The 57,671-nt window shown below is 39.0% G+C and carries 49 protein-coding genes and 2 tRNA genes (1 of these 51 running past the window's edge); 34 read left to right on the plus strand and 17 right to left on the minus strand.

What is annotated here, in order from left to right; translation table 11 throughout:
• The first annotated feature begins 71 nt into the window (after window positions 1-71).
• From AC1D0Y_RS05670 to aceA, 4 genes are all read left to right on the plus strand, one after another.
• Window positions 72-146 (plus strand) — tRNA-Asn (locus AC1D0Y_RS05670).
• Between the two features lie 4 nt (window positions 147-150).
• Window positions 151-222, plus strand: a tRNA-Glu gene (locus tag AC1D0Y_RS05675).
• Window positions 223-431: 209 nt separating this feature from the next.
• Window positions 432-1,691 carry a M48 family metallopeptidase gene (locus AC1D0Y_RS05680; protein ID WP_028407421.1) on the plus strand — a complete coding sequence of 420 codons (1,260 nt, stop codon included), beginning with the start codon at window positions 432-434 and terminating at the stop codon, window positions 1,689-1,691.
• Between the two features lie 392 nt (window positions 1,692-2,083).
• Window positions 2,084-3,367, plus strand: coding sequence for an isocitrate lyase (gene aceA, locus AC1D0Y_RS05685; RefSeq protein WP_028407422.1), 1,284 nt, complete (start codon window positions 2,084-2,086; stop codon window positions 3,365-3,367).
• A 196-nt stretch (window positions 3,368-3,563) separates the two neighbouring features.
• On the opposite strand, the gene AC1D0Y_RS05690 is transcribed toward aceA, so the two are convergent.
• Complete coding sequence (locus AC1D0Y_RS05690) at window positions 3,564-3,800, minus strand: IDEAL domain-containing protein (RefSeq protein ID WP_013055344.1); 237 nt, start codon at window positions 3,798-3,800, stop codon at window positions 3,564-3,566.
• A 176-nt stretch (window positions 3,801-3,976) separates the two neighbouring features.
• On the opposite strand from AC1D0Y_RS05690, the gene AC1D0Y_RS05695 reads away from it, so the two are divergent.
• The 8 genes from AC1D0Y_RS05695 (at window position 3,977) to AC1D0Y_RS05730 (ending at window position 20,497) form a co-directional block, all read left to right on the plus strand.
• Window positions 3,977-5,956, plus strand: a complete 1,980-nt coding sequence (locus AC1D0Y_RS05695; protein WP_477707371.1) for a S9 family peptidase — start codon at window positions 3,977-3,979, stop codon at window positions 5,954-5,956.
• 162 nt (window positions 5,957-6,118) lie between these two features.
• Window positions 6,119-6,736 (plus strand): TVP38/TMEM64 family protein, encoded by a 618-nt coding sequence (locus AC1D0Y_RS05700; RefSeq protein WP_013081701.1) that lies wholly within the window; start codon window positions 6,119-6,121, stop codon window positions 6,734-6,736.
• Window positions 6,737-7,316: 580 nt separating this feature from the next.
• On the plus strand, window positions 7,317-8,057 hold the full coding sequence (gene fabG / locus AC1D0Y_RS05705) for a 3-oxoacyl-ACP reductase FabG (protein ID WP_013055347.1): 741 nt from the start codon (window positions 7,317-7,319) through the stop codon (window positions 8,055-8,057).
• A gap of 262 nt (window positions 8,058-8,319) precedes the next feature.
• Window positions 8,320-11,820 carry a helicase-exonuclease AddAB subunit AddB gene (gene addB, locus AC1D0Y_RS05710; RefSeq protein ID WP_477707372.1) on the plus strand — a complete coding sequence of 1,167 codons (3,501 nt, stop codon included), beginning with the start codon at window positions 8,320-8,322 and terminating at the stop codon, window positions 11,818-11,820.
• Window positions 11,813-15,550 (plus strand): helicase-exonuclease AddAB subunit AddA, encoded by a 3,738-nt coding sequence (addA, locus tag AC1D0Y_RS05715; RefSeq protein WP_477707373.1) that lies wholly within the window; start codon window positions 11,813-11,815, stop codon window positions 15,548-15,550. Before addB ends, addA begins: the two co-directional genes overlap by 8 nt.
• A gap of 53 nt (window positions 15,551-15,603) precedes the next feature.
• Window positions 15,604-16,788, plus strand: a complete 1,185-nt coding sequence (locus AC1D0Y_RS05720; protein ID WP_060746447.1) for an exonuclease SbcCD subunit D — start codon at window positions 15,604-15,606, stop codon at window positions 16,786-16,788.
• Window positions 16,785-20,177, plus strand: a complete 3,393-nt coding sequence (locus tag AC1D0Y_RS05725) for an SbcC/MukB-like Walker B domain-containing protein (RefSeq protein WP_060746446.1) — start codon at window positions 16,785-16,787, stop codon at window positions 20,175-20,177. Before AC1D0Y_RS05720 ends, AC1D0Y_RS05725 begins: the two co-directional genes overlap by 4 nt.
• 14 nt (window positions 20,178-20,191) lie before the next feature.
• The gene (locus AC1D0Y_RS05730; RefSeq protein ID WP_060746445.1) at window positions 20,192-20,497 is read left to right on the plus strand and encodes an HNH endonuclease; all 306 of its coding nucleotides are present in this window, start codon (window positions 20,192-20,194) and stop codon (window positions 20,495-20,497) included.
• A gap of 46 nt (window positions 20,498-20,543) precedes the next feature.
• Here AC1D0Y_RS05730 and AC1D0Y_RS05735 read toward each other — a convergent pair whose 3' ends face one another.
• The 6 genes from AC1D0Y_RS05735 to AC1D0Y_RS05760 form a co-directional block, all read right to left on the minus strand.
• Window positions 20,544-20,762, minus strand: a complete 219-nt coding sequence (locus AC1D0Y_RS05735) for a spore germination protein (RefSeq protein ID WP_013055353.1) — start codon at window positions 20,760-20,762, stop codon at window positions 20,544-20,546.
• Window positions 20,763-20,822: 60 nt separating this feature from the next.
• On the minus strand, window positions 20,823-21,254 hold the full coding sequence (locus AC1D0Y_RS05740; protein WP_060746444.1) for a spore germination protein GerPE: 432 nt from the start codon (window positions 21,252-21,254) through the stop codon (window positions 20,823-20,825).
• Window positions 21,255-21,266: 12 nt separating this feature from the next.
• Window positions 21,267-21,443 carry a hypothetical protein gene (locus tag AC1D0Y_RS05745; RefSeq protein ID WP_013055355.1) on the minus strand — a complete coding sequence of 59 codons (177 nt, stop codon included), beginning with the start codon at window positions 21,441-21,443 and terminating at the stop codon, window positions 21,267-21,269.
• Window positions 21,440-22,156 carry a spore germination protein GerPC gene (gene gerPC, locus AC1D0Y_RS05750; protein ID WP_028407430.1) on the minus strand — a complete coding sequence of 239 codons (717 nt, stop codon included), beginning with the start codon at window positions 22,154-22,156 and terminating at the stop codon, window positions 21,440-21,442. The genes AC1D0Y_RS05745 and gerPC overlap by 4 nt, the downstream gene beginning before the upstream one ends.
• An 89-nt stretch (window positions 22,157-22,245) precedes the next feature.
• A complete protein-coding gene (locus tag AC1D0Y_RS05755) occupies window positions 22,246-22,521 on the minus strand; it encodes a spore germination protein GerPB (protein ID WP_016763006.1) in 276 nt (91 codons plus the stop codon).
• A 30-nt stretch (window positions 22,522-22,551) separates the two neighbouring features.
• Window positions 22,552-22,773 carry a spore germination protein gene (locus tag AC1D0Y_RS05760; RefSeq protein WP_013055358.1) on the minus strand — a complete coding sequence of 74 codons (222 nt, stop codon included), beginning with the start codon at window positions 22,771-22,773 and terminating at the stop codon, window positions 22,552-22,554.
• A 198-nt stretch (window positions 22,774-22,971) separates the two neighbouring features.
• On the opposite strand from AC1D0Y_RS05760, the gene AC1D0Y_RS05765 reads away from it, so the two are divergent.
• Entirely contained in the window at window positions 22,972-24,144 is a 1,173-nt protein-coding gene (locus tag AC1D0Y_RS05765; protein ID WP_477707374.1) for a DUF418 domain-containing protein, read from the plus strand.
• A 78-nt stretch (window positions 24,145-24,222) separates the two neighbouring features.
• Window positions 24,223-24,570: a DUF1516 family protein gene (locus AC1D0Y_RS05770; protein ID WP_013055360.1), complete on the plus strand. Its 348-nt coding sequence runs from the start codon at window positions 24,223-24,225 to the stop codon at window positions 24,568-24,570.
• Between the two features lie 41 nt (window positions 24,571-24,611).
• On the opposite strand, the gene AC1D0Y_RS05775 is transcribed toward AC1D0Y_RS05770, so the two are convergent.
• Complete coding sequence (locus tag AC1D0Y_RS05775; protein WP_016763009.1) at window positions 24,612-25,172, minus strand: DUF2777 domain-containing protein; 561 nt, start codon at window positions 25,170-25,172, stop codon at window positions 24,612-24,614.
• Between the two features lie 171 nt (window positions 25,173-25,343).
• On the opposite strand from AC1D0Y_RS05775, the gene asnB reads away from it, so the two are divergent.
• The 12 genes from asnB (at window position 25,344) to AC1D0Y_RS05835 (ending at window position 42,468) form a co-directional block, all read left to right on the plus strand.
• Window positions 25,344-27,191 (plus strand): asparagine synthase (glutamine-hydrolyzing), encoded by a 1,848-nt coding sequence (gene asnB, locus AC1D0Y_RS05780; protein WP_025749930.1) that lies wholly within the window; start codon window positions 25,344-25,346, stop codon window positions 27,189-27,191.
• A gap of 315 nt (window positions 27,192-27,506) precedes the next feature.
• Window positions 27,507-29,039: a phytoene desaturase family protein gene (locus AC1D0Y_RS05785; protein WP_060746442.1), complete on the plus strand. Its 1,533-nt coding sequence runs from the start codon at window positions 27,507-27,509 to the stop codon at window positions 29,037-29,039.
• Window positions 29,036-30,493 (plus strand): phytoene desaturase family protein, encoded by a 1,458-nt coding sequence (locus AC1D0Y_RS05790; protein WP_028407434.1) that lies wholly within the window; start codon window positions 29,036-29,038, stop codon window positions 30,491-30,493. Before AC1D0Y_RS05785 ends, AC1D0Y_RS05790 begins: the two co-directional genes overlap by 4 nt.
• Window positions 30,494-30,551: 58 nt before the next feature.
• Entirely contained in the window at window positions 30,552-31,400 is an 849-nt protein-coding gene (locus AC1D0Y_RS05795) for a phytoene/squalene synthase family protein (protein WP_034275479.1), read from the plus strand.
• Between the two features lie 185 nt (window positions 31,401-31,585).
• A complete protein-coding gene (locus AC1D0Y_RS05800) occupies window positions 31,586-31,927 on the plus strand; it encodes a P-II family nitrogen regulator (protein ID WP_025749925.1) in 342 nt (113 codons plus the stop codon).
• A 37-nt stretch (window positions 31,928-31,964) separates the two neighbouring features.
• Entirely contained in the window at window positions 31,965-33,365 is a 1,401-nt protein-coding gene (locus AC1D0Y_RS05805) for an ammonium transporter (RefSeq protein ID WP_034275482.1), read from the plus strand.
• A 148-nt stretch (window positions 33,366-33,513) separates the two neighbouring features.
• Window positions 33,514-35,028 (plus strand): alpha-amylase family glycosyl hydrolase, encoded by a 1,515-nt coding sequence (locus tag AC1D0Y_RS05810; protein WP_060746441.1) that lies wholly within the window; start codon window positions 33,514-33,516, stop codon window positions 35,026-35,028.
• Window positions 35,029-35,086: 58 nt separating this feature from the next.
• A complete protein-coding gene (locus AC1D0Y_RS05815; RefSeq protein WP_028407437.1) occupies window positions 35,087-36,121 on the plus strand; it encodes a LacI family DNA-binding transcriptional regulator in 1,035 nt (344 codons plus the stop codon).
• Between the two features lie 345 nt (window positions 36,122-36,466).
• Window positions 36,467-38,014, plus strand: coding sequence for an L-glutamate gamma-semialdehyde dehydrogenase (gene pruA / locus AC1D0Y_RS05820; RefSeq protein ID WP_060746440.1), 1,548 nt, complete (start codon window positions 36,467-36,469; stop codon window positions 38,012-38,014).
• 23 nt (window positions 38,015-38,037) lie between these two features.
• Complete coding sequence (locus tag AC1D0Y_RS05825) at window positions 38,038-39,243, plus strand: ornithine--oxo-acid transaminase (protein WP_477707375.1); 1,206 nt, start codon at window positions 38,038-38,040, stop codon at window positions 39,241-39,243.
• Window positions 39,244-39,346: 103 nt separating this feature from the next.
• The gene (locus tag AC1D0Y_RS05830; RefSeq protein WP_060746439.1) at window positions 39,347-41,026 is read left to right on the plus strand and encodes a M20/M25/M40 family metallo-hydrolase; all 1,680 of its coding nucleotides are present in this window, start codon (window positions 39,347-39,349) and stop codon (window positions 41,024-41,026) included.
• A 23-nt stretch (window positions 41,027-41,049) separates the two neighbouring features.
• Window positions 41,050-42,468 carry an amino acid permease gene (locus AC1D0Y_RS05835; protein ID WP_028407441.1) on the plus strand — a complete coding sequence of 473 codons (1,419 nt, stop codon included), beginning with the start codon at window positions 41,050-41,052 and terminating at the stop codon, window positions 42,466-42,468.
• Window positions 42,469-42,495: 27 nt separating this feature from the next.
• Here the strand turns inward: AC1D0Y_RS05835 and AC1D0Y_RS05840 are convergent, their stop codons facing one another.
• The 3 genes from AC1D0Y_RS05840 to AC1D0Y_RS05850 all read right to left on the minus strand — a co-directional run bounded on the left by AC1D0Y_RS05840 (window position 42,496) and on the right by AC1D0Y_RS05850 (window position 45,509).
• Window positions 42,496-43,908, minus strand: coding sequence for a sigma-54 interaction domain-containing protein (locus AC1D0Y_RS05840; protein WP_028407442.1), 1,413 nt, complete (start codon window positions 43,906-43,908; stop codon window positions 42,496-42,498).
• Between the two features lie 104 nt (window positions 43,909-44,012).
• Complete coding sequence (locus tag AC1D0Y_RS05845; protein WP_016763019.1) at window positions 44,013-44,876, minus strand: SDR family oxidoreductase; 864 nt, start codon at window positions 44,874-44,876, stop codon at window positions 44,013-44,015.
• A gap of 141 nt (window positions 44,877-45,017) precedes the next feature.
• On the minus strand, window positions 45,018-45,509 hold the full coding sequence (locus tag AC1D0Y_RS05850; protein ID WP_013055376.1) for a YajQ family cyclic di-GMP-binding protein: 492 nt from the start codon (window positions 45,507-45,509) through the stop codon (window positions 45,018-45,020).
• A gap of 255 nt (window positions 45,510-45,764) precedes the next feature.
• Here AC1D0Y_RS05850 and AC1D0Y_RS05855 point away from each other — a divergent pair, with 255 nt between their 5' ends.
• A complete protein-coding gene (locus tag AC1D0Y_RS05855) occupies window positions 45,765-46,628 on the plus strand; it encodes a CvfB family protein (RefSeq protein ID WP_028407443.1) in 864 nt (287 codons plus the stop codon).
• Between the two features lie 34 nt (window positions 46,629-46,662).
• On the opposite strand, the gene AC1D0Y_RS05860 is transcribed toward AC1D0Y_RS05855, so the two are convergent.
• On the minus strand, window positions 46,663-46,794 hold the full coding sequence (locus AC1D0Y_RS05860; RefSeq protein ID WP_013055378.1) for a DUF3941 domain-containing protein: 132 nt from the start codon (window positions 46,792-46,794) through the stop codon (window positions 46,663-46,665).
• 52 nt (window positions 46,795-46,846) lie between these two features.
• Entirely contained in the window at window positions 46,847-47,707 is an 861-nt protein-coding gene (locus tag AC1D0Y_RS05865) for a DegV family protein (RefSeq protein ID WP_028407444.1), read from the minus strand.
• A 256-nt stretch (window positions 47,708-47,963) separates the two neighbouring features.
• Here AC1D0Y_RS05865 and AC1D0Y_RS05870 point away from each other — a divergent pair, with 256 nt between their 5' ends.
• A complete protein-coding gene (locus AC1D0Y_RS05870; protein WP_025749916.1) occupies window positions 47,964-48,803 on the plus strand; it encodes a YitT family protein in 840 nt (279 codons plus the stop codon).
• A 37-nt stretch (window positions 48,804-48,840) separates the two neighbouring features.
• On the opposite strand, the gene AC1D0Y_RS05875 is transcribed toward AC1D0Y_RS05870, so the two are convergent.
• The 3 genes from AC1D0Y_RS05875 to AC1D0Y_RS05885 form a co-directional block, all read right to left on the minus strand.
• Window positions 48,841-49,602: a DUF3813 family protein gene (locus AC1D0Y_RS05875; protein WP_028407446.1), complete on the minus strand. Its 762-nt coding sequence runs from the start codon at window positions 49,600-49,602 to the stop codon at window positions 48,841-48,843.
• A gap of 3 nt (window positions 49,603-49,605) precedes the next feature.
• Window positions 49,606-49,758, minus strand: coding sequence for a hypothetical protein (locus AC1D0Y_RS05880; protein WP_013055382.1), 153 nt, complete (start codon window positions 49,756-49,758; stop codon window positions 49,606-49,608).
• Window positions 49,759-49,876: 118 nt separating this feature from the next.
• On the minus strand, window positions 49,877-50,689 hold the full coding sequence (locus AC1D0Y_RS05885; RefSeq protein ID WP_050691042.1) for a Cof-type HAD-IIB family hydrolase: 813 nt from the start codon (window positions 50,687-50,689) through the stop codon (window positions 49,877-49,879).
• Between the two features lie 235 nt (window positions 50,690-50,924).
• Between AC1D0Y_RS05885 and AC1D0Y_RS05890 the strand changes: the two genes are divergently transcribed.
• Complete coding sequence (locus AC1D0Y_RS05890) at window positions 50,925-51,233, plus strand: metal-sulfur cluster assembly factor (RefSeq protein WP_272801746.1); 309 nt, start codon at window positions 50,925-50,927, stop codon at window positions 51,231-51,233.
• Between the two features lie 30 nt (window positions 51,234-51,263).
• Here the strand turns inward: AC1D0Y_RS05890 and AC1D0Y_RS05895 are convergent, their stop codons facing one another.
• On the minus strand, window positions 51,264-51,962 hold the full coding sequence (locus tag AC1D0Y_RS05895; protein WP_098333854.1) for a Crp/Fnr family transcriptional regulator: 699 nt from the start codon (window positions 51,960-51,962) through the stop codon (window positions 51,264-51,266).
• A gap of 351 nt (window positions 51,963-52,313) precedes the next feature.
• Here AC1D0Y_RS05895 and argC point away from each other — a divergent pair, with 351 nt between their 5' ends.
• The 5 genes from argC to AC1D0Y_RS05920 all read left to right on the plus strand — a co-directional run.
• Window positions 52,314-53,357: an N-acetyl-gamma-glutamyl-phosphate reductase gene (gene argC, locus AC1D0Y_RS05900; protein ID WP_272801744.1), complete on the plus strand. Its 1,044-nt coding sequence runs from the start codon at window positions 52,314-52,316 to the stop codon at window positions 53,355-53,357.
• A 49-nt stretch (window positions 53,358-53,406) separates the two neighbouring features.
• Window positions 53,407-54,639, plus strand: coding sequence for a bifunctional ornithine acetyltransferase/N-acetylglutamate synthase (argJ, locus tag AC1D0Y_RS05905; protein WP_371264481.1), 1,233 nt, complete (start codon window positions 53,407-53,409; stop codon window positions 54,637-54,639).
• A gap of 12 nt (window positions 54,640-54,651) precedes the next feature.
• A complete protein-coding gene (gene argB, locus AC1D0Y_RS05910; protein WP_028407451.1) occupies window positions 54,652-55,476 on the plus strand; it encodes an acetylglutamate kinase in 825 nt (274 codons plus the stop codon).
• Complete coding sequence (locus AC1D0Y_RS05915) at window positions 55,442-56,596, plus strand: acetylornithine transaminase (RefSeq protein WP_098332507.1); 1,155 nt, start codon at window positions 55,442-55,444, stop codon at window positions 56,594-56,596. Before argB ends, AC1D0Y_RS05915 begins: the two co-directional genes overlap by 35 nt.
• A gap of 70 nt (window positions 56,597-56,666) precedes the next feature.
• Window positions 56,667-57,671, plus strand: the 5' portion of a protein-coding gene (locus AC1D0Y_RS05920; RefSeq protein WP_028407453.1) for a carbamoyl phosphate synthase small subunit. The gene runs 69 nt beyond the window's last position; 1,005 of the gene's 1,074 nt are visible here — the first part of the coding sequence; its start codon is at window positions 56,667-56,669; the stop codon falls past the right edge of the window.

Consider the following 57,671-nt stretch of genomic DNA (forward strand, 5'->3'; position numbering starts at 1 on the left):
GCTCAGCTGGTTAGAGCGCACGCCTGATAAGCGTGAGGTCGGTGGTTCGAGTCCACTTAGGCCCACCATATTCCACAGTAGCTCAGTGGTAGAGCTATCGGCTGTTAACCGATCGGTCGTAGGTTCGAGTCCTACCTGTGGAGCCATACTGGCCCGTTGGTCAAGCGGTTAAGACACCGCCCTTTCACGGCGGTAACACGGGTTCGAATCCCGTACGGGTCATCTTAAAAGCAGTTTGCATATGCAAACTGCTTTTTTTGTTTGTAAACAGAGTTTATTCTTTTGTCTAAACTCTATTTTTCGTTTTTCTATGATTTCCTCGTCTCAAATTACATTTCTTATAGCACATCTATAAACGCTTGTTCTAAATTTCGAAAAAAAACCTACAATAGTAATAGCGGCATACTGTTTGTACAAAAGGAGGGGAATGCGTGAAAAAAATTGTTTGGTGGTCCATCGGAGTTTTTCTTGTGTATGGAGCGTGTATTTGGGTGTATTTATTCTATATAAGCGATACCTCTATTCCACAATCATTAAAAGGCACCAGCGTAGACCCGGCTACGTTTATGAATGGACGAGAACTTATGTTAACCGAAAAATATTCAAAAATTAGAGATGCGCTCTTTTTTATCCGAATTCCATATGAGTGGCTAGGGTTTATTTTAATTTTAGTGTTAGGCGTGTCTAAGAAAGTTAATAAGTGGTCTAAAGATGTCAGTCGTTTCAGTCTTCTCCAAACTGCTATTTATGTATTTTGGTTATCCGTTCTGCTGCTGATTTATTCTTTTCCTATGGACTGGATTAGCTATAAGCTTTCAAAGGCTTATCATATTACGACGCAACCTTTCCAAGGATGGATGAAAGATCTTTTTACAGATTTTTGGGTGAACTATGCCACCATGTTTTTAGTGATTGCTGTGTTATATGCATTCATTCGTAAGTTTTCAAAAAGATGGTGGCTGTATGCGTGGCTAGTATCTATTCCATTTACACTATTTTTGACGTTTATTCAACCAGTGGTTATCGATCCGTTATATAACGATTTTTATCCATTAAAGAATAAAGAGCTGGAGACGAAAATTTTACATTTAGCAGACGAAGCTCATATACCTGCTAAGCATGTATATGAAGTAAACATGTCTGAAAAAACGAACTCCCTTAATGCATATGTGACGGGAATAGGTTCTAATTCAAGAATTGTGTTATGGGATACTACTCTTAATAAATTAACGGAACGTGAAATTTTGTTTATCATGGCGCATGAAATGGGTCATTATGTAAAGAAACATATTTATGTAGGGATTGCTTCAGCATTAGTTTTATCGATCGTAGGCCTATGGCTAACGAAACATTTAGCCGGCTTTGTGATTAAGAGATGGGGGAAAGCATTAAAAATTACTTCTCTTAGTGATTTAAATTCTTTACCGCTTATTCTACTTATTTTTTCTATTCTTACATTTGCTGTGAGTCCGTTAACAAATATGCAGTCGCGTCATCATGAACTTCAATCTGACACGTACGCTATGAACCTAACAGGAGATAAGCAAGCTGCTATTAAAACGTTTCAGGACTTAACGAAATCAGGACTATCTCAGGTAAATCCGCCGTATTTAGTGAAGATTTTCCGATATGGTCACCCAACAATACTGGAAAGAATTTCATTTGTTGAGAAGTATGAAAGAAATGAATAAGTGATATAAGAAAAAGTAAAGGATATATGAAGCCTTTTATACGTAGGTATTAATAGAAAAGCCTCCTTGCGAGTAGGAAAAAAATTCTAAAAGGAGGTTTCATTTTCGAAAGTACTGTTATATAATAACGTATGTAAAATAAAAACTGTTTTATAACAATAGGGAGGAATAGTTATTTGTGATTGAAAAGGTAGCAGTCTAAATTTTCAGCGTATATTCACCTCAGCTAAGTCTTACTACATGTCCTTCAACTACTTACTTATTTCATCTACGTTCTTGCTAATATTATGGCAAACTGCTAATTTACTTCATCATGAAACAGACATATTCTAACTGCTGCGTTTTATATTTTTATGAATATAGAATTTTAAATTCATTAGGGGGTATAAAGAATGAAAGACATTCGTGTAAAAAACCTTGAAGAGAACTGGAAAAGCGATGAGCGTTGGAAAGGAATTGAACGTCCATATTCTGCAGAAAAAGTCATTGGGCTAAGAGGGTCCATTGATATTGAACACACGCTTGCTAGAAGAGGAGCCGAAAAGTTCTGGAACTTATTAAAAACAGAGCCATACGTTCATGCATTAGGAGCTTTAACAGGGAATCAAGCAGTACAACAGGTAAAAGCAGGATTAAAAGCAATTTACTTAAGCGGATGGCAAGTAGCTGCAGATGCAAATCTTTCAGGAAACATGTATCCTGATCAAAGTTTATACCCGGCAAACAGCGTGCCGCATGTTGTTAAACGAATCAATCAAGCGCTCCAGCGTGCCGATCAAATTCAGCATTTAGAAGGAGAAGGGGATATCGATTACTTTGCTCCAATTGTAGCAGATGCAGAAGCAGGGTTTGGAGGACAGTTAAATGTATTTGAACTCATGAAAGGAATGATTGAGTCGGGAGCATCTGCCGTACACTTTGAAGATCAATTATCCTCTGAGAAAAAGTGTGGTCATCTCGGCGGCAAGGTATTGCTTCCAACTCAAACCGCTGTGAAAAATTTGATTGCTGCTCGTTTAGCTGCTGATGTAATGGGTGTTCCAACACTTGTGATTGCTCGTACCGATGCTGATGCCGCTGATTTAATTACAAGTGATGTTGATCCTGTAGATCGCCAGTTTATTACAGGTGAACGCACCGCTGAAGGTTTTTATCGTACGAGAGCGGGAATCGATCAAGCTATTGCTCGTGGCTTAGCATATGCTCCGTATGCTGATTTAGTATGGTGTGAGACGTCTGAACCAAACTTGGAACAAGCACAAAAATTTGCAGATGCTATTCATGAAAAATTCCCAGGTAAAATGCTTGCTTATAACTGTTCACCATCTTTCAACTGGAAGAAAAAATTAGATAAGAAAACGATTGAAAAATTCCAAAGAGAAATCGCAAAAATGGGCTACAAGTTCCAATTCGTTACGCTTGCTGGCTTCCACGCTTTAAACCACAGCATGTTTGAGCTGGCACGAGGATATAAAACAAGAGGAATGGCAGCTTATTCAGAGTTACAAGAAAGAGAGTTTGCTAGTGAAGTAAATGGATATACAGCTACAAGACATCAGCGTGAAGTAGGAACGGGCTATTTTGATGAAGTGGCACAAGTAGTTTCTGGTGGGACTTCTTCTACAACAGCTTTAAAAGGTTCCACAGAAGAAGAGCAGTTTCAGACGCATAAATAACAAAAAAATCTATGAGTGGAACGGTCGGTTACTTCCACTCATAGGAAAAACCCTAACAAAAAAGATTCTTACAGATGTAAGAATCTTTTTTTATGTAATAAACACGATTTAACAGACAGCTGTTCTTCCTGAGAAGAAAGGATCTGCCTGTTAAACGTACATATAAATCATTAACATGAATTAAGTTATTAAAATATTAAGTAGATGTTTGAAGCAGGGATTGGTACTGTGCTGATAACTCATAAAAAGCAATTTCATCACGTTGATCTAATGCCGTGTTAATGTTTGTTTCTAACAGTTCTTTTTGACGCTTAAAAAGCGATTCATCAATTACCATTTCGATATAAACATCCAACATACTCACAGTATCAATTACTTTTTTCTTGCGAGCGAGGGACTTCATCATTTCCGTGTACGATTTTTCATTGTTCATACCTCATCACCTCTGCACCCTTTTTATTATTATATAGATTAAAAGAAGAAAAAACAACTAATTTTCTAAATTTTTAGATTTTTATTTTTAGAAATGATAAAGTAAGAGGGAAACGCTATTTTCGTTTTTATCGATTGACTATTTGATTTAAAAATGAATCCTTGGGGGCGAAGAAATTGAATGATTTAAAAAAGCGTACGGTAATGATAGAGGATTTGTATGAATTGAAGTCTGTTTATAATCCTCAGATTTCTCCAGATGGAAAAAGTGTAGTTTATACGGTTCGAAAAACGAAGAAAATAGAAAATGCGTATGAAACGCAGCTGTTTATGTTAGATCTTGAAACGAAAGAAACTAAGCAATTAACGTACTACAAAGGAAATAATCATTCTCCCGCCTGGTCCCCGGACGGCAAGTGGATTGCTTTTTTATCCGATCGCAGTCAAGCCGTTCAGCTCTACCTATTAGCAGCGACAGGCGGAGAAGCAGAAGCACTCACAGATCTTGAAAAAGGCGTTAGTAATCCGGTATGGTCTCCTTATAGTGATGAAATTATGTTTTCCACAAAAGTAGAAGAAAAAGCTGTAAGAGTTGAACAAAATCATGAACATCCCCAGCCGTATGAAGTGGAACGTTTACTGTACAAATCCGATGTTAGCGGTTATTTAAAAGGTGAATATACTCAAGTTGCTCTCGTTAAACTTAAAAATAAAGAAGTGACGTTTGTAACGGATGGACCTTATCATCACTCTGTAGGGTGCTGGGCCCCTGATGCAAGCTCAATTGTATTTTGCAGCAGCCGAGGAGAGAATCCGGATTTATCGCTAACGATGGATGTGTTTATTTTGCATCGTGATACTAAAAAATTAACATCTATTACAGCGGAAACAGGATATTTTCATCAAGTTTCGTGGTCACCGGATGGGTCATACATAGCATACATTGGAAATGAACGTACATACGGATCGGCTTCAATGAATGACATATATATTTATCAGATCTCTAACCAAAAAACAGTTTGTATCACTGCTGGTATAGACTTAGAAATAGGAGATATGGTAGCAGGAGATTTTCACTTTGGTAGAACCGCAGCGGGAATTATGTGGGGCAGTAATGAAGAATTTTATTTTGTCGTAAGTGAAAAGGGTTCTGTAGGCATATATAAAGGAACTGTGAATGGAAAGCTAGACTCTGTACTTATGGATAATGCTCACGTATATGAGGTATCTGTTCTTCCCAATTGTGAGGAAGCTATCGTGGCAATCAGTACATTTACACATCCCGGAGATCTTTATTCTCTAAATTTAAAAACAGAGGAATTAGTGAAGCTGACAAACGTTAATGACTCATTTTTAAAGCATGTGCAGCTCACACAAGCAGAATCTTTTTATGCCACTTCTACGGACGGTATAGATATCCACAGTTGGGTAGTAAAAGCTGCTGCTACTAATGATGTATCTCCAACCATTTTAGAAATCCATGGAGGTCCGCATCTTATGTATGGCCATACATTTATGCTTGAATTCCAAGTACTTGCATCAAAAGGATTCAATATCCTCTTTTCTAATCCAAGAGGCGGCAGAGGATATGGTCAAGCATTTACAGATGCGGTTCGAGGGGATTACGGAGGCATTGATTATACGGATTTGATGGCAGTGACCGACGAAGCAGTTAAGCGCTACTCTTATATTAATGAAGATAAGCTTGGCGTAACAGGAGGAAGCTACGGAGGGTTTATGACAAACTGGATTGTAGGAAGTACAAATCGGTTTAAAGCAGCGGTGACGCAACGGTCTATTTCAAATTGGACAAGTTTTTACGGCGTTAGTGATATTGGCTATTATTTTACCGAATGGGAATTAAAAGCTGATATTTATGAAAATCCGGAAAAACTTTGGAACCACTCGCCGCTTCGTTTAGCGGAGAATGTTAAAACACCGCTGTTAATCTTGCATAGCGAACAGGATTACAGATGTCCAATTGAACAAGCTGAACAGCTTTATGTGGCCCTGAAAAGAAAAGATAAAGAAGTAGAATTTATTCGTTTTCCTCAGTCTAATCATGAACTTTCTAGAAGCGGTAAGCCTAATTTACGAACGGCGAGACTAAAATATTTAACAAGCTGGTTTAAACGGTATTTAAAACAGTCTCAGTAAAAAGTGCATGGCTGTTCAACCAAATATGTGTGTGTAAATAAAGGCTGTATGGCAAGCGTAAAAGGGCAGGAAAGGTAAAACGCTGTAAAACTTTTGTTTGGTAAAGGAAAGTAGTACAATAAGTGAAAAGTAGCACAGTTGTTTAAATAAGGAGAACATTCGATGGATTTTGAAACATTAAAGCATTATTTGACGTTAGACGGCGTCCTCGAGTTATTAAAACAATATCAATCATTTGGAATCATTCCAGGGCTGCTGTTGCCTATTTTAGAAGCGTTTATCCCTATCTTGCCGCTTTTTGCGTTTGTAATGGCCAATGCTGCTGCTTTTGGCTTATGGTTAGGTTTTTTAATTTCATGGGTTGGCAGCTGCGTTGGATCACTGCTTGTCTTTTTGATTTTTAGAAAATATGGACAGGCGAGGTTTTTACATTTCATCAGCCGGCATGCGCAAATTCGAAAGATTATGATTTGGGTAGAAAGACACGGGTTCGGACCGCTGTTTATTATGCTTTGTTTCCCTTTTACCCCGTCTTCGGCAATTAATGTAGTAGCAGGGCTATCACGTGTTAGTATGGCTCAGTTTATGCTGGCTGTATTAGCCGGTAAAATGGTGATGATATTTATGATGAGCTTTATTGGGGCCGATTTTGTTTCATTTGTGAAACAGCCTCTGAAAGCAGTACTTGTTTTAGTCATCATTTTTGTTCTATGGCTTGTTGGAAAACAAATTGAACGAAGGTTAAATGAAAAATCTAAAGTGAAACAGTATGACAAATAGTTTGTTTATATATAACAAATAGTGATGAAAGACTGCTTTTTAATAGGCAGTCTTTTGTTATACATACAGCCAAAAGGGGTATTGTAAACTATAGAAAAGCCTTTTCTTATAAGGATACAACAGCATTTTTGAAAGGACCTTAAAATTTTTCTTAAAGAAGTTATTTGTCTGTTTATTCGGTTGGCAGAACAATGCATATACAGAGTATCTGTCCAGCAATGAACAAGTTTTTTGTTTATCAATTATGAAAAATATGCTAAAATAAAAGAAAAAACTGGGAATAAATTAGACGTCTATTCCTAGTTGCACCTAAGTAATGAACCCTTTGTTTTCTAGAGATATACATGTTTTTTCTCAACATGTATTATCACCTCATGTATTTCAAAACGTTTTCTTAAAAATTATATGAATGATTTTTGAGCTTGACTACTAAGATGTAAGTAGAGGGATCATTACTAGAAAAGCACCGAATGATCATTAAGACGTGCTTGGCGTCGTTTTGAGGAGGGGAATGCGCTATTAAGATTCAAGCGACTTGCTGATTAATCGTTGTTAGTAAGCGTCTTATAGCGCGGGTGACATGAGATTAAAAGATAAAGTGGCAATTATTACGGGTGCAGCAAATGGATTAGGATTCGAAGCTTCTCGAATATTCGCACAAGAGGGTGCAAAGGTCGCTATGGTTGACTACGATGCAAAAACGGGAGAAGAACGAGCAGCTCAGCTAAAAGAAGAAGGCGGAGATGTAGCATTTTTTCAAGTGAACGTAGCGGATCGAGACAGTGTAGATGCAATGGTAGAAGAAGTAGTGAAACGCTACTCTAAAATAGATATTTTAATTAACAATGCAGGTATCACCAGAGATGGAATGCTAACCAAATTATCAGTTGAAAATTTTCAAGCAGTAATCAACGTAAACCTTACAGGCGTTTTTCACTGTACACAAGCAGTGGTACCGCATATGATTGCTCAAGGTAAAGGGAAAATTATTAGCACATCTTCGGTATCTGGCGTATATGGAAATGTTGGTCAAACAAACTATGCGGCGACAAAGGCAGGCGTAGTAGGAATGACAAAAACATGGGCTAAAGAGCTGGGACGAAAAGGAATTAATGTAAACGCTGTAGCTCCCGGGTTTATTGAGACGGATATGGTGAAGGCGATGCCAGACAAAATCATTGATCAAATGAAATCCACGATTCCTTTACAAAGATTAGGTCAGCCTTCTGACATTGGTTATGCTTATCTGTATTTAGCATCTGATGAGTCCAACTATATTAACGGTACAACACTTCATGTAGATGGTGGAATCATGATGTAAAAGTAGAAAATAATTCGCTTTTCTAAAACTTTTCAATGGTCTTTTGACTACTGAAAAGTTTTTTTGTTGCATCCAGCATTTCACATATCGGCAAAGTGGAATTTTGTCTGCAAGTTCAGTAAAATAATAAGGAGAGAGATAGAGAGATTTAGATGATTATCACTATAAAATTTTGACGACTGCGTCACGTGTTTACGTGGCGTTTATCCATTTTGTACTTAAACAAATGAAAACATAGAGAAAAAAATCAAGGGGTGAAAACGTGGGGCTACAGTTTTTATTAGGACGTTCAGGAAGCGGGAAAACGGAATATCTTTTAAATAGCATGCGCCAAGAGCTGTTAAATGCACCGCTTGGGCATCCACTTATTTATATTGTACCTGAACAGATGACATTTCAGTCGGAGTATGCGCTTGTTCAAACACCTGGGTTAGAAGGCATGATGCGTGCTCAAGTTTATAGTTTTACACGTCTTGCATGGCGTATCCTGCAAGAAGTTGGAGGTATCAGCCGCTATCATGTGGATCAAACAGGTATTCATATGATGCTTAAAAAAATTATCGAACATCAAAAAGAAGAGCTTCGACTGTTTGCGAATTCTTCAGAACAAGCAGGGTTTATTGAAGAACTGGAAAAAATGGTTAAAGAATTTAAACAGTACACAGTAGATGCCCCGTCTCTCGAAGAGATGAAGAAAAAGCTTCAAGCAGAAGATGAGAAAGTCCTTGCTGATAAATTACATGATTTACATCTCATTTACGGAGAATTAGAAAAACAGCTGATGACGAAATATGTAGATGGAGAAGACTATTTGAAGCTGCTGGGTGAAAAAGTAGCGTGTTCTGGCTATCTTGCTCAAGCAACGATTTATGTAGATGGATTTCATCACTATACTCCTCAAGAATTAACCGTATTAGTAGAGCTGATGAAAGTTTGTAGAGAAGTAAAAATAGCGGTGACTTCTGATTATTCATATCAAGATTTTATTCCAAATGACTTGCACTTGTTTCGATTAACGAGCGAAACGTACCAAGAAATAATGGGCCTGGCGGCTGAAAACGGTATAGAGATTCAAGAGCCAATCGTATTTAACGAACAAAAAAGGCATCAAAACAGTCCAGAGCTTGCCTATTTAGAACGATATTATGATGAACGGCCAACGCCGGAATTTCAGTCAGAGCCCGAGCACATTCAGCTGCTGCCGGCTGTTAGCCGAAGAGCAGAAGTTGAAGGGATTGCAAGAGAAGTGCTTTCACTTGTGCGCGATCGCGGCTATCGCTACCGTGATATTGCCTTGATTGTTAGAAATGCAGAAGACTACCATGACTTGCTTCAAACCATTTTTCAAGATTATGAAATTCCGTACTTTATTGACCAAAAGCGAGCGATGTTTCACCATCCACTCGTTGAATTTGTTCGCTCAGTCTTAGAGGTGGTAAGCGGGTCATGGCGGTATGAAACCATCTTTCGAGCAGTGAAAACAGATCTTTTATTTCCTTTGTCATCTGATGTGCACCAGCTTCGCGAAGAGATGGATGAATTAGAAAATTATGTACTTGCTTACGGTATTCAAGGATCTAAGTGGACGAGCAAGGAACCATTTACCTACAGAAAATATCGTTCACTTGAAGACATGAACCTTGGGAAAACGGACGAAGAGCTTGCTTTTGAGCAAAAAATAAATGAATTAAAAAATATGATTGTTCCTCCTATTTATTCGCTTCAGCAAAAATTAAAACAAGGGAAAATAGGAAAAGAAAAAGCAGAAGCGCTCTATCGTTTTTTAACGAATTTAGATATTCCACAAAAGATAGAAGCGCTGCGCAATCGATGTGAAGAAGAAGGAAAGCTTCAAGAAGCAAGAGAGCACGAGCAGGTATGGAAAGCAATTCTTCACTTATTTGATCAGTTTGTTGAAATGATGGGAGAAGAGAAAGTATCGATTTCTTTGTTTGCAGATCTATTTGAGACAGGGCTTGACAGCATGCAGTTTGCACTTGTTCCGCCTGCACTGGATCAAGTGGTTGTGGCAAGTTTTGAGCGTTCGCGTTTATCTGATATCAAAGCAAGCTTTGTGTTAGGTGTAAATGACGGTGTGATTCCAGCTAAACCAAAAAGCGATGGCCTGTTATCTGAGAAGGAGAGAGAGCAGCTGCTTGAATCAGGTTTATTACTTGCGCCAACCGGAAGACAAAAGCTGTTTGACGAACAATTTCTCATTTATTTAGCACTTTCCAGCTCTTCGGAAAAACTTTATGTTTCGTATCCTCTTGCCAATGAGGAAGGGAAGACCCTGCTGCCTTCACTCGTTATTAATCGAGTAAAAGAGCTATTTCCGCTCCTGCAGGAGAAGCTGTTAATGACGGAACCTACAGATTTAGAAGAAGAAAAGCAGGTTGAATATATCACAAATCCTTTAACGAGCATCGCGCATTTAGCCAGCCAGCTGCAAGGATGGAAACGCCATTATCCGATGAGTTCCGCTTGGTGGGATGTGTATAATTTTTATGTAGAAAATCTAGATTGGAACTCATACAGTGGGAAAGTACTAAGCAGCTTATTTTATCAAAATGAAGCAAAACGGTTAACAAAGAAAACGAGTCAGCGTCTGTATGGAAAGCATATTCAAGCAAGCGTATCGAGAATGGAAAAATTTGAAGCCTGTCCATATGCGCATTTTGCTTCTCACGGGCTCAAGCTTAAAGAACGAAAAGTTTTCAAATTGGCGGCTCCTGACATAGGCGAGTTATTTCACGCGGCGTTGAAAATGATTTCAGACGAACTTCGCGGCGGTCAAAAAGAATGGAAGAACTTAACGAGAAAAGACTGTCAGCAGCTTTCTACGGCTGCAGTGCATGAGCTTGCTCCGCGCTTGCAAAATGAGATTTTATTGAGCTCGAATCGCCACCACTATTTAACACATAAGCTGCAGCAAATTATTGAACGTGCGTCGCTTGTGTTAAGTGAGCACGCTAAGATGAGCGGCTTTGTTCCCGTTGGATTGGAGCTTGGATTTGGACCTAGCGCAGAGCTGCCTTCTATGCAGTTCACACTGCCAAATGGCCATACGATGGAACTCGTTGGCAGAATTGACAGGGTAGATAAAGCGGAAAGCTCAAAAGGACTTTTACTGCGTATTGTCGACTATAAATCAAGCGATAAAGCATTAAACTTAGTGGAAGTGTACTACGGTTTATCTCTTCAAATTTTAGCTTATTTAGACATAGTCGTGACGTATGCTGAACAGCTTCTTCATGATAATAGAGGAGCATTGCCTGCTGGCGTTCTTTATTTCCACGTTCATAATCCGATGATCAACAGTACTAAAGCATTACAGCCTGATCAAATTGAAGCTGAAATCTTCAAGAAGTTTAAAATGAAAGGACTGCTTGTAGGAGACGAGGAAGCAGTAAGGTTAATGGACGAAACGTTAGAATCAGGGCACTCACAGGTTATATCAGCGGGCATTAAAAAGACAGGGGGCTTTTATTCCAATTCTTCGGTTGCGAGCGAAGAAGATTTTACACATCTCCGTCAGTATGTGCGAGGTAAATTTGTGGAGGCAGGTACAGAGATTACAAATGGGAAAATTGATATTTCGCCTTATAAACTAAAAGATAAAACACCATGTGCGTTTTGTGAATACCGCTCAATTTGTCAGTTCGATGAATCAATGGAAAACAACGAATATCGTCAGCTTAGTACAGAGAGTCAAAGTGTTATTTTAGATAAAATTCGAGAGGAGGCCAAACGAGATGAGTGAAGATATACACATAAAACCGGCCGACTCCCAGTGGACGGATGATCAGTGGAAAGCCATTGTTTCATCCGGTCAAGATATATTAGTAGCCGCGGCGGCTGGCTCAGGAAAAACAGCGGTTTTAGTTGAACGTATTATTAAAAAGATTACGATGGGTGATGAGCCAATCGATGTTGATAGATTACTCGTTGCTACGTTCACAAATGCTTCTGCAGCCGAAATGAGAAATCGAATTGGAGAAGCATTGGAAAAAGAGTTAAAAAAGAATCCATCTTCTTTGCACTTACGCAGACAGCTTAATTTATTAAACCGTGCGTCGATTTCTACGCTCCATTCTTTTTGTTTAGAAGTCATTCGAACGTATTATTATTTGATCGATGTAGACCCTGGTTTTCGGATTGCAGATGATACGGAAGCGGATCTTCTGCGTGAAGAAGTATTAGAAGAATTGTTTGAAGAACAGTACAGTATTGAACAGAACGAACGATTCTTTGATTTAATTGATTGTTATACAAGTGACAGAAATGACTTAGATATTCAGCTTATGGTAAGAAAGCTGTATGACTTTGCAAGATCTAACCCTGATCCAAACGGCTGGCTTGAAATGATCGTGAGTCAATATGATGTGACAGAAGACTCTTCTATTGATTCACTTCCGTTTCTATCTTTTCTTTTACAAGAAGTAACAACGCAGCTGATGGGCATTGAGTCGATTTTAAAACAGGGCTTAGAGTTAACAAAGCTGCCAGGAGGGCCTGCTCCTCGCGCCGTTAATGCAGAGGAAGACCTGGCTCAAATTCATCGGCTGATCAGCGCTTCTAAGCATTCTTTTGCTGATTTGCATGAGGAAATGCAGAATTTGAATTTTACTCGTTTAAAGCCATGTAAAGGAGAAGCATACGACTCGCAGCTTTTAGATGATTTCGGAGAGCTTCGCAAAAAAGCTAAAACAAGTCTTGAAAAACTTCATGCTGATTTGTTTTCTAGGCCTTTGCACGGCTACATGGCTGATTTTGAGAAAATGAAGCCCGTTATTGAAACGCTAATCTTTTTAGTTCAGCGCTTCGGTGAACGATATGAACATATGAAAAAAGAGAAAGGGTTAGTGGACTTTTCTGATTTAGAGCATTATTGCCTGCAAATCTTGAGTGTAAAAGAAGATGGAGTGCTTAAGCCTTCGTCCATTGCCCAAAAATATCGCACTCAGTTTGAAGAAGTGCTTGTTGACGAATATCAAGATACAAATATGGTTCAAGAAACACTGATTAAACTAGTGACGAGAGATAGTGAAGAACAAGGGAATTTATTTATGGTTGGAGATGTAAAACAATCCATTTACCGCTTTCGTTTAGCGGAGCCATTTTTGTTTTTAACAAAGTACAAGCGCTTTACGCAAGATGGTCGCCAGTTCGGAAAACGTATCGATTTGAATAAAAACTTCCGCAGTCGTTCCCAAGTGCTTGATGCTACAAACTTTATTTTCAATCAGCTGATGGATGAAGAAGTCGGAGAAATTGCATATGACGATGATGCTTCTTTAAAATTAGGAGCATCGTATCCAAAAGCGGAAGGAATGGACACGGAGCTTCTGCTCATTGCAAAAGAAAATGCAGAAGAAGGAGCGGAAGAAGAATCGGATTCTTCTCTCGTCGCTTTTTCAGAAGCAGAGCTTGAAACGGCTCAGTTAGAGGCAAGAGCAATGGCGCGCAAAATCAAAGAACTCGTTCAAAACCGTTTTCAAATATATGATCGCAAGCTCGATATTATGAGAAACGTGACGTATCGTGACTTTGTTATTTTGCTTCGTTCCATGCCTTGGGCTGCGCAGATTATGGATGAATTTAAGCAAGAAGGCGTGCCGATTTATGCCGATTTATCAACAGGTTATTTTGATGCTACTGAAGTGATGATTATGATGTCTTTATTAAAAGTAGTAGATAACCCGCATCAAGACATTCCGTTAGCTTCTGTTCTTCGCTCACCGGTAGTAGGGCTTTCAGATGAAGAGTTAGCTACACTGAGAGCAGAGCAAAAGAAAGGAACGTATTACGATGCGTTAAAAACGTACTTAGCGGTTTCAGATGATGAAGAACTTCGCGATAAAGTAAAGTATTTCTATGAGCAGTTAAAAGCATGGAGAACACAAGCTAGACAAAGCTCTTTGTCAGAACTGGTATGGCAAATTTACCGCGATACGGGTTTCTTTGAATTTGTTGGCGGACTTCCTGGCGGGAAACAGCGTCAAGCCAATTTACGTGCTCTTTACGATCGCGCTCGCCAGTACGAGGCAACCTCATTTAGAGGTCTGTTTCGATTTTTACGCTTTATTGAACGCATGCAGGACCGAGGGAACGATTTAGGAGCTGCTCGAGCACTGGGAGAACAAGAAGATGTGGTGCGTTTGATGACGATCCACAGCAGTAAAGGTCTTGAGTTTCCTGTTGTTTTTGTAGCTGGTCTTGCTCGTCAGTTTAACTTAATGGACTTGAATAAAGCATATTTACTCGATAAAGAACTAGGTTTTGGATCTAAATATATTGATCCAAAACTGCGTATTACGTACCCTACTCTTCTTCAGCAGACCATGAAGAAAAAAATGAAAAAAGAAAGCATGGCAGAGGAAATGCGGGTATTATACGTAGCTTTGACGCGTGCGAAAGAAAAACTTATTTTAGTTGGAACAGTAAAAGACGCACCAGAAAAGCTCAGACAATGGAGCTCCGTTATGGCACATGAAGATTGGACACTTCCAGCTCACGTGAGAAGAGATGCAAAATGTTATTTAGACTGGATTGGACCTTCTTTAATTCGTCACCAACATGTTAGTCACATGGTTGAAGGAGCGGTCCAGCCGGCCAAGATGATTCATCAGCATGCTTCAAGCTGGAAACTTTCAACGTTATTAGCAGGTGATTTAGCCGAACAGCCTCTTGAAGAGCAGCAGCATCATGAAGAGCTTTTAAACGCTCTTCAAAAGCATGAGCCAGTTTCAGAATCGAGCGATTATAAAGACGAAGTGTATAGACGCTTAAATTGGTCTTATGATTATCGTGTAGCTTCCGTTCATCGTTCGAAGCAATCTGTTTCTGAACTAAAAAGGCAGCAGCAGCTGACGGATGCAGGTGGAAGCGACGATCTCGTTCGGGGATCTAAAGCACCTCTTGAAAATCGTCCGCTGTTTCTTCAAGAGAAATCTCTCACAGGAGCTGAAAGAGGAACAGCTACACATGCCGTTATGCAGCAGCTTCCATTAAATAAAGCTTATACCCTTGAAATGGTTCAAGACTTTATTCAATCAATGGTTACCAAAGAATTATTGACGCAAGAACAAGCGGATGCTGTTGATGCAAATGATGTAGCAGACTTTTTAGACAGTGACATTGCACAAGGTATTCGAACGGCTCGCACGGTTTATAGAGAGATGCCTTTTAGTTTAGGTGTCTCCGCTAAAGAAATCTATGATCATTGGGAGCAGGAAGACGAAACAATTTTAGTGCAAGGTATTATTGATTGTTTGTATGAAACGGAAGAAGGTCTCGTTTTACTTGATTTTAAAACCGATAACATTTCGGATCGTTTTCAAGGGGATTTTGAACGAGCAAAACCATTTCTAATTGACAGATACCGCATTCAGTTAGAGCTTTACGCAAAGGCCATTGAACGGATTGTAAAACAACCTGTGCAGCATCGCTATCTGTACTTTTTAGATGGTGGACATGCTGTTGAAATATAAAAAAAGAAGAAGGCGATAGTCTTCTTCTTTTTCACCAATAAGGAGAGAGTAACATGCGTTTATTACATACAGCGGATTGGCATTTGGGCCGAACGTTAGAAGGTCGAAGCCGTCTAGCTGAGCAAGCACAGTTTTTAGATGAACTGGCAGACATTGTGGAAGAAGAAAAGATAGATGCTATTCTCATGGCGGGAGATGCCTTTGATACGGTTAACCCTCCAGCAGCGGCAGAGCAGCTTTTTTACGAAAGTATGTCTAGGTTGAGCAACAATGGAAAACGTCCGATTATTGTTATTGCAGGTAATCATGACAACCCAGATCGGCTGTCGGCGGCTTCTCCATTAGCTGTTCATCAAAATATTACGCTTCTTGGCTTGCCTACTACCGATGTAGAAAGCATTCACATTCCTACATCAGATGAAGTGTTAAAGGTTGCGGCTCTTCCTTACCCATCTGAATCAAGGTTAAAGGAACTTTTAGCAGAAGAAAATGATGAGCTGGCTCTTCGAAACTCATATGATGCCAGAGTAAAAGGTATTTTTGATAAAATGAGTGAGCAGTTCACAATAGATACCGTTAATATTGCCATGAGTCATATTTACGTAGCAGGCGGAAGTTCAACGGACTCAGAACGTCCAATTGAAGTAGGAGGAGCTTATACGGTGGCGGCAACTAGTTTACCTGCTAATGCTCAATATGTAGCATTAGGACATTTGCATCGCCCGCAAATGATCAATCGCGCCAGCACCCTTGCAAGATATTCCGGTTCACCTCTTGCTTATAGTTTTTCAGAGTCAGGCTATGCAAAGTCCGTTACCATTTTAGACGCTAAGCCAGGAAAAGAGATTGAGATGACTGAAATTCCATTATCCAGCGGAAAGCCTTTGACACGTTGGAAAGTGAAAAACGGATTGGCAGAAGTATATACGTGGCTTGATGAGCAAAAAGATACGCAGGCATGGGTTGATTTAGAAGTTCACGTAGAAGATGCACTTTCACTAGAAGAAATCCATCGTCTTCGCAAGCTTCATCCAGGTTTTATTCATATCCGTCCGGTATTCAAAGCAGAAGAACTAGCACTCGAAACACGTTCACAGCGCGAAGTGCCGATCGAAGAACTGTTTACAAAGTTCTACAGCAGGCAAACCGGCGGAGGGGCACCTGATGATGAATTAGTCAAACTGTTTTTAACCTTGATTAACGATGAAGAAGTATCGGGAAAGGAGGATGAAAAATGAAACCTATTAACTTGACCGTTTCGGGGCTTCACAGTTTTAGAGAAAAACAAACTGTCGACTTTGAAGTGCTGTGTTCAGGCGGTGTGTTTGGAATATTTGGTCCTACAGGAAGCGGGAAATCCTCCATTTTGGATGCCATTACACTAGCTTTATACGGAAAAGTAGAGCGTGCAGCCAATAATACACAAGGAATTTTAAATCACGGGGAAAATGAACTGAAAGTATCGTTTACGTTCGAGCTGGAAAACGCTAGTCATAAAAAACGCTATACTGTTGAAAGAAGCTTTAAACGGACGGATGAGCTTCGTGTAAAATCAACTTCAAGTCGATTGATTGAAATCGAAGATGAAACGTACGTATTAGCAGATAAAACAAATGATGTAAACCAGCAGGTACAGGAGCTTCTTGGTTTAACAATTGATGATTTTACAAGAGCTGTTGTATTACCGCAAGGAAAATTTGCGGAGTTTTTATCGTTAAAAGGAACGGAGCGTCGTCAAATGCTTCAGCGTCTTTTTAATCTCGAGCAGTACGGAGATCAGCTTAGTAAGAAAATACGCTATCAAGTTCAGCAGCTAAAGACAGACCTAGATAAAATCACCGCAGAACAAACGGGATTAGGTGAAGCTTCAACAGAGAAAGTAACGGAAGCGGAGCAGCTTGTAAGTGATAGCATTATACTTTTGGAAAAACGAGAAAAAGAAGCGTCTGATTTGCAGGAAAGATACGATCAGCAGGCGTCTCTTTGGAAAGCGCAGCAGGAAAAAGCACTGATAGAAGAAAAACTAGTGCATGCTTCTAAGCAGGAAGAGGAGATTAGACAAAAGCAAGATGTGGTGACGAAAGCTCAGCAGGCAGAACGTCTTTTTCCCTATTTAGAAACATTTGAACAAGCTGAAAAGCAGCAGAAGCTTTACGAAGATAAAGTAGAAAAATTAAAAGCACAAATTGTTCAAAAAAGTGAGGAATATAAGCGATCGAATAGTTTATATGAGCAGGCTCGCTTACAAAAAAATGAACAGCAGCCCAAATTAGTTATTCAAAAAGAACAGCTTCAACAAGCTTCTGATCTTCAAAAACAAATTAAAGAAGGACAGCAAGAAATAAAAGAAGCGGAAGTTTCTCTTCAGCAAAAGCAGCAGGCACTTCAAGCGAAAAATGATGAATTAATGGAAGCAGATAAGCGGTATCAGCAAGGCTTGACTCTTCAAAAAGAGTTAAAAGAAGCATTAACAAAAGTGGAAATTCAACCTGATTATCGCCAGGCTGTTCAGCAAGCATTTTATCGTTATCAAGTATGGAATAACGATAAAAAAAATCTAGATGAAGGTCAAAAAACGTATAAAGAAAAAGCCGAACAGCTTAAGCATTTGCACACACAAAAACAAACACATCAAGAGAGAGAGCAGCAAACAATAGAACAAAGTAAAGGGTTATTTTCAGATATTCAAGGCTTGTATCACACTGTATGCGAGCGGGAAAAAGAGTTTCAGCAGCTTTTTCAACAAGCAGATCGTTTAATGAGCGATCTAAAAAGACGCAAAGAAAAAGAATGGTCACGCCGTCTGGCTCATCAATTAGCTGAGCAGCTGACCCAAGGTGAGCCTTGTCCAGTTTGTGGCTCTGAGCATCACCCTAACCCCGTATTACACCAACAAGAAGATGACATCACAACTGAATCAGCGAATCAGTTCGAAGATCAAGTTAATCAGTTGCGTGAACAGCGATTTAGCTATTCGTCGCTCAAAATGCAGCTTGAACAGCTAGCTAAACCTCTTGTTGAAAAAATACCTGAGTTAGCTGAGTTTATGAACGAAGCTGGCGAAGTTCCTGCTTTAGGAGAAATGAATACAGATGCCTTTGGGCATTATGCTAAGAAAATAGAAGTTGAAATCAAATCTCTTGAGCAGGATTATTTGCAGGTAAGTGAAAAACAGCAGGCAATTCTCGGGCAGATACAAAAGGTCCAGCAAAGCCTTGAAAAGATTGAATTAGAGCTTGCTCATTATCAAAAAGAGCAAGCTGAATTAGAAGGAAAAGTAAATCGGCAAAAACAGGCGCTACAAGCAGGAAAAGAAGCTTTTCAACAAGATTATCCTTCCTTTGTATTTGAAGAGATGGAAAAAATTAATGAAAGGCTGATTGAAAGAGAAAAAGAAGAGCAGACAATAAAGGCTCGAATTGAAAAAAGCAGCGTATTTTTTGAAAATCAGCAAAAGAAAATCGAACGTCTAAAAGAAGAGAAATATGCGGGCGAAAAAGAATTTACAGAATTAAAAGCAATGCTGTCTCATAAACAATCTCTTGTTCACTCGCAAATTGAACGCTTGCGTACGCTTACAGATCAAGAAGATATTGAACAGGCGCTGCAAAAAACAGTTCTTTTACTTGCGGAGTTAGAGACGAATGAACAGCAGGCATATCAACATTGGCAGACTGTTCAAAAAGCGTATCAAACGCTGCAAATGGATGAAAAAGCAGCGAGCGAATCTCTAGAAACAGCTTATATGCAGTATAAAAAAGTAGCTGAAAAATGGGAAGAAGCTGTAGGGAATTCTTTATTCAGCGAAGGAAAAGAAGTTCAGCAAGCTTTGTTATCACATGATGAGATGAAATTGTTGGATGAAACTGTTCAGGCTTATTGGGACAACATAAAACAGATGAAGTCATCAATTGAACAGTTAAATATTCAGCTGAATCACCAGTCCATAGAAGAGCACCAATTTGAAGAAACTCAGCAGCTGCTTCATGATATAAAAGCGGCTGTGAAAGAAGCGGTTCAGCTCAAGGGAGCAGCTGAGCAAACGTTAAAAAGCGTCAAAGAACGGCATGAGCGATTTTTAGTGCTTGAACAGGACCGTGAAGAAAAACAAGCGTTATTTGAACAGTATCAAAAGCTTCAAACAGTATTTAAAGGAAATGCTTTCGTGGAATATATTGCTGAAGAACAGCTAATATCCGTTAGCCGAGATGCTTCAGAGCGTCTGGGTATATTAACACGTCAGCGCTATGCGATTGAAGTGGATTCCCAAGGCGGCTTTATTATGAGAGATGATGCAAATGGAGGCGTAAAACGTCCGGTTTCAACTTTATCCGGTGGAGAGACGTTTTTAACTTCGCTGGCTTTGGCCCTTTCATTATCTGCACAAATTCAGCTAAGAGGAGAATATCCGCTGCAGTTTTTCTTTTTAGATGAAGGATTTGGAACGCTTGATGGAGAGCTTCTTGATACCGTGGTAACAGCGCTTGAAAAACTTCAGTCCAATAATTTATCAATTGGAGTCATCAGTCACGTGCAAGAACTTCGTGCTCGCCTGCCAAAACGTTTGATTGTTGAGCCGTCCGAGCCTTCTGGCAAAGGAACTAGTGTAAGAGTAGAAACTTTATAGGGAAGGAAATCTATATGAAGAAAAAAGACAGGCGGATAGGAACATGCGAATTATGCGGAAGGCAGGATATCTTGACGACCGTACATCATTTAACGCCAAAGGAAATGGGCGGAGCGTTTGAACCAACAGCAAACTTATGTATTCCGTGTCATAAACAAATTCATGCGTTATACACAAATGATGAATTAGCCATTCGTCTTAATACGATTTCTTTATTACAAGCTGATTCTAAAATTAGCTCTTTTATTAAATGGATTCGTAAACAGCCTTCTTCTAAATTACCTAAAACCAAGAAATCAAACAGCCGAAAATCCAGGTGAATAAAAAACCCCTTATCCGCTTTAATAGCAAAGATAAGGGGTTTTTTTAAGCATTTGCTGCTATATTTTGATCGAATAAATCTGGATCTAACGTATTTGTTCCTGAAATGCCGTTATTTGTATTAACAAAGTTACCTGTATTTAAGGAACCAGAGCCTGAGGCTGTTTTAGCAGCGCTTTTTGGAGAGACGTAGAACGTATCTCCAAACGTTACGACACCGCCTCCGACGCTCGTGATACTAACGGGTCCGATTATTGCTGGCATGAGGTTCACACCCTTTTTTTCATGATATTAGTTTAGTATATGAGCCGTTTCTTAAAAGGTTCACTCACTGCCGCTAGGTGCTGAGGCAGCTTTTTTCGATGTTCCGGCTTCAGCTTCCTTTGAAGGTTCATCGTTGATCAGTTCCCGAATATGCTTAATGCGGGCTTCTGCATAAACATTGCACGTTGATCCAATATGAATAACTGATGAGAATGAGCACCCTTTTATATCAATTCTGTTAACGCGGATCAAAGGTATTTCATTCCATGTTTGAACGGGAATAGGTTCATAATCGCCATGAGGAATAGGCTCATTAAAGATAGCGTAATCATCAAAGTTTCCTTCTCGACCGTAGAAAAACGGATACTGTCTCCGATCGGCTAAAGCTTTATTAAGTAGATGAATTTCTGTTGAATCACCAATTTGGCAAAAGGAGCTCGCCGACAAGGAATTAATTTCTATATAATTAACAGAAGATGTGCGTGAAAGCATACGTAAGCTCCTTTATGATAACGATAGTGGAACATAAGGTCCGATAATCAACGATTCAGCCGGCGTATCAAATGTTGAGGATAGAGAGATGTAATTGGCATCACCAATTAAAAAAAGAGAAGAAGAAGATACGCCTGTAATACTAACGTCTCCAACAAGCAATTCGCGGTTTACAACGTTAAAGTTCATGAAGGGGGTCCACCTTTCTTTAAAGATTCAGGTAAATACGTTAAAAATGCGTCAATTCCTTTTTTCATATCTTCATAAAGTTTACCGATAATTTGAGGTTTAATTTGTTCAAAATTTCGTTCCATTTCTTCCGGCTGAACTTGCTGTATATAAAAAGTAATCCGCTGCTGCAGCTGCTTTTTAATATCTTCTAAAATAAACTCGTAGTACGATTCATCAATCATCATCGAGCGCTCATCAAGCACATGTTGAACCATAGAAAATCCATATTGATTAAGTTCAGCTAAAATCGTTTCGTGGATATCAGAGACCCACTGTTTTTCTAGCTGGCGGTTCAACGGTTTTAAGCTAGGATTTTGTGGTCCAGGACCTCCGGGTTGTCCCGGCTGCTCACCTTGAGGCGGCTGCCCCTGTGGCTGAGCTCCTTGCGAAAACGTTACTTCTGGTTTCTCATTGATAATGATATCTTCTAAATTATCAGGTGTAAGAGGGTTTAATCCAATATTTAATGTTCCATCTAAAGAATCGATTTTTAACTGTTCAAATTTATATTCAATTTTATCAATTTTAATAGGTGGCTGTTCACCTAACTCTTTTATTTTTTTCTGAAGTTCTTGTACGTTTTTTTCAAGTTGAGCAATGCGTTCTTCTTGCTGCTGAATATACGAAGACATTTGCTGAACATACTGATGTACCTGCTGAATATAGTCCATGTTATCCACCTTCAATCACCTCAATTCCCTTATCTTCTGATAAAGAAAATAGTTATATATATACATATGGCGATGAAGGTTGTAACATGTCAGTCGTTGTCTCGAACTGGGGGAGTTAACGACTGTGAGAAAGGAGCTGGGGCAGTGCCCGCACCGGTTCCGGGAGTAAAGGTAGAAGGAGAAACAGATCCAAGAATGCCTTTTTTTGTTTCAGTAGGTGCAGCGCCTGTAAACCCTCCTGTATTAAAAAGATTTGAGTTTGGTTTAATAACACCTACGCTTCCAATTTGAAGTACTGAAGAGTTACTTACGGCACTGATTTTCATACTTTGAATACAGATACTTTGATTCACGTAAAAGTTCATAAGCATCCTCCTGTATGAGCTTCATTTCTATTATAGATTTCCAGCAACATTTTGGTCATTTACATCATTGTCTGACGTATTGGTTGAGCTCTGCTGATTCACAACATATAATCCGTCGCCTGTATTAAACGAACCTGCGCCAGCAAATGTTTTAGCAGTGGAAATAGGGGCTATTGTATAAACATCTCCAATATGAAAGACGCTGGCTGAACCAACACTGTTAAGATTAACAACACCAACAATGGCAGGCATAGGCAAACACCCTTTTAATTTAGTCTAGTAACAGCATATGAAGCCTAGACAAAAAGGTGATTAATGCTTTTTCTTTATCTATATGCAGGTAGGAAGCAAAACATTAAAGAGAGGAATGGAAATAGTAAACATTGAAGAAAAACTTTTGCGTTCGATATAATGTGAAAGCAATAATGAAATAATGTAAGGTGTGAAAGAATGAAACGTTTCAAAATGAACGCAGCTGATAAAGAACAGCGCATTGAGGCAGCAGATGTATTAAAAGGAATCGCGCTTATTGGTATTTTGCTCATAAACATGCCGGATTTTTATTCACCTGCTTCCTATTACGACCATAATTTGTTGGACGGTTCAAGAATGAATTATGTTGCTAATGGATTAGTTGATATAATAGTAGGGCAGACAGGGTACGCGCTGCTCGCTATTTTGTTTGGATTTGGTTTTATGAAAATGTTCCAGCGTACATACGAAAGGCAAGTAAGCTTTACTCCTTTTTATGTACGAAGAATCACAGCTTTGCTTCTTGTTGGTGCTATTCATGCTTTATTTATTTGGCACGGTGATATGATTGTGATGTACAGCTTCTTTGCTTTGATCATGCTATTTTTTCAAGAAGCAAAGAAAGAAGTGTTATTAGCGTGGGGAACCGGAATATTTAGCATTTATGCTGTGATTATGATTGTTATTTTAACAGTAGCGGCTTTTGTTAACGAAGGAGAGACAGCAGCGGGAATTCACCAGCCTATTATTGACCAAGCGCTTCAAGTATATGGACACGGAAGTTTTGCGTCAATCTTTCATCAGCGCTTGCTTGATTGGTACTACGCGTATAATTTAAATACGGTTCCTTTTCTGTTTTTATCGCTATTTCCACTGTTTTTATTAGGCGGTTTTATGGCAAAAAGCGAGTGGTTCGAAGAAATAGAAGAATATATAGTGGAGACAAAGTGGCTTTGTCTTATTTCATTCATCGTGTATGCAGCATCATCCGTATTGCCGTATGTTTTAGATCACAATGTAGCGACATCGTATATTCACGATACAATCGGAGGAACGGCAGGAGCAATTTTTATTGTAACGTTGGTCACATTAGCTATGCGAAGTGTATCGGTTCAAAAAGTCATGCAGCCATTTGCCCTTTTGGGGAGAATGATTTTAACTAATTATATTGTCCAGTCCATTGTATGCACATTTCTTTTTTACTCATATGGGTTAGGATACTACGGACATATTTCAATTGTAGAAGGTTTGGCTATTGCGGGGATTATCATTTTTATTCAACTGCTGGGAAGCCGGATATGGATGAGCCTATTTTCAGATGGACCCCTTGAAAAACTCATTCGGTATGCTACTTATGGAAGCAGCCGCTAAAAATCCTTTTCTTTCCTTCTATTATTGGTGAAGGAAAGGTTTTCATGATATGATATTTTCAGAAAGGACGTGAGATGAATGGCTCCACTACATATTCATGTAACGCTTTGGACATTATTAATTATTTCGTTTGTGGTTTCGTTGATTTTACATCGAGCAGGTAAAGCTAAAGGTCAAAAAATCCTACATATGGTGGCGAGACTCCTATACTTATTAGTATTAGTATCAGGTCTGCATATGTTAGCAGCTTGGTACCATTTTCAAGGCGCAGCGCTCATTAAAGGAATTGCCGGAGTGTTAGTGCTTGTGGGAATGGAAATGGTACTTGTTCGTACTGAAAAAAGAAAGCGTACAGGCGTTGCTTGGGCAGTTCTTGTAATTGCGCTTATCTTAGTATTCTATTACGGATATGTCGTACTAGGATAAGAAAAAAGCTATCTTGGATAAGATAGCTTTTTTCTTTTGCTTTAATCTAAAAAAAGATTCATTGAACGTTCTCCATCATTAACGGTATATTCAAATCGATCTAGGTGATGCGTGCCTCGTTCGAATAAATGCTGAACGGCACAAATTTTCTCCTCATTGTCATAAATGATAAAATTAGCACCTTTTGTATCACCGTCTGTCGGTAAAAAACATAATGTGTTGTGACAGTAAATACAATCATAAAGAGAGAATTTTAATGAATTTAAGTGCTGAGTGAATGATAAAAAGGTCTCTTTCGGTAGCGATTGAAGAAGCTGTTCGTATGCATAAGGTAGCTTTTTAGTCAGTCTTAGCTTATCCCCATTTCGCAATAAATACGTTCCATCGTGAAGCTTTATTTGACGGTCATCAACCATAATGGCTTTTTCCCAGCGTGTATCAATAAGAAGTTCTAATGTATCATCCATTACTTCATGGAGCATGGAAGCTTCGTCACTTTCATCTTCAAAGAAAATCCACTGTGAATCAACACATTCAACCGTACCAATCACGAAGGAACGCGGCTGATTGTTCAGAGCTTGTTGTTTAGAATAATGAGTCATAATCAAACCTCCGTGTGAAATTTATCCATATTTTTTTATTGCCTAAAAAAGCTCTCTTTATAACTCGAAAGTGAAAATAAAATATAAGGACAATTCAACTGTAACTATTGCGTGCATACAATGGCATTATTTCATTCATAAACAAGAGCGTGAAAGAAAGGATGATAAACGATGTGTGGTATAACGGGTTGGGTCGACTTAAAGCGATCGCTTTTAAATGAAACAGCAACAATAACAAAAATGGCTGACACTTTATCGAAAAGAGGTCCTGATGACACCAACGTATGGACACAGCAGCATGTTGCTTTTGGGCACAAACGCTTAGTTGTAGTAGATCCTCAAGGCGGAAGACAGCCCATGACAAGAGAAAAAAATGAACAGCTCTATACGCTTTGCTATAATGGAGAGCTTTACAACACGGAAGATATTCGGAAAGAATTACTAAAAAGAGGTTATCAATTTCAGGGACATTCAGATACGGAAGTACTTCTAACATCTTATATAGAATGGAAAGAATCATGCGTAGATCATTTTAACGGTATCTTTGCTTTTTCAATCTGGGATGAAGCCAATGAAAAGTTATTTATAGCACGCGACAGAATGGGAGTGAAGCCCTTATTCTATCGATCTTATGAAGGTGGAATTCAATTTGCATCGGAGTTAAAAGCGATATTAGCTCATCCTGAGGTGAAAGCGGAAGTAGGATTAGATGGATTAGCAGAAGTGTTTGGCTTAGGACCTTCTCGTTCTCCCGGCCACGGGGTATTTAAAGAAATAAATGAATTGCGCCCGGCTCACGCGCTCACGCTTACTCGTAACGGGTTGAAAATTTGGCGATACTGGAACGTGAAAAGTGAGCAGCATACAGATGATTTAGGTGAAACTACAGAAAAAGTTAAATTTTTAGTGCAAGACGCGATTGTAAGACAGCTAGTGTCGGATGTCCCGGTTTGTACATTTTTATCAGGTGGAGTAGATTCAAGCGCTATTACAGCAATTGCTGCAAATGCGTTCAAAGAAAGCGGCAAGGGCTCTCTTCATACGTATTCTATCGATTATGAAGACAATGATAAATTTTTTAAAGCAAATGAGTTTCAGCCAAATTCTGATGGAACTTATATCAAGCTCATGTCGGATACGTTTCAAACAAATCATCACCGCTGCATTATTTCAACGGAGGACCTTGTGCAGCATTTAACAGAGGCTGTAGAGGTGAGAGACCTTCCTGGAATGGCTGATGTAGATTCATCGCTGCTTTGGTTTTGCCGTGAAATCAAACAAGATTTTGTCGTGAGCTTATCAGGAGAATGTGCGGATGAAATTTTTGGCGGATATCCGTGGTTTCACCGAAAACATGATTTGTCTTCGGATACCTTCCCGTGGATGCGTTCATTAGATGCTCGAATTGATTTGCTGCAAAGCTCATGGAGAAAGAAATTACAGTTAGAAGATTATGTGCGTGCAAGATATGAAGAAACATTAAAGGAAGTGCCTGAATTAGAGGGTGAATCGTTAGAAGATGCGCAGCGGAGAAAGCTGTTTTATTTAAATCAGATTTGGTTTATGACAACTTTATTAGATCGTAAAGATCGTATGAGCATGGGCGCGAGCTTAGAAGTACGCGTACCTTTTGCAGATCATCGCCTTGTGGAATATGCATGGAATATTCCGTGGGAGATGAAAATGACGGGCAATAAAGAGAAGGGGATTTTACGAAAAGCGCTTGAAGGAATTTTGCCTCATGACGTTCTTTATCGCAAGAAAAGCCCTTATCCTAAAACGCATAACCCAGCTTATACAAAAGCTGTAACTGTATGGCTTCAATCTCTTTTACAAGATAAACAGTCACCTCTTCATGAATTTTTTGATAAGCAGCAGTTAAAGCATATTATTGATACAGGCGGAGAAGGATTTAAAGCACCGTGGTTTGGTCAATTAATGACAGGACCCCAGCTGCTAGCTCATCTAGCTCAAATTCACGTCTGGTTTACTCACAATAATATTCAAATTGTGGAATGACAGGACCCTCTCAGTACAGAGGGTTTTTTTTATGAAATAAGTCATCTGTTTCTCTTTTTTGTACGTTTAACTAGAGAAGAAGACCGCAGTCTATTTTTGTATAACTTTACATAGATATAAAATAAAAGCTTGAAAGCACCGAATAAAGGGAAAGTGTACTGAAACCCTGGAAAAATGGTACAAACGTCATATTTTAATGGTTTAGTTATTGGTAATTTTATGATTCGAATAAAGACAAGCAGTTTATCGTTGTGTTTAATAATAAAGCTTTGTATAATGTTTGTATAACTATTGTATAGGATTAGGAGTGTATGTATGCAAAAAAACGTAATCGTGATTGGAGCAGGTCCAGGAGGACTAGCGGCAGCGATGCTGTTAGCAAGTCATGGCTATAAAGTAGATGTATATGAAAAGCAAGGATACGTGGGCGGGCGAAATTCAGCGATTAAAATGTCGGGTTATACGTTTGATATGGGTCCTACATTTTTGAGCATGCCACAGATTTTTGAAGAATTATTTCAAGCTGCTAATCGCAATGCGCATGATTATATGGACTTAAAACGTCTAAATCTCATGTATGAGCTTATTTTCGATGATGCGCAGATTCAGATGACGGATAATCATAAAAAGATGAAAGAAGAAATCGAACGTTTATACCCAGGAAACGGAGAAGGCTATGAACGCTTTATGAAAGACACCGAAGCGAAGATGGCGGCTTTGCTGCCTTTATTGCAGGGCGAGATGGATCGTTTTCATCACTATTTAAAGCCTGAAGCAATTCGAGCACTGCCGCATTTATCCTTAGGTAAAACGCTCTATGATGTACTTGGCAAGTATTTCACTGATGAGAAATTGAAATTAGCTTTTACTTTTCAATCGAAGTACTTGGGAATGTCCCCTTGGGAATGTCCAGGAGCCTTTTCTATTTTATCGTTTATGGAACACGCTTACGGTATCTTCCATCCAATAGGAGGAGTAAACCAACTATCTCAAGCAATGGCAAAAGTAGTGGAAGAACATCAAGGGCACATCCACTTAAACCAAGGTGTCCAAAAACTATGGATTGAAAATAAGAGAGTAAAAGGAATTATTCTAGAAAATGGAGAGCGAATAGGGGCAGACGACGTCATTATCAATGGAGATTTTGCTCATGCCATGACGAATTTAATAGATGAAGGTACCCTTAAAAAATATGCAGTTAAAAAACTTGAAAAGAAAAAATACTCTTGTTCTACTTTCATGATTTATCTAGGCATAGACAAACAGTACAAAGACCTGCCTCATCACACGATTGTGTTCGCTGAAGATTATAAAAAAAATGTAGAAGAAATTACGAAAACGCTAGCTCTTTCAGAAGACCCTTCTATCTACATTCAAAACCCTGTGGTAACGGACCCAACTTTAGCACCGGAAGGAAAGTCTGCTCTTTATATTTTAGCGCCGGTTCCAAATAATTTCAGTGGTGTAAACTGGGATGAAAAACAAAAAGATTTCCGGAATGCAGTATTAAAAATTGTAGAACAGAAAACGGGTTTCAAAGATTTAGAGAGTCATATTGAAGTTGAAAAAATCATTTCACCAAAGCAGTGGGAAGAAGACGTGCTGGTCTATAAAGGAGCGACATTTAACCTTGGACATCAGCTCACTCAAATGATGGTGCTGCGTCCGCATAATAAATTTGAAGAATTAGAAAACTGCTGGCTAGTTGGAGGAGGAACTCATCCAGGAAGCGGTCTACCAACTATTCTGGAATCATCTCGCATTACGACAAAGCTCATCTTAAAAAGAGACGGACAATTACTGAATGAGCCGTTTAAAACCATGAAGGAAATGGAGAGTGCATTATGAGAACAGCAATTGTTGGAGGCGGCATAGGCGGTTTGATTACCGCTTTGTTATTAAGCAAACGAGGATTTTCTGTTGATATTTTCGAAAAAGAAAACAAGCTGGGCGGCCGGCTGGCGTTTGTAGAAAAAGACGGTTATAAAATTGATGAAGGTCCCACGATTGTCTTACTGCCTTTAATGCTTGAACGTATTTTAGATGAAGCAGGCATTTCTGCTTCTCAATATGAACTAATACGCTGTGATCCACTTTATGATATTCATTTTCCAGACGGTACGACCTATACAAAAAAAGCGACTGAAAAAGATCAGTTAGAGGAAATTAGCCGTTTGTTTCCAGGTGAAGAGCAAAACTACCGGCGTTTTATGACTGAATTAAAAAAGCGATTTGAATTAGGAAGTAAGGCATTTTTGGAAAAAACATTTGTAAATAAACGAGATTTTTGGACATGGCAAAACATCAAGGCATTAAAAAAAATGAATGCAAATAAATCAATGAGAAAATTTGTTTCAACGTATTTCCATGATGAACGTCTAGTAGATGCCTATTCCCTGCAATCTCTCTATATTGGGGGAAATCCTTATTCGGCGCCAGCTATTTATTCCCTTGTTCCTTACAGTGAGCATGCTCATGGCATCTATTACGTAAAAGGCGGATACGCAAGTCTTGTGCCACTTCTTGAAAAGGCGCTGATAGAGCAAGGTGTAAACATTCATTTGAATAAGGCGGTTCAAGAGCTTTCTATATCAGGAGACAAAACGGAAGGGGTTATTGTTGACGAAAAACTTTATCCATTTGATCAAGTTGTTTTAAATGGCGACTTTCCTAATATGGCGAAAATTGCTCGAAAAAAAGAAAAGAAGTATGTGCCTTCGTCCAGCTGTCTCCTCCTTTATCTTGGTTTGAAGAGAAAATATGATCATCACAATGTGCATCAATACTTTATGGGCAATGATTTAGCTAAACATATGGAAGCAGTGTTTAAGCATAAAACGATTCCTGAAGATCCCGCTGTTTATACATTTAATCCCTCTGTTATTGATCCATCGTTAGCCCCTGAAGGGAAAAGTGTGCTATATGCACTTATACCGGTTCCATCAGGCGGCCACATTGATTGGAGCAATCAGCAAGATTTTGTTGATGGAATCATTCGAACTTTAGAAGAAAAAGGGTTTGAAGAGCTTCGTAAAGAAATAGAGTGGGTAAAAGTACGCACGCCAAATGATGCTCAAGCATTTGGACTTTACGAAGGAGGAAGCTTTGGTATTGCTCCTGAGCTGTTTCAATCGGGCGTATTCAGACCCCAGTACCAGCCGTACGAATATAAAAATGTTTTTGCGGTCGGAGCATCTATTCATCCAGGCGGAGGCGTGCCAATTGTTATGCAAGGAGCAAAAATGTTAGCTGATCATCTTATTGAACAATCATCTGTTCAAACGGTTGCAAAGCTTTCTTAAGATCTTGTAAGCCATAAGGAAAAGATGGTTTGTCCTTTAATAGAGAAAGGGGTCCTATATGATGAACATTTCGTTAGACAAAGCGTACAATCAGTGTGAAGAAATTATTAAAGAAAACTCAAAAACGTTTTACAAAGCTTTTTCCATGCTGCCGTCAAAACAAAGAAAGGCAGTATGGGCAGTATATGCATTTTGCCGTCAAGTCGATGATATTGTAGATGAAGGATGCAACCCTGAAATAGAGCTGCAGCAATTTGAATCAGAATTTGTCCGATTTAAAAATGGAGAACTATTGAACGAAAGCGCCATGTGGGTAGCTCTGCGCAATGTATTTGAACAATATGAGATGAATGTTCAAGCGTTTGATGATATGATTACCGGCCAGAGAATGGATTTAGTAAAAAAAGAATACGATACGCTTGATGAAGTGAAAACATACTCTTATCATGTAGCGAGTACGGTAGGGTTAATGCTTTTACCGATTTTAGCTCCAACTACTCATAAAGAATTAGAAGAAGAAGCAGTTGCATTAGGTATTGCAATGCAGCTGACCAACATTTTAAGAGACGTTGGGGAAGACTTAGAGCGAGGGCGCATTTATTTACCGAAAGACCTTATGAATTCTTACGGATACACGCGCATGCTATTAGAGAACCGGTGGGTCACTTCTGAATTTATAGAGATGTGGGAGCACCTGGCCAAAGAAGCGGAGATGTATTATATAAAAGGACTTCAGTCGATTCATAAATATCCGGTCGCTTCTCGTTTGCCTCTTACAGGAGCGGCGCATTTATACCGAGCGATTCTTGATAAAATTCGAAAAGAAAATTATGACGTATTTACAGAAAAGCACTTTGTCACAAGTCAAGTAAAAAAGAAAATTATGACATCTATTTCTACGGGGTAACGCAAAGGAATTACTTTTCCTTTGCGTTACTTTTTTTTGAAAAGATATGAAAGCGTTAACTATTATGTAAATAAGAAAAAAGTCTCATTTTTATCACATATTAAATTGAATATTCAGAAAATTATCTATATGATAATATACATAACATTAAATGTTAATAAAACTAACATGGAAGAGGGGTTACGATGAAAAAAGTAGAAGCCATCATTCGTCCAGAAAAATTTCAAGCACTGCGCGTAAAATTAGAGGAAGTAGGAATAAACGGATTAACGGTCTCAGAAGTAGCAGGATGCGGTCAGCAAAAAGGAGAGCAGGGACTGTTCAGGGGACAAAGTTTTGAAATCAAACTAGTACCTAAAGTGAAGGTAGAAATGATTTTAGAAACAGAACAAGTTGATGAAGTCATTAAGATCATTCAATCAATTTGTTCCACTAATCAAATAGGCGACGGAAAGGTTTTTGTATATCCGGTAGAGGATGCTGTACGAATTAGAACAGGAGAAGCAGGTGTAGAGGCTATTTTATAAAAAGAGAGTGTTATTTTAATAGAGGGGGAGTTAAGCGTTGAAAAAGAAAATTAGTGCGGCTTTGTTTGTTAGTTTGTTGGCGGCAACACGCGTTAATGCGGCTGACCCAACTGTTGAATCAGTCAGCGCATCAATTGACATGATGTGGGTAATGTTTGGGGCAGTACTTGTGTTTTTAATGCACGCAGGGTTTGCGATGGTTGAAACAGGCTTCACTCGTTCGAAAAATTCGCTTAATATCTTAATGAAAAATATGCTAACGGTAGCTGTGTCTTCCGTCTTGTATTTTGTGGTTGGTTTTGCGCTCATGTTTGGAAATTCTAAAGGAGGATTTATCGGTTCGAGCGGTTTCTTTTTAAATGGAGAAAGCGATCAAATGAGCTTTTTTGTCTTTCAAATTGTTTTCGCAGCAACATGCGCTACGATTATTTCAGGAGCGGTAGCAGAACGTATGAAATTATCGAGCTATATGATGCTAACAATTGCTATGGTAGCTGTTATTTATCCAGTTGTAGGTCACTGGGTGTGGGGAGGAGGATGGTTGTCTAAACTAGGCTTCGTAGATTTTGCAGGGTCGACAGTTGTTCATTTGACTGGAGCTCTTGGTGCGGCTGTAGCAGTTACTTTTCTAGGAGCACGTCTTGGAAAGTATGGAAGCGATGGAAAAGTCAATGCTATTCAAGGACATAATATTCCACTTGGCGCATTAGGTGTATTTATCCTCTGGTTTGGCTGGTTTGGATTTAATGGAGGAAGTACATTAGCAGCGGATCCTGCCCTTGTACCAGGAATCATCGCAACTACATTAATGTCTGGGTCATGCGGAGTCCTGTCTTCTGCTTTATATACAAAGTTTCGCTACAAGCGTATTGACGCTAGCTTAACATTAAACGGTGCTTTAGCTGGACTTGTAGGAATTACAGCTGGAACAGCAAACGTATCGATTCCAGGTGCAATCGTCATTGGGCTAATTGCAGGAATTATTCTAGTAGAAGCTGTGCATTTTATCGATAGCAAAATGAAGTTAGATGATCCAGTTGGTGCTATTACTGTTCATGGAATTTGCGGTATTTGGGGGACGTTAGCAGTGGGGCTGTTTGATACGGCTAATGGTTTATTTTATGGCGGAGGCGTACAGCTATTAGGTATTCAAGCTCTTGGAATCATAGCTGTGATGGGCTGGACAATTGGAACGGTTGGGTTATTCTTATTTGTTCTCACGCGTTTTTCTTCTATTCGAGTATCAAGCGAAGAAGAAATTGCTGGTTTAGATTTTGCTGAACACGGTTCATCCGCATACGAATTTCGTGAAAGTTTCGTAGCGACAGGAGATGGTAACCTTCATCCAGAATTTGGTGTTGGATTGATTGATCGATTAAATAAAGTTGGTAAAGTATCGGATAAGCCTCATATCTCGAACGTAAATGAGACGGTATAGCAGTATATAGATGAAAAAAGTGATTAAAAGTAAAAACTTTTAATCACTTTTTTTGTTTTTATCAACTTATTTAACAATAATGTAAGCGTTAACGTTATAATGGAAACAAAAGTGAGTTTGAAACAGTTCGTCTATAGGAGGGGAATAGATGAAATGGAAAAGGATAAGTATGCTGCTTATACTATTATTGCTTTTTGGAAGCAGTGCCTCAGCGCAAGATCATAAAGATATACGTGATGAGGTAATATACTCATTGATGATCAACCGTTTTTATAACGGAAGTGAACAGAATGATCGAAATGTTAACTATGAACGTTCAGATGCCTATTATGGAGGCGATTTACAGGGAACAGCACAAAAGTTAGACTATATTCAAGAGATGGGGTTTACCGCTGTTTTATTAACTCCTTTTATGGAAAATGATGAGACAGGCTATCATGGATATGCGGTGACCAACCATTATAAAATAGACGATCATTTTGGAACGTTAAAAGACTTACAAAATCTTGTGAAGAAAGCACATGAGCGCAATATAAAAATTATGGTCGAATTTCCTTTGACAATCAGTAACAATCATTCTTGGGTAGCAGATAAAGAAAAACAAACATGGATAAGTAATGAATCCGGTACAGATAACGAAGTAATTAAAGCATTGCCTCACCTTAATTTAAAAGAAAGCGCTGTGCAGAAATACCTTATTAAAAATGCTGCTTGGTGGAGCAAACAAGCAGATATTGACGGATATTACGTTAAAGATATCGATCAAGCTCCTTCTGCATTTATTTCATCCTTTTCTAAGACGCTAAAAAGTATGAATCCTTCTTTTCTATTAATAGGAGAAATAAACGGGCAACCATTTAAAAAAAATGAGCAGGCTGATTCGTTAGGAGTAGATTTGCTTGTAGATAGAACGCTAGCCGAAGCCACTGCTGCTACATTTAGCGGTACTAATCGTCCGCAGAAAATGTTGTATGACAAGTGGAGGAAAGGAAGTAATCAGCCTTTAGCCAATTTTTTAGATGATGTTCATAGCACACGTTTTACAGCACAAGCATTGAAGAGTGAAAATCATCCTGGAGCCCGAACAAAGCAAGGGCTTTCGTATCTTTATACTTCGCCGAGTGTACCAATCGTTTTTTATGGAACGGAAATTGCGCTGAATGGGGGAAAGGGAGCAGAAAATTATGGGATGATGAATTTTTTAGCTAATCCCGATATTATAGATCATTTAAAAAAACTGGCTGAACTTAGAGCAAAGTCGCCTTCTCTTCGAAAAGGAAGCTTTACCCTTGTGTCTGAGCAAAAAGGTGTGGCTGTATACAAGAGAAGGTATAAGGACGAAACGACGTTTGTTGTGATTAATAATACAAAGGAAACGTCGGACATTAATGTCCCGCTCAAAAAAGTTGGAAAAGAAAATGAACTAAGAGGGTTAATAACGGAAGGAATTATACGACCCGTTGACGATGTATACAACATTTCATTGGAGCCTGAGACCACAAATGTATATAAAGTAGTGAAAAAGTCAGGGTTTAATATTGGATATATCGCAGCGGTTGCTGCTGTTTATACGGGATTTGGCATCTTTTTGTACAAAGCATCTTCAAAAAGAAGAAAAGAAAAGAAAATTTCTCAATCACGTAAAAAGGACAGCGCGTCGTAGTTGTCAAATTATAATTGGATAAGTATTAATGAAGAAAACATAATTAAGAGGTGGAATTATGGGTGTAACAATAAAAGATGTGGCAAATTTAGCAAATGTAGCCCCTTCGACGGTATCTCGCGTCATTGCAGACAGCTCAAGAATTAGTGAAAAAACAAAACAGCGCGTGCGATCGGCTATGAAAGAACTTGGTTATCACCCAAATATTATTGCGCGAAGTCTAGCAAATCAAACGACAGAGGCAGTCGGCCTAGTGATGCCGAGCTCAGCAGACAAGGTGTTTCAAAATCCATTCTTTCCCGAAGTGCTAAGAGGAATCAGCACCGGAGCTCACGAAAACAAAAGAGCGATTTATATGTCCACTGGAGAAACGGAAGAAGAGATTTTTGCAGAAGTTGTTCAAATGGTACAGGGAAGACGAGTGGATGGATTAATTTTGCTGTACTCCAAAGTTGATGATCAAGTACTTTCTTATTTGCAAGAACAGAGCGTGCCGTTTGTAGTTATTGGAAAGCCGTTTAAACATAGTGAAAGCATCACGTTTGTTGATAATGATAATTTTAAAGCTGGAAAAGAAGCGACGGAATATTTAATTGAATCTGGACATGAGCGTATTGCGTTTATTGGCGGAAGTCTTGAATTAGTCGTTACCATTGACCGTTTAACAGGCTATGATAAAGCGATTCAAAAAGCAAACATTCCTTACCGGGACGAGTATGTAATTCATGAAGAATTTCTACAGAAGGGAGGAAAAGAAGCTGTTTGCGAACTTTTATCTCTAAAAGAACGTCCAACGGCTCTGGTAGTAGCGGACGATCTAATGGCATTAGGCGTTTTAAATACATTGGATGAACTGGGAATTTCGGTTCCTGAAGACATTTCGATTGTCAGTTTTAATAATGTTTTGATCGCCGAAATGGCTAGGCCTGCTCTCACATCTATTGATATTAATATTTTTGAACTTGGTTATCAGGCTGTACGCTGTTTGATTAAGCAGATTGAAACGCCATATGCTGTTGCAGAACAAGTGCGCGTTCCTCACAAAATGATTGAAAGACAATCCTGTAAAACCATTCAAATGACGAAGAGATAACTTTATAAACAAATAGAAAGAGGCTGGGACAAAAGTATTGTAGTTGAAGGAAGATCCGAACGAGTTTGATTCTTGATGGAGAATCAAACTTGTTCGGATTTTTTCGTTTTTAGATTGGATTGATTTAGGTATGTCTCAATATATTTTCTGTGCCAAAGATATTGGCGTTTAAAGTGCAAAAAAAATACACTCGTGCCAATTATTTTTTCCTGTATTAAAAAGAAAGAATAATATAAGTGGTGAAAACCTTGATGGCAAATAGGCTGTAAAGTTTTATTAAAAGTTGGCACGCTATTTGCATAACTATAAAGTAAACAAAGATTTGCATACTAGGAGGTATATATCATGGTAGTTTCTTATTCTCATGAACCATTTACAAATTTTAAGGACGAAAACAATAAAAAGGCATTTCAAGAAGCATTAACATATGTAAATACACAGCTTGGCAAAACGTACCCGCTTGTGATCGATGGTGAAAAAGTGGAAACTGAAGAGAAAATTACGTCTGTTAACCCAGCGAATATAAAAGAAGTGATTGGATATGTCTCTACAGTAAATAAAGACTTAGCAGAGCAAGCGATGCAGTCAGCTTTAAAAGCTTTTGAAACGTGGAAAAAATGGAAAGTAGAACATCGAGCAGATATTCTTTTTCGTGCAGCGGCCATCATCCGTCGCAGAAAGCATGAATTTTCTAGTTATCTTGTAAAAGAAGCAGGAAAGCCTTGGAACGAAGCAGATGCTGATACAGCAGAAGCAATTGATTTTTTAGAGTACTATGCACGTCAAGTCCTGACGTTAAAAGATGGTTCTCCAGTACAGAGTCGAGACGGTGAGTATAATCAGTACAATTATATTCCACTTGGCGTAGGTATTATTATTTCACCCTTTAACTTCCCGTTAGCTATCATGGCTGGAACAGCAGTAGCAGCTATCGTAACAGGCAACACGATTTTATTAAAGCCAGCTGATGCCACTCCTGTAGTAGCAGCGAAATTTGTAGAAGTAATGGAAGAAGCAGGTTTACCGAAAGGCGTATTAAACTTTATTCCTGGTGCTACACCTGAAATCGGTGACTATTTAGTTGAACATCCAAAAACACGTTTTGTTTCATTTACCGGCTCGCGAGCAGTAGGTTGCCGCATTTATGAAAGAGCAGCAAAAGTACAGCCGGGCCAAAAATGGCTAAAACGCGTTATTGCTGAAATGGGCGGAAAAGATACGATGGTTGTAGACAAAGATGCGGATCTGGATTTAGCTGCTTCTTCAATTGTATACTCTGCATTTGGTTTTGCAGGGCAAAAGTGCTCCGCTGGTTCTCGTGCTGTTGTGCATCAAGATGTGTATGATGAAGTGCTTGAAAAAGCAGTTGCGCTAACAAAAACATTAACCGTTGGAAACCCAGAAGAAGTTTCAACTTATATGGGACCTGTTATTCATGAGGCGTCGTATAACAAAGTATTATCGTATATTGAAATTGGAAAAGAAGAAGGACGGCTTGTTGCGGGAGGAGAAGCAGACAATTCAACTGGATACTTTATTCAGCCAACTATTTTTGCGGATGTAGATGAAAAAGCTCGTCTCATGCAAGAAGAAATTTTTGGTCCGGTAGTAGCATTCTCTAAAGCGCGAGATTTTGATCATATGATGGAGATTGCAAACAATACAGAATATGCATTAACAGGCGCTTTATTATCAAACAACCGCGAGCATATTGAGCGCGCCCGTGAAGAGTTCCATGTTGGAAATCTGTATTTTAACAGAGGATGTACAGGAGCGATTGTTGGTTACCAGCCTTTTGGCGGATTTAATATGTCAGGAACGGATTCAAAAGCAGGCGGACCGGATTATCTTGTTCTTCACATGCAAGCAAAAACAACATCTGAAACATTCTAATTAGAAAATAAGGAGGAGTAAATATGACAACTGAAACACAAAAAACGGTGAAAATCATTGAGCAAACAGAAAAATTTGGGGCACACAACTATCATCCGCTGCCGATTGTAATTGAAAAGGCAGAAGGCGTATGGGTACACGATCCAGAAAATAATAAATATATGGATATGCTAAGTGCTTATTCCGCTGTTAACCAAGGACATCGTCATCCAAAAATTATTGAAGCATTAAAACGTCAAGCTGATAAAGTAACGTTAACGTCACGAGCGTTTCATAATGATCAGCTTGGTCCATGGTATGAAAAGATTTGTAAATTAACAAATAAAAATATGGCTCTTCCAATGAATACGGGAGCAGAAGCGGTAGAAACAGCCATTAAAGCTGCACGCCGCTGGGCTTACGATGTGAAAGGCGTTGCTGAAAATCAAGCACAAATCATCGCATGTGTGGGCAACTTCCACGGTCGTACAATGACAGCTGTTTCCTTATCGTCTGAAGCAGAATATCAACGTGGTTTTGGACCGATGCTTCCAGGGCTTCAAACCATTCCTTATGGTGATTTAGAAGCGTTAAAAGCTGCTATTACACCAAATACAGCCGCATTTTTAATTGAGCCAATTCAAGGTGAAGCAGGTATCGTTTTACCTCCAGAAGGCTTCTTAAAAGCTGCAGCTGATTTATGTAAAGAACATAATGTGCTATTTATTGCTGATGAAATCCAAGTTGGCTTAGCGCGTACAGGCAAAATGTTTGCTTGTGATTGGGAAGACGTAGAACCAGATATGCTGATTTTAGGTAAAGCGCTTGGAGGAGGAGTTTTCCCTATTTCTTGCGTAGTCGCTAACGAAGACATTTTAAGTGTCTTTAACCCTGGCTCTCATGGTTCAACATTTGGAGGAAACCCGCTTGCTTGTGCCGTATCATTAGCTGCTTTGGAAGTAATTGAAGATGAAGAACTTCCAGCGCGTTCATTAGAATTAGGTTCTTATTTCAAGCAGAAGCTCCAAAGCTTAAGCAATCCAGTTATTAGAGAAGTGCGCGGCCGAGGTCTATTCATCGGGGTAGAATTACACGAAGAAGCTCGTCCTTATTGTGAAAAATTAAAAGACCAAGGTTTGCTTTGTAAAGAAACGCACAGTACGGTTATTCGTTTTGCTCCGCCGCTAATGATTTCAAAAGAAGAGTTAGACTGGGCAATTGAACGAATTGAAAAAGTATTTGCTGAGTAATCGGTTTAAAATAAATAAAAATAGTACGATATGTATATATCGTACTATTTTTATTCATATGCAGCTAAATAACGTTTTTATTTGATAGGCAGGAGGAATAGAAGTGTATATCCAACTCTCACAGCTAAGCATGGAAGAGCAAGTTGAATGTTTAACAAAAGCGTTAGTGAAAATCAAAAGTATCAATGGGACAAGCGGCGAAGTAAAGATTGCTGATTTCATTAAAAACACGCTTCAAAGTTTTCCTTATTTCAAAGAAAATCCCCTTCACGTTTGGGAACAGAAAATTAATGGCGATACGCTAGGTAGAAAAAATGTATTTGCTTTTATTCAAGGCAGCAAAAAAAATGCTCAAACAATGATTTATCACGCTCATTTAGATACGGTTGGCATTGAAGATTTTGGTCCATTAAAAGACATAGCATTAGATCCAGAAGAACTTCAGCGCTATTTCTCTATGCATAACATTAATGAAGATGTACAGCGAGATGCTCGCTCAGGTGAATGGATGTTTGGAAGAGGAGCCGTTGATATGCAAAGTGGAATTGCTGTACATTTAGCCAATGTGCTGCATTTTACTAAGCATCCAAATAAATTAGAAGGAAACGTCCTTTTTATGGTCAACCCAGATGAGGAAAGTCAGCATGCTGGAATTATTTCTGCTGTTTCTGAACTGAACCGTTTGAAAAAAGAAAAAAATCTTTCATATGTAGCAGCGATTAATACCGACTTTATTACACCTCTTTACGATGGAGATTCCACGCGCTATATTTATACAGGAGCCGCTGGGAAACTGCTTCCATGTTTTTATATTTACGGAAGGGAGGTACACGTAGGAGATACGCTTGCTGGTATAGACCCTAATTTGATTGCATCTGAGATTACAGGAAGCATCCATAACAATATTAATCTAGCTGAAAATATTGAAGGAGAGCTGGTACTGCCACCTTCCTGTCTGTATCAACGAGATAATAAAGAGGCTTATAATGTGCAAACTGCTGTAAGTAGTCATTTGTATTTTAACTATTTCATCTATGAACGAACGGCAAAAGAAGTGATGAGTCAATTAATTGGATTATCAATCGAAGCATGTGAAAAAGTGGAGAAAAAACTTTCTGATTATTACGAACTTTTTGTTCGGAGAACGAATTTACCAAAGCGAAACTTGTCTTGGAAAGTAGATGTTGTGAGTTTGGAAGATTATTTGGAAGAATTGGATCAAAAAGGGGTAAATGCTCAGGCTTGTATTGAACGAGCTTTCGAACAGTATGCGCATTTAGAACTTAGAACAAGGTGCTTTAAAGTAATTGAAGAACTTCAAAGGTTAGATCCGCATCAAAGTCCGCGCGTAATTGTCTTTTTTGCACCGCCTTACCTGCCTCATAATCACTTGAAGAAAGAAGAAAGCAGAGATCAGCAGCTTCTTTATCCCTTGCAAGCGGCTGTGGAGAAGGTTGGAAAACAGACGGGAGAGACGTTTCAGTTTAAAAAATTTTTCCCCTACCTAGCGGATGGCAGCTTTTTATCTCTTCATGAGACAGATGAGGAAATCGATGCTTTTACACGTAACTTTCCGGGATGGGGGATTGCAGGGGCGATTCCTTTCCGTGAAATTCGAGAATTAAATATTCCGTCCATCAATATGGGGGTATATGGGAAAGACGGACATAAGTGGACAGAGCGAGTGTACAAGCCTTATTCGTTCGGCGTCCTTCCTAAGTTGATTCAAGAAACAACTGTTCAGATGTTAAAAAGTAGGTATGCTTGTACAAACCACATATAAGAAAATGAAGAACGGAGGTACCGATGAATAGACATACAGAACAAAACCAATTACAGAGAACAATGAAAAGCAGACATTTATTTATGATTGCGTTAGGAGGCGTGATTGGAACAGGCCTATTTTTAGGTTCGGGTTTTACTATTAGCCAGGCAGGGCCGGGAGGAGCCATTCTTGCATATATAATAGGCGGCTTCCTCATGTATTTAGTTATGCTTTGTTTAGGAGAGCTAGCGGTAGCAATGCCGGTTTCAGGTTCCTTTCAAGAATACGCTACAAGGTTTTTAGGGCCTTCTACAGGCTTTATGATTGGATGGCTGTACTGGTTCAGCTGGGCAAATACGACAGGACTTGAATTTACGTCAGCAGGAATTTTAATGCAGAGGTGGTTTCCTGATGTACCTATATGGTCATGGTGCTTGATTTTTGGCGTCATTACATTTTTAATTAACGCTCTTTCTGCTCGAAGCTATGCTGAAACTGAGTTTTGGTTTTCGAGTATTAAAGTTACGGCTATTATTCTATTTATTTTAATTGGAGGAGCTGCTGTTTTTGGTTTTATCGATTTCAAGGGAGGAGAATCCGCACCGTTTCTTTCACATTTCACCCAAGGCGCAGGTCTTTTTCCAAATGGAATACTGGCAGTTTTATTGACTTTAGTAACGGTTAACTTTTCGTTTCAAGGAACGGAGCTTGTCGGCATTGCAGCAGGAGAAAGTGAAAGTCCTGAGAAAACGTTGCCGAGATCTATTCGAAACGTCATTTGGAGAACGCTGTTTTTCTTTGTGTTAGCTATGTTTGTTTTAGTCTCTATTCTGCCATACAAAACAGCAGGCGTCATTGAAAGTCCGTTTGTTGCCGTATTAGATCAAATTGGCATTCCATACGCAGCGGATATCATGAACTTTGTCATTTTAACAGCCGTTCTATCAGTGGCGAACTCCGGCGTTTATGCTGCTTCTCGTATGCTTTGGTCACTGTCAAACAGCAATATGGGGCCAAAACCTTTGAAGAAATTATCTTCAAAAGGTGTTCCAATTAACGCATTAATTGTGACAATGATTATTTCAGGGTGCTCGTTGATTACAAGCGTCGTGGCTGCTGAAACCGTATATCTTTGGTTTATTTCGATTTCAGGAATGGTGACCATTATTGTTTGGATGTCCATTTGTGCCTCTCAATTTATGTTCCGCCGTCGTTTTTTAGCGGAAGGAGGAGACATAAAGGAATTGAAATTTAAAACGCCGCTTTATCCGTTCGTTCCTATTCTAGGTTTTTGTTTGTATGGACTGGTATTAATCAGTTTAATTTTTATTCCGGATCAACGAATTGGTCTTTACTGCGGTGTCCCTTTAATCATTGTACTCTACGTGTATTATCACGTAGGAATCAAGAAAAATATTGATCAAAAACAATCGGATTCACCGGTTTATAAAGCAAAATAAAAAAGAAGTGCACTGTGCACTTCTTTTTTATTTAGAGCGGATGTTCAATCGTTTCATACGATACTGCAAGCTTTGTCTGGTCAGCCCTAGTATCTTAGCACTTTTTGAGATGTTGTGGCTGTGTTGTTCAAGCGTTTGTTTAATACATTCTGCTTCGAATGCTAACAGCTGTTCCTTTAAAGGAAGAGAAGGGTGAAAAGCGCTTGGATAAGAAGGTGCGTCACTGCTTGCTTTATTTTCAAAATGTTCATGCTGCTTTAGCTGGAACTTCGTTCTGTATTGGAAAGGAAGGTGAGAATAGTGAATAACATCTTCGTCCATTACCAAGTTCATTGCGCCTTCAATAATGTGTTCTAATTCCCGTACGTTCCCTGGCCAGTCATAAGAGAGAAAAGAAGACATGACTTGGTGATCTACGGTTTTTACATTCATCTGAAACAAATCATTGTATTTTTTGATGAAAAACTTTGTTAATTCAATAATATCTTCTTTTCGTTCACGAAGAGGAGGAATAAAAAGCGTCACGACGCCAAGTCGATAATATAAGTCTTTGCGTAATCGGTTTTCTGCAATTGCATCGATTGGATCTTCATTCATGTTCGCGATCACTCGAACGTTAACCGGTTTGTCCACTGTATCCCCAATTCTTCGTACGGTTTTTTCCTGCAGCACTCGAAGAAGCTTAGCCTGAAGATTTGGGTTTAACGAGTTGATTTCATCTAGCAGTAATGTGCCTCCTTGCGCTTGTTCGAAAAGGCCAGGATTATCCATTGCACCTGTAAAAGCTCCGCGCTTCGTACCGAACAAAAGGCTTTCAATTAAATTATCCGGTAGCGCAGCACAGTTTTGTGAAATAAAAGGAGCAGAAGAGCGGCTGCTGCCATTATGTATGCTTTGAGCAAACAATTCTTTTCCCGTGCCTGTTTCTCCAATGATTAAGACATAAGAAGGAGTTCTAGTAGCACGCTTGGCGTCTTCAATCACATCATGAACCGCCTGACTGTTTCCGATGATGCTGTCAAACGTAAAGCGTGTGTTTCCTTTTTGCCTAATGTTTTGCCGGATTAGACGCTCTAGTTTTGTCACGTCCTGAGCAATTTCAACCGCTCCTTGAATGACCCCGTCTTTTAAAATAGGGAAGGTATTATTAATCGTCGTGATTTCTTGTCCTTGATTGTTGAAATACGTTTGCTTGACGTTAACCGTTTCTTTTCCTTTTTGCAGCGCCTGTACAAGCGTGCTTTGCTGATTTTCTTTGAACATAAATACATCTAACAAGTTTTTATGTAAAACGTCTTGTTCATCCATCAGCTCCATCTTTGTCATCTTTTCATTATAAATAATAGTTTTTCCTGTTTCATCGACCGCATGGATACCGGCATCGACTTTATTTAAAATGGTTTCGTATATATGTTTAAGAGTGCTTAATGTATCGGTCATTCAAATACTCTCCTTTAGCGGTGTTCATATCTCTATTTAAACAAAAATAGCTGAATTCTGATAGTGTTTCCACATAAAAATAAATGAATGACCGAAGAGAAATGTTATCCGTTTACAATGGATCCCCCATTAATGTGCAGAACTTGCCCGGACATATAAGAAGAATCAGAGCTTGCCAAGTATACATAGGCTGGTCCTAGCTCAGAAGGCTGTCCTGCCCGTTTCATAGGTGTATTAGACCCAAATGTCGCAACTTGCTGTTCGTCGAACGTAGACGGAATAAGAGGTGTCCAAATGGGTCCCGGAGCTACGCCGTTTACGCGAATGCCTTTTGTTGCGAGCGAAGCTGATAAAGAACGTGTAAAAGCAACGATAGCACCTTTGGTTGAAGAGTAATCAATCAGCTGATCATGCCCATGGTAAGCTGTCACAGACGTCGTATTAATAATAGCGCTTCCTTGTTTTAAATGAGGCAATGCAGCTTTGGTCAAATGAAAAATTGAAAAAATATTCGTTTGAAACGTACGAGTAAGCTGTTCAGTCGTGATATCCGTAATACTTTTTTGAGGATGCTGTTCAGCAGCATTATTGACTAAGATGTCTATTTTTCCGAAAGTCTGAATGGCCTTTGAGACGACTTCTTGACAAAAATGCTCATCTCCTATGTCACCAGCAAGCAACAAACAAGAAGCTTCCATTCGTTCAACTTGTTTTTTGGTTTCATTTGCATCATCGTGTTCATTAAGGTAGGTTATGACAACATTTGCGCCTTCTTTAGCGTAATGATAAGCGACAGAACGTCCGATACCGCTGTCTCCTCCGGTGATAACAGCTACTTTGTTCTGTAATTTTCCGCTTGCCTTATAATCTGGAGCGATAGAGGTAGGGATTGGGTGCATATCTTTCTCAATACCTGGCTGAGTTTGCTGATGCTGAGGAGGGAAGTTTTGTTTTTGATTTTGATTCATTGGTATACACTCCTTAATTAATATGAGTATGTAAAGCGTATACTAGTATTTGTTAAGAAAGTGTATCTATGCATAGGAATAAGCCTGAACGAATAAAAAAAGGCTTTAAAAGAAAAAATGAATGCCGGAGCATCCATTTTTTTAGCGGTAATTAATAAATTGTACGTCAATAGGTAAATCAGCGCTGCGAATAGCTGAAATGATTTGCTGCAGGTCATCACGATTTTTACCGCTTACGCGAAGCTGATCATCTTGAATCTGGCTTTTTACTTTTAAACCGGTATTCTTAATAATCGTATTTAGCTTTTTAGCGTTGTCTTTGTCGATACCTTGAATTAGCTTGGCACGTTGTCTAACCGTTCCTCCAGAGGCGTTCTCAATTTTTCCATATGAGATATTGCGTGTAGGTACGCCGCGTTTAATAAGCTTGGAGATCAGTACGTCTTTTAACTGTTCAAGCTTAAATTCATCATCAGAAATAAGAACAAGCTCTTCGTTTTCAAGCGAGATTTCGCTTTTACTGCCTTTAAAATCGTAGCGGGTTTTAATTTCTTTTGTTGCCATGGTAATGCCGTTTGTTACTTCTGATAAATCGACTTGTGACACAATGTCAAATGAACTATCTTTAGCCATAATAACCTCCATATGTAAAGAGTTTGTTCTTTTATTATAAATAAAACACAAACTGTATACAACTGATATTGAATAGAGAGCCGGTAATTGATACAATACAAGTTATGCTTTTTGTTGTAAGCTATAGAAGCAGCTTTTTTAAACAATGCATGCATTTAAGTTGATTTGAAATTTAAAATGCTGTTCGATGCAAAGTGAGAAGGTATGTGGTGACGGAATAGTCACTACTAATTTATATAAAGGATGGATAGAACGATGAATGTAGAAGCTGGGATGAAAGCGTATTTAACAGTAAACCGGGAAACGCCGATTGGTTATATGTTAGCAGAAGGTGAAGAAGAAATTTTGCTACATAAAAATGAAACAACAAGAGAACTTGCTGAAGGAGAAGAAGTAGAAGTTTTTCTATACCTTGATCAGCATGACCGTTTAACGGCAACGATGCACTTACCTCTTGTTGAAGAAGGTGTCTATGAGTGGGTCGAGGTCGTAGATGTTAATCCAGGTTTGGGCGTGTTTGTAAATATCGGCATGAACAAAGATATGTTAATTGGTTCAACAGACTTACCTGCCCTAGAAGATCTGTGGCCAGAAGTCGGAAACAAGGTTTACTGTACAATGAAGATTTCAAAGCGCGGTAAGATGTACGGGAAAATTGCTACAGACGATGTGATGAAAGCAATGGCATTAGATGCCCCGCCCGAACTTTTTAATCGTGAAGTGCGCGGATACATCTATCGCGTACTGCGCGTAGGTTCATTTATTATGACAGATGAAGGATATGTTGGATTTATTCATGAAAGCGAGAGACGCAAAGAACCAAAGCTTGGGACGTATGTAACAGGCCGCGTAATTAATGTAAAAGAAGACGGAACGCTAAACGTATCGCTTCTTCCGCGCAAGCAAGAAAGCATGGATGAAGATGCACAAGTACTATACGATTACATGGAAAGCCGTGGTGGCGTTATGCCATTTTGGGATAAAAGCTATCCGGAAGATATTCGCGAGCGCTTTAATATGAGTAAAGCTGCGTTCAAACGTGCCCTTGGTAAACTGATGAAAGAAGGAAAAGTTTATCAAGAAGAAGGATGGACATATTTTAAAAAAGAAGAAAACTAAAAGGAGAAGCCGCTGAAAATTCAGCGGCTTCTTTTTATAAGTGATCAGTTTTTTTAGAAAATGAATGTTTTCCAAGCTCACGGTTATGCTTAGCTTGCAGATTCTTTTCGTGAAGCTTTGCGTTATTATCTTTTGCTTTTTTATCGTTATCGCTCGTTTTTGGCATTGTGATACACCCCTTTTTGATCGTACCTTTAGAATGCCCTGACCTCTTTAAATTATTCGATGGTTTCGTTCAAAAAGAAGACTGCAATCGTCCCTGGGCCAGAGTGAGAACCTATGGCTGCACCAATAATATTAATAATAAAATGTTTGGTTCCAAAACGTTCTTGAATCATCTCTTTCAGCTGAAGAGCTGTTTCTAAATCATCTCCATGGCTAATTCCAATGGTTTGAGAAGAGAGGCTTTTTCCTCGTTCTTCCATTACATCAAGCATGCGCTTAAATACTTTTTTACGGCCGCGGATTTTTTCGATTGGAATCAGTTTTCCATCTTCCACATGAAGCAGCGGCTTAATATTAAGCAGACCTCCTACAAAAGCAGAAGCTTTGCTCACGCGTCCTCCTTGAGCAAGAAAATCTAAGTCATCGACCGTAAAAATATGTTCCATATGCAGCGCGTATTGTTTTATTTTTTCTGTCATCTCGACTAGTGAGAGGTTTTGTTGTAGTAATTGTGCTGCATAATAAGTAACTACTCCCTGGCCAAGAGATGCACATTTCGTATCGATTATCTCTAATTGGAAATCGGGATACTTTTCTAGGAGTTCTTCTCGAATCATCATTGCTGTTTGGTATGTACCGGATAATTCTGAAGAAAAAGCTAAATAAATGCACGAATCACCTGATTTAGCTATGTTCTCAAAGACTTCATACGTAGTAGTTGGAGCCGCTTGAGATGTTTTTGGCATTTTGCCTTTACGGATGGCTTCGTAGACAGAAGCTGGCTCAATCGTTTGTAGATCTAAAAATTCTTGATTATCCAGGCTTACGCGAAGTGGTAAAAAGCCAACGTTATTTTCTTGAAAAAAGGATAAAGGCAAATCGCTTGCACTATCGGTTAAAAGTTTAATTGACATAAATGTCACCTTCCTAATTGCATTTATAAAATATTAAATGAATTTGATGTATAAACATTGAGAAGCGTTATATACGACATAGTATTAGTGTATAAGCACTTTGAGGAAAATACAATTTTTGAATAAGTTTTTTTAATTCTGCCAAATCGTACATACTATATGTACTAACTATTTTAAAGATGCTGACTTTATTCATTTTATAAATGGGTATAGGAGAGTAAGAAGTTTTAAAAAAGCGGAGGTCGGTCATTTGAATATGTGGCTTGAAACAAAAAAAGCGATAGTCGTCTTAGTAGGAGCATTATTGAATGCGCTTGCGCTCAACTTGTTTTTGATACCTGCTAATGTATATTCGAGCGGCTTTACAGGAGTAGCGCAGCTTGTTTCGAGTATCGTGACAGATTACACCCCTTTTACTATTTCCACTGGAGTGCTGCTGTTGTTGTTAAACATTCCTGTAACTATTTTAGGGTGGAAAAAAGTTGGGAAGTCATTTACTGTTTACAGCTTTATCAGCGTTGCTGCAACAACTTTGTTTCTTGGAATTATTCCTATTCAAGCACTTTCTAAAGACATCATCCTTAACGCAGTTTTTGGAGGCGTTATTTTAGCGGTAGGGGTAGGAATTACGTTGAAATTTGGAGCTTCAACTGGTGGGCTCGATATTATTGCCCTGATTTTGTCTCGAGTAAAGGACCGACCAATTGGCACTTATATGTTCATATTAAACGCAATTATTATCGTGCTAGCAGGTCTTTTATATGGTGCTGAGAAGTCACTTTATACGCTTGTGACGCTTTATACAACTACTCGCGTCATTGATGTTATTCATACGCGTCATGTCAAACTCACAGCAATGATCGTAACGAAAAAAGGAGTGGAGCTAAGAAAGGCGATTCACGCCAAACTTGTGCGAGGGATTACGGCGGTACCGGCTAAAGGCGGCTTTACAAACGAAGATAAAGAAATGCTAATGATTGTTTTGACCAGATATGAATTATTTGACTTGGAGCGAGTGATTAAAGAGGTAGATCCTAAAGCGTTTACCAATATCGTTCAGACAACGGGAATCTTTGGTTTGTTTCGCAAGGATTAAAAAAGGTCCAGGTATTCATTACCTGGACTCTTTTTTATTAATGTGTGCCTTTTAAGTCATTAGAAAGTTCTTGAAGCTGAGCTTGTTCTTCAGGAGAAGCATTTTGCTGCGCATGAGACAGCATATCAGCTGCAATGTTTTCATCAGAAGCTGCAGACGTATGAGCCTGAGACGTTTGATGATTTTGACCAGCAGCTCCTAATGTATTCTGAAGCTGCTGAAGCTGAGCTTGTTCTTCAGGAGAAGCGCTTTGCTGTGCATGAGACAGCATATCAGCTGCTACGTTTTCACTAGACGTGTGAGATTCACGGTGAGCGTGAGACTGACCGCCTTCTAAAGTGCTTTGAAGCTGTTCAAGCTGAGCTTGTTCTTCAGGAGAAGCATTTTGCTGTGCATGAGATAATATATCAGCTGCTACGCTTTCACTGGACGCATGAGCTTTACCGTGAGCGTGAGACTGACCGCCTTCTAAAGTGCTTTGAAGCTGTTCAAGCTGTGCCTTCTCTTCGGAAGAAGCATTCTGAACGATATGAGACAGCGTATCAGACGTAATGTCTGCGCTTTTCTCTTGTGAATGTGATTCTCCATCTGTATCATACGCTTGATGCAATGAGTTTTGGAATTGCTTCAGCTGCTCTTGCTCCTCAGGAGAAGCGTTAGAAGCAATACTATTTAATACGCCTTCTGAAATATCAAGTTCACCGTTGCCGTGCTTTTGACGATGAAGCTGATCTTCTGAATGGCCGGATACTGCATTTCGAATCGCATCTTTTACTTGACCAAAAAGTGAATTTTTCATAAGTTACTGTCCTCCATGAGGAGTTTGGCGCTGCTGAGCTTGAAATGCTTCTGCCTCTGCCATAGTCATATGATAAGGAATTCGTTCATCATGTTTTTGAACTGCGTCTGCACCTTGTTTCACAAAACGTTTTGATCGATTGCCTCTGCCCATCATAAATTCCTCCTCGTAATATAAATAAAACCGACACCTTAAGAAGTGTCGGTTATAGTGTGTGCTAAATAAAAAAAATGATAGCGATAAAAATTTACCTTGCTTTTCAAAAAAAGCTAAGTTATAAATTTAACGTTTTTTCCAAATAATAAGCAATACCATCATTTTCATTCGATTTTGTTACTTCACGCGCTAGCTGTTTTAATTCGTTAATACCATTTTCCATGGCAATACCGTGTCCTGCAAATTTAATCATTTCAAAATCATTGTCTTCATCTCCAAACGCAATAATTCGTTCGCGTGGAATTTGATAATGATTAGCTACGCGCTCAAGACCTACAGCTTTATTAAGTCCTTTTTTTACAATTTCAACGACATGCCAAGGTGCTCCCCAGCGTCTATGTTCTAGTACTTCTGCATGAACATCTGAAAGGTGAGAGCGTATATCTTGTACATGTTCTTCATCTGCGTGAATTAAAATAGACGTTGGGTCGTGCTGCAGTGTATGACGCAAATCACCCGTTTGTAATTTAGGATCCCCTAGGCTAAGTACATCCATTAATTTTCGATCTTCAAAATGAAGATACACGTCATCTTGTACTTCTGCCATGATATTGTTGATGCGATAGTCTTGCATAGCTGTCACAATGTCATGGACAGTGCGGCGGTTTAAAGGTTCGTGATGCGTGCCGAAATCAGGCTGAAGGGGGTGATGAACAAGCGCTCCGTTAAAGTTTACAATAGGCGTGGATAAATCTAATTCGCTGTAATACATAGCACTGGAACGATAAGGTCTACCAGTTGCAATCATTACAATATGTCCTTCTTGTTTGGCTTTTTCTAATACCCGTTTTGTTGTAGGTGAAATGGTTTTTTCATTCGTTAACAATGTTCCATCCAGATCTAAGGCGATTAAGTGTTGATCGTTTCTCATATAGGGCTCCTTTTAAATTGAAGTAGTTATACGATTATATTGAATTCTACTAATATTCATGCTTGTATTCCCATATTTTACACAACTTTTCCTTAGGAGCAAAGCAGAACGATTGACATGCAAAAGCTGTCTTGTTACGGTGTAAGACATAGTTATTGATTGCTTACGATAAATTGTTTAAGGGTATATTTAATACGTGAAGATAATTACGGAAGTAAGAGAAAGGAGAATGAATATGGATAAACAGTTAGAAGATAAAATCATGGAATCACTAGAAGAAGTAATTGATCCAGAGCTTGGCGTTGATATCGTAAATTTAGGCTTAGTGTATGGTGTAGAAATGGAAGAAAACAACACGGTTATCGTGACGATGACGTTAACTTCTATTGGCTGCCCGCTGGCTGGCGTGATTGGCGAACAAGTGAAAAAACAATTAATTTCTCTTGAAGAAGTAGAAAATGTAGACGTGAATATCACATTTAATCCTCCATGGGATAAAGATCGAATGACGCGCTACGCTAAAATTGCATTAGGTGTTCAATAAGAAAAAAGCCATCAACGATGGCTTTTTTTCTTATTCAATTCTGCACAATTCCAAAGGGCAGTCCTCACAGTCTATTTCTTTCTTTAAAAAAGAGAGCTTATGAATGATGATTTTTCCATCTGCCATCGAAATCACTTCATTTTTTCGCAACTCAGCGAGCATGCGATTGACCACTTCTCGAGATGTCCCGCATAGATTGGCGATTTCTTGATTTGTCAACGTTACGTTTAATAAAATACCATTTGGCTTCATTACTCCAAAACTATTAGACATGCGGATCAGAGTAGAGTAGAGAGCACCTTTTTTTCCATTTAGAATTAAGTCTCTAAACTTTGTCTGCATTCGCTTGATTTGGAGTCCCATCCACTTCATGTACTCCATAGAAAGAGCAGGGTATTGTGCTAGTTCGTTTTCTAACAACCGTTTTTGAATACTGATTGCCGTACAAGGTTCAATGGCTTTTGCTTGGAGCATATGGGGAGTAGATCCGCAAAACAGCATGACTTCCCCGATTAAGTCTCCTGAACTCGCCAGCTGAAGCGTCAGTTCGCGTCCTTCCGGCGTCACTTTACCTACTTGCACGGCCCCTGACGTAATAAAAAATAAATGAGTTGAAGGTGAACCTTCTTGAAAGAGAAAGTCACCTTTTTTAAACGAAATTTTATGATTAAAGTTCATAAAAAATTGCTGCAGCTCATTTGAAAAAGAATCCGTTGTGATGTTCATCATGTTATCACCTTTTAATTAAAATTTTTGCGACTGTTACTTATTAATCTATTAAGTTAGAACAGTCTGTATATGCTGTACGTCCACTAGCCGTATGAAAAAATCTCATACGGATGATTTTATCGATATTCTTATTATACACAAAAACAACCAGTGTTTTCCAAAACTATCTGTGAACAATTTCTAAACAAAAATAGAAAGATAGTTATAAAAATAAAAACTTATGAATAAATAAAAATGTTTAAAAATATAGAATAAAGTGTTGGATTTTTTAAATATTCATTTGATTTTATTTTTATACGGTATTATAATGATAAATAATTCAAATAGATACGTGGAAAAAGGAGTTTTAAAATGAAAGAATACAAGGTAGGAATTGTTGGAGCAACAGGGTATGGAGGAGTAGAACTGATTCGTTTGTTAGCGAATCACCCACATTTTCATGTTTATGCAGTTTATTCATCCTCTCAGGATGGGATGGAACTAGCAGAGGTTTATCCTCACCTTTCTAATACTGTATATATGCTGCAAGATATAAACCCTAAGAAGATGGCTGAAGAATTAGATTTAGTGTTTACAGCAACTCCTTCCGGTGTTTCTAGCAAACTTGTACCTCAATTAATAGAAGAAGGAATAAAAGTGGTAGATCTATCTGGAGATTTTAGATTAAAAACAGAAGCACTTTATGAAAAATGGTACAAAAAGCCTGCTGCAGCCGAAGCATTTTTACAACAGTCTGTGTATGGATTATCAGAATGGTTTGCAGACGAAGTCGAAAGCAGTACGTTCGTTGCGAACCCGGGTTGTTATCCAACAGCTACACTGCTTGGGCTAGCTCCCCTCGTTAGTAAACAAATGGTGAAACCAAACTCTATTATCATTGATGCAAAGTCCGGAATCTCAGGAGCAGGGCGCGGTCTTTCGCAAATGGCTCATTATGCTGAAATCAATGAAAATATGAAAATATACAAAGTTAATCAACATCAGCATATCCCAGAAATCGAATCTATTTTAGAAAAGTGGGATGAGGAAATTGGCCATGTTACGTTCAGTACGCACTTAGTTCCAATGACGCGAGGGATTATGAGTACAATATACGCTGAACTTTCTGAAGAGAGCTCAGTACAAGAGCTCCATCAGCTATATGTAGATACATATCAAAACTCCCCGTTCGTTCGCGTTCGAAAAGCTGGTGAATTTCCTTCTACTAAAGAAGTAAGTGCATCAAATTATTGCGATATCGGTATTACATTTGACGAACGAACAAAGCGTGTCACGATCGTTTCTGTCATTGATAACTTAGTAAAAGGGGCAGCCGGTCAGGCCATTCAAAATGCCAATATCATGATGGGATTTGAACAGCAAGCGGGTATCGGACTACTGCCTGTCTTCCCATAAAGTCAACAGCATCACTAATCACGATAAAAGCAGGAGGGAACGTATAGTGATTACGGTTAAACAAACGAAAGAAAAGATAAAGAAAATAGAGAACGGTACAATTGTAACGCCGCTAGGCTTTTCAGCAGACGGTGTTCATGCTGGTTTACGTTATGCTAAAAAAGATTTAGGAGTTATTGTAAGCGATGTGCCAGCTAATTGCGCAGCTGTTTACACGCTTAATGCCTTTCAAGCAGCGCCTTTAGCTGTTACAAAAGAAAGTGTAGCAGTGGAGCAGAAGCTGCAAGCGATCGTTGTGAACAGCGCATGTGCAAATGCATGTACGGGAGAACAAGGATTAAAAGATGCATACCAAATGCGAAATACGTGTGCAAAAGAGCTTAATATCCTACCTCATCATGTAGCGGTAGCTTCTACAGGCGTAATTGGAGAGCTTCTAGATATGGAAAAAATCGTGAAAGGCATTGGGTTGTTAAGTCCTTCGTCGAACAAAGAAAAAGCAGAAGAATTTCAAACGGCTATTTTAACAACAGATACAGTGATGAAGTCAGCTTGCTATGAAACAAAAATTGACGGCAAAGTAGTTACCATTGGAGGCACAGCGAAAGGATCAGGCATGATTCACCCAAATATGGCTACGATGCTTAGCTTTATCACAACGGATGCTAAGGTTGAAGCTTCAGTGTTACAAGATGCGCTAGGTTCTATTACAAATAAAAGCTTTAATCAAATTACAGTGGATGGTGACACATCGACGAATGATATGGTTGTTGTTTTAGCAAATGGAAAAGCTGATCACCAGTCGCTTACACCAGATCATCCTGAATGGAATTCGTTTTATGAAGCACTGCGCTTGACGTGTGAAGATTTAGCCAAACAAATTGCACGCGACGGTGAAGGAGCAACAAAACTAATTGAAGTAAACGTATCTGGGGCTCATACAAACGAAGAAGCAAATGTGATTGCTAAACAAATTGTGGGCTCGAACCTAGTGAAAACGGCCATGTATGGAGCCGATGCCAATTGGGGACGAATTATTTGTTCAGTTGGGTACAGCGGAGTAACGCTTAATCCAGAAACAGTGAATGTTTCGTTAGGCAATATCCAGATGTTAGAAAACAGTCAGCCTGTTTCATTTAGTGAAGAAGAAGCAAAGGCTTATTTAGAAAATGATACGGTCGAAGTCTATGTTGACTTGCAGCAGGGAAATGGAATTGGCAAAGCGTGGGGCTGCGATTTGACTTACGATTACGTCAAAATCAACGCCAGTTATCGAACGTAAGGAGAGAGTGAAATGAGCAATGAAAAAATCGTCGTTGTAAAATGCGGAGGCAGCATTGTCAATCAGTTAACAAGCGCTTTTTTTGAAAGTATTCAGCAGTTAAAAGCGAGTGGATATCAGATCATTGTTGTGCACGGAGGCGGACCTGATATTCAAGATACGCTTACCAAACTTCACATTGAAACGGAATTTGTAGATGGGCTTCGAAAAACGTCCAAAGAAGCATTAGAAGTTGTGACGATGGTATTAGCAGGCAAGGTTAATAAGCAGCTTGTAAAAGATCTACAAAAAGCGAACTTAAAAGCGGTAGGACTATCAGGAATTGATGGATTATTGCTTAAAGCAGAGGCAATTGATGTGGAACGTCTAGGTTACGTTGGAGAAGTAAAAGGCGTAAACGATACATTATTAAAACAACTAACTGACAGTCAGTATATTCCAGTTGTTTCTTCCATTGGAGCAGATGAAGAAGGTAATAGCTATAATATTAATGCTGACGTGGCAGCCGGAGCCGTTGCACAAGCAGTAAATGCTGAAAAGCTGATGTTTGTAACGGATGTAAAAGGTGTGTTAAAGGATGGAGCATTGCTTCCTGAGCTTACAAAGTCAGAGATTGATGCACTTATTGAAGAAAAAGTAATTTACGGCGGAATGATTCCGAAAGTAACATCAGCGGTAAATGCGTTATCTCCTTTGCTTGAAGAAGTTCATATTATTAGCGGAACTGATGGATTTTTAGATAAGGAAGGGAAGCTGATTGGTACAGCAATTAAATATAGTGGAAAAGGTGGAGAAGATAGCGATGAGTTCATTGTTTCCAACATATCAACGGTTTGATATCCATGTGGAAGAGGCGCAAGGAACAAAATTAATAGATAACAAAGGAAATGAGTATTTAGATTTTATTTCAGGTATCGCTGTTTGTAACGTAGGTCATCGTCATCCTGATGTTCAAAAAGCGGTCGAAGAGCAGTTAAATAAAGTGTGGCATGTGTCAAATTTATTTCATCAATCGATTCAAGAAGACGTAGCAGGTAAGCTTGTGGAACACTCAAACGGTGATGCAGTATTTTTCTGTAACAGCGGTGCAGAAGCCAACGAAGCGGCGATTAAATTAGCGCGTAAGTACACACAAAAACACAAAATTATTACGTTTACAAAATCATTTCATGGACGTACATTTGCTACAATGACAGCTACAGGGCAGGCAAAAATTCATGATGGCTTCGGTCCTCTTGTTAATGAGTTTGTTTACGTGCCATACAATGATGAAGAAGCATTAAAACAAGAAATGGACGACAGCGTAGCAGCAATTATGGTTGAAGTCATTCAAGGAGAAGGCGGAGTGGTTCCAGGAACCGAAGCATTTTTATTAACCATTCAAGAGCTGTGTAAAAAGCACGAAGCACTGTTTATAGTCGATGAAGTGCAGACTGGAATCGGCAGAACAGGAAAACCATTTGCTTATCAGCATTTTAACGTTTCACCAGATATTATTACAGCAGCTAAAGGATTAGGAAGCGGAATGCCGGTTGGTGCGATGATTGGAAAAGGATATCTCAAAGAAGCATTTGGACCTGGTACTCACGGAACAACCTTTGGAGGAAACCCAATTGCACTAGCTTCAGCCAAAGCAACCTTAAACATTATTTTTAATGAAGCATTTTTGGCAGAGGTTACAGAAAAAAGCCTTTATTTTACCAATGCTTTGAAAAATAGCTTAGCAGATTATTCATTTGTAACCGATGTTCGTGGAAAAGGTTTTATGATTGGAATTGAATGCGGAGAACATCAGTCAGCATTGCTTGCAGCTATGCGTGAAAAAGGATTGCTAGCACTGGGAGCGGGACCGCATGTGGTACGATTGCTGCCGCCTTTAACTGTAACAAAAAAAGAGTTGGACCAAGCGATTCATATCATTGAAGAAGCGTTTAGCCAAACAAAAATTACTTCATAATACAAATTTTTTTGAATATGTTTGTATAAAAATTCTGTTTTATAAATAATTATTCGAAGAGGGATGCACAATGAACGGATATTTACACTTAGCAAACGGCGATTCGTTCGCCGGACACATTGAACATACAGCAACGCACCAGGCAGAAGGAGAAATTGTTTTCTTTACTGGAATGACTGGTTATCAAGAAGTTGTGACTGATCCATCTTACAAAGATCAAATTATCGTCTTTACGTATCCTTTGATTGGGAACTATGGTATCAATGAAAAAGATTATGAAAGCAAAAAGCCTCACGTAGCAGGCGTTGTCGTATACGAATGTTCAGATGAAGGGTTCCATTACGAAGCGATGTACAGCTTTAAACAATATTTAAAGAAATGGAACATTCCGCTTATTACACATGTGGATACGAGAGCGGTCGTAAAACGAATTCGAAAAGAAGGTACGATGCAATCTGCCTTTTCGACATCTGCTGAATCGCCAGCATTTACTGCTGAATGCGATGGATATGTAGTAAAAGAAGTATCAACAAAAGAGCCTGTTACTTACGGAAATGGTGAAAAACACGTTGTATTAATGGACTTTGGGTATAAAAAATCAATTTTACAAGAGCTGTTAAATCGAGAGTGCAAAGTAACAGTTGTTCCTTATTCTACAAGCTCTTCAAAAGTAAAAGAACTGCAGCCGGATGGCATTGTCTTATCAAACGGACCTGGAGATCCAACTCAAGTGAGCAGTCAGCTGGATGAATTAAAAGAAATTATTTCATCGTATCCAACTTTGGGAATTTGCTTTGGACATCAGTTAATTGGGCTCGCTTTTGGGGCGCAAACCAAAAAGCTGGCGTTCGGTCACCGAGGAGCTAATCAGCCTGTAATTGATTTAACGACTAACAAAGTGTGTATGACTTCTCAAAATCACAGCTATGTCGTAGACGAACAGACGATTACGTCTACGCCATTAAACGTTCGATTTAAAAATGTGAATGACGGATCGGTTGAAGGTTTAATGCATAAAGACCTTCCTGTTATGTCGGTTCAATATCATCCAGAAGCACACCCTGGACCAAGTGAC

Source organism: Priestia sp. P1_B12_1 (assembly GCF_056406695.1).

Excerpts from the sequence above, each read along its gene's own strand:
- aceA (WP_028407422.1), top strand. The coding sequence starts at position 2,084 with ATGAAAGACATTCGTGTAAAAAACCTTGAAGAGAACTGGAAAAGCGAT.
- AC1D0Y_RS05690 (WP_013055344.1), bottom strand. The coding sequence starts at position 3,800 with ATGAACAATGAAAAATCGTACACGGAAATGATGAAGTCCCTCGCTCGC.
- AC1D0Y_RS05700 (WP_013081701.1), top strand. The coding sequence starts at position 6,119 with ATGGATTTTGAAACATTAAAGCATTATTTGACGTTAGACGGCGTCCTC.
- fabG (WP_013055347.1), top strand. The coding sequence starts at position 7,317 with ATGAGATTAAAAGATAAAGTGGCAATTATTACGGGTGCAGCAAATGGA.
- addA (WP_477707373.1), top strand. The coding sequence starts at position 11,813 with ATGAGTGAAGATATACACATAAAACCGGCCGACTCCCAGTGGACGGAT.
- AC1D0Y_RS05720 (WP_060746447.1), top strand. The coding sequence starts at position 15,604 with ATGCGTTTATTACATACAGCGGATTGGCATTTGGGCCGAACGTTAGAA.
- AC1D0Y_RS05725 (WP_060746446.1), top strand. The coding sequence starts at position 16,785 with ATGAAACCTATTAACTTGACCGTTTCGGGGCTTCACAGTTTTAGAGAA.
- AC1D0Y_RS05730 (WP_060746445.1), top strand. The coding sequence starts at position 20,192 with ATGAAGAAAAAAGACAGGCGGATAGGAACATGCGAATTATGCGGAAGG.
- AC1D0Y_RS05735 (WP_013055353.1), bottom strand. The coding sequence starts at position 20,762 with ATGCCAGCAATAATCGGACCCGTTAGTATCACGAGCGTCGGAGGCGGT.
- AC1D0Y_RS05740 (WP_060746444.1), bottom strand. The coding sequence starts at position 21,254 with ATGCTTTCACGCACATCTTCTGTTAATTATATAGAAATTAATTCCTTG.
- AC1D0Y_RS05745 (WP_013055355.1), bottom strand. The coding sequence starts at position 21,443 with ATGAACTTTAACGTTGTAAACCGCGAATTGCTTGTTGGAGACGTTAGT.
- gerPC (WP_028407430.1), bottom strand. The coding sequence starts at position 22,156 with ATGGACTATATTCAGCAGGTACATCAGTATGTTCAGCAAATGTCTTCG.
- AC1D0Y_RS05755 (WP_016763006.1), bottom strand. The coding sequence starts at position 22,521 with ATGAACTTTTACGTGAATCAAAGTATCTGTATTCAAAGTATGAAAATC.
- AC1D0Y_RS05760 (WP_013055358.1), bottom strand. The coding sequence starts at position 22,773 with ATGCCTGCCATTGTTGGTGTTGTTAATCTTAACAGTGTTGGTTCAGCC.
- AC1D0Y_RS05765 (WP_477707374.1), top strand. The coding sequence starts at position 22,972 with ATGAAACGTTTCAAAATGAACGCAGCTGATAAAGAACAGCGCATTGAG.
- AC1D0Y_RS05770 (WP_013055360.1), top strand. The coding sequence starts at position 24,223 with ATGGCTCCACTACATATTCATGTAACGCTTTGGACATTATTAATTATT.
- AC1D0Y_RS05775 (WP_016763009.1), bottom strand. The coding sequence starts at position 25,172 with ATGACTCATTATTCTAAACAACAAGCTCTGAACAATCAGCCGCGTTCC.
- asnB (WP_025749930.1), top strand. The coding sequence starts at position 25,344 with ATGTGTGGTATAACGGGTTGGGTCGACTTAAAGCGATCGCTTTTAAAT.
- AC1D0Y_RS05785 (WP_060746442.1), top strand. The coding sequence starts at position 27,507 with ATGCAAAAAAACGTAATCGTGATTGGAGCAGGTCCAGGAGGACTAGCG.
- AC1D0Y_RS05790 (WP_028407434.1), top strand. The coding sequence starts at position 29,036 with ATGAGAACAGCAATTGTTGGAGGCGGCATAGGCGGTTTGATTACCGCT.
- AC1D0Y_RS05795 (WP_034275479.1), top strand. The coding sequence starts at position 30,552 with ATGATGAACATTTCGTTAGACAAAGCGTACAATCAGTGTGAAGAAATT.
- AC1D0Y_RS05800 (WP_025749925.1), top strand. The coding sequence starts at position 31,586 with ATGAAAAAAGTAGAAGCCATCATTCGTCCAGAAAAATTTCAAGCACTG.
- AC1D0Y_RS05810 (WP_060746441.1), top strand. The coding sequence starts at position 33,514 with ATGAAATGGAAAAGGATAAGTATGCTGCTTATACTATTATTGCTTTTT.
- AC1D0Y_RS05815 (WP_028407437.1), top strand. The coding sequence starts at position 35,087 with ATGGGTGTAACAATAAAAGATGTGGCAAATTTAGCAAATGTAGCCCCT.
- pruA (WP_060746440.1), top strand. The coding sequence starts at position 36,467 with ATGGTAGTTTCTTATTCTCATGAACCATTTACAAATTTTAAGGACGAA.
- AC1D0Y_RS05825 (WP_477707375.1), top strand. The coding sequence starts at position 38,038 with ATGACAACTGAAACACAAAAAACGGTGAAAATCATTGAGCAAACAGAA.
- AC1D0Y_RS05835 (WP_028407441.1), top strand. The coding sequence starts at position 41,050 with ATGAATAGACATACAGAACAAAACCAATTACAGAGAACAATGAAAAGC.
- AC1D0Y_RS05840 (WP_028407442.1), bottom strand. The coding sequence starts at position 43,908 with ATGACCGATACATTAAGCACTCTTAAACATATATACGAAACCATTTTA.
- AC1D0Y_RS05845 (WP_016763019.1), bottom strand. The coding sequence starts at position 44,876 with ATGAATCAAAATCAAAAACAAAACTTCCCTCCTCAGCATCAGCAAACT.
- AC1D0Y_RS05850 (WP_013055376.1), bottom strand. The coding sequence starts at position 45,509 with ATGGCTAAAGATAGTTCATTTGACATTGTGTCACAAGTCGATTTATCA.
- AC1D0Y_RS05855 (WP_028407443.1), top strand. The coding sequence starts at position 45,765 with ATGAATGTAGAAGCTGGGATGAAAGCGTATTTAACAGTAAACCGGGAA.
- AC1D0Y_RS05860 (WP_013055378.1), bottom strand. The coding sequence starts at position 46,794 with ATGCCAAAAACGAGCGATAACGATAAAAAAGCAAAAGATAATAACGCA.
- AC1D0Y_RS05865 (WP_028407444.1), bottom strand. The coding sequence starts at position 47,707 with ATGTCAATTAAACTTTTAACCGATAGTGCAAGCGATTTGCCTTTATCC.
- AC1D0Y_RS05870 (WP_025749916.1), top strand. The coding sequence starts at position 47,964 with ATGTGGCTTGAAACAAAAAAAGCGATAGTCGTCTTAGTAGGAGCATTA.
- AC1D0Y_RS05875 (WP_028407446.1), bottom strand. The coding sequence starts at position 49,602 with ATGAAAAATTCACTTTTTGGTCAAGTAAAAGATGCGATTCGAAATGCA.
- AC1D0Y_RS05880 (WP_013055382.1), bottom strand. The coding sequence starts at position 49,758 with ATGATGGGCAGAGGCAATCGATCAAAACGTTTTGTGAAACAAGGTGCA.
- AC1D0Y_RS05885 (WP_050691042.1), bottom strand. The coding sequence starts at position 50,689 with ATGAGAAACGATCAACACTTAATCGCCTTAGATCTGGATGGAACATTG.
- AC1D0Y_RS05890 (WP_272801746.1), top strand. The coding sequence starts at position 50,925 with ATGGATAAACAGTTAGAAGATAAAATCATGGAATCACTAGAAGAAGTA.
- AC1D0Y_RS05895 (WP_098333854.1), bottom strand. The coding sequence starts at position 51,962 with ATGATGAACATCACAACGGATTCTTTTTCAAATGAGCTGCAGCAATTT.
- argC (WP_272801744.1), top strand. The coding sequence starts at position 52,314 with ATGAAAGAATACAAGGTAGGAATTGTTGGAGCAACAGGGTATGGAGGA.
- argB (WP_028407451.1), top strand. The coding sequence starts at position 54,652 with ATGAGCAATGAAAAAATCGTCGTTGTAAAATGCGGAGGCAGCATTGTC.
- AC1D0Y_RS05915 (WP_098332507.1), top strand. The coding sequence starts at position 55,442 with ATGAGTTCATTGTTTCCAACATATCAACGGTTTGATATCCATGTGGAA.